Here is a 56,524-nt window from a genome sequence, read left to right on the forward strand (position 1 = left end):
TCACGAAGTACGCCCGCGCCTACGCGCAGGGGCTGCTGGACGCCGGGATCATGCCGGTCTACAAGCACTTCCCCGGACACGGTCACGGTTCCGGCGACTCGCACACCGGCACAGTCCGGACGCCTCCGCTGAGTGAGCTGATCACCAGCGATCTCGTCCCGTACAAAACTCTCCTCAAGAACCCCGGCAACGTGGGCGTGATGGTCGGGCACCTGATCGTTCCCGGTCTGACCGGTCCGGACACGCCGTCGAGCATCAGCCCGGCGACCATCGGCATGCTGCGCAAGGGAAGCCGCTACGGCGGAGTGCCGTTCGACGGTGTCGTCTTCTCCGACGATCTGTCGGGCATGAAGGCGATCAGCGACAAGTTCCCGATCGATGTCGCGGTCCGCAAGGCGATCAATGCGGGGTCGGACGTCGGGCTGTGGCTGTCGACCGACAAGGTGTCCGCCGTCCTCGACTCGCTCGAGAAGGCGGTCGAGTCGAAGAAGTTGAACCGCAAGCGCATCGACACGTCGGTGCTCCGTATCCTCAAGGCCAAGGGAGTGATCACCTGCAACTGAACTTACCGAATGGTAAGTTAGGGGCATGGCGAGCGGAACGAAGCGGCTGCCTCGCGCGGTCCGCGAGCAGCAGATGTTGGATGCGGCGATCGCCGTGTTCTCCGAGCACGGATTCTCCGACAGTTCGATGGACGCCATCGCTGCGCAGGCGGAGATCTCCAAGCCGATGCTGTACCTGTACTACGGGTCCAAGGACGAACTGTTCGCCGCCTGCATCGCTCGCGAGAGCGGCAAGTTCATGCAGTCGATGAGTGCGGGCTTCGATCCCGAACTGCGTCAACGGGACCAGGCGCGGATCCTGGTCCGCGAGTTCCTGCGTTTCGTGCACGAGAACGCGCAGTCGTGGCGAGTGCTGTACCGAGTGTCGATGGGCACCGCGGCATTCGCCGACATCGTCACCGAGAGCCGTCGTGGCGTCACCGCGATGATCACCGACCTGATCCGCCGGGGGACCACCGTCGAAGGCGCACGCGACGTGGACTTCGAACTCACCGCAGTTGCGCTGGTGGGCGCAGGCGAGGCCGTCGCCGACCGGATGACCGACGGCGACGTCGACCTCGACGACGCCACCGACCTCCTGCTGGGCATCACCTGGCGCGGTCTGCGCGGAGTCGGCTCGCACGCCGACGACTGACCGCGCACACAACCTAAGTCCCCTCGCCCACAAGGGCTTTCGATCCCGACCGCGGGCCGTTCCGGCCCTGTGGCCGAGCCTTTTCCCTTCGTAACGTCTGAGCTGCGAGATTTCTGCTCGACCATCGGGTTCAAGGGGACGAAGTGACAGACACCGTCGAGGAACGGAAGGCTCCGGCTGCGGCCGTGCGGCCGAGTCCAGGAGTCCGGCGTGCGCCGGGCTCGCTGCTGTATCGAGTGCTGACGACGACCGATCACAAGATGATCGGCTTGATGTACCTCTGGGCGTCCGGAGCGTTCTTCGCCGTCGGGGGTCTGATGGCGCTGGTGATGCGACTCGAGCTGGCGATGCCCGGTCAGTCGTTCGTCTCGAACGAGCAGTTCAACCAGCTGTTCACCATGCACGGCAGCATTATGCTCCTCCTGTACGCGATGCCGTTCGCATTCGGCTTCGCCAACTACTTCGTGCCGTTGCACATCGGTGCGCCCGACGTGGCGTTCCCCAGGCTCAATGCGCTCGGATTCTGGCTGTTCCTGTTCGGCGGCCTGGTCGTCGCCTTCGGGCTGCTCACGCCCGGCGGCGCCGCAGACTTCGGCTGGACCGCGTACATGCCCCTCGGCGACGTCACACATTCTCCAGGCCTCGGGGCCGACCTGTGGTTCATCGGGGTGGCGGTCGGCGGGATGGGGACGATCCTCTCGGCGGTCAACTTCATCACGACGATCGTCTGCCTGCGAGCACCCGGGATGACGATGTTCCGGATGCCGGTGTTCACCTGGAACATCCTCGTCACGAGTGTCTTGATCCTGCTGATCTTCCCGTTGCTCGCCGCGGCGGTGATCGGTGTGGAGGTCGACCGGCAGTTCGGTGCGCATCTGTTCGATCCGGCCAACGGCGGGGCGATCATGTGGCAGCACATGTTCTGGTTCTTCGGGCACCCCGAGGTGTACGTCCTCGTGCTGCCTTTCTTCGGCATGGTGTCGGAGATCGTCCCGGTGTTCGCACGAAAGCCGCTGTTCGGGTACTCCGGGTTCGTCTACGCGACGCTGTCCATCGCTGCGCTGTCGATCGCGGTGTGGGCGCACCACATGTACGTCACCGGCGCAGTCCTGCTGCCGTTCTTCGCGTTCATGACCTTCTTGATAGCCGTGCCGACCGGTGTGAAGATGTTCAACTGGATCGGCACCATGTGGCGCGGCAACCTGACGTTCGAGACGCCGATGCTCTTTGTCGCCGGCTTCATGGTCACCTTCCTGTTCGGCGGTCTCACCGGCGTGTTGCTGGCCAGCCCTCCGCTGGACTTCCACCTCTCCGACACCTACTTCGTGGTCGCACACTTCCACTACACGATCTTCGGGTCGGTGGTCTTCGCCGGCTTCGCGGCGCTGTACTTCTGGTTCCCGAAGATGACCGGCCGGATGCTGGACGAACGCCTCGGCAGGATCCACTTCTGGACCATGTTCATCGGATTCCACATGACGTTCCTCGTCCAGCACTGGCTGGGGAACGCAGGCATGCCGCGTCGGTACGCCGACTACCTGCCGAGTGACGGCTTCACCGTGCTCAACATGGTGTCGTCGATCGGCTCGCTGATCCTGGGCATCTCCACGCTCTTCGTGGTCTGGAACATCTTCGTCTCCTGCCGAATCGGTGAAGTGGTCACCGTGGACGACCCCTGGGGATTCGGCAACTCGCTGGAGTGGGCGACGACGTGCCCTCCTCCGCGCCACAACTTCACCGAACTGCCCCGGATCAGGTCGGAACGTCCGGCCTTCGAACTGCACTATCCGTTCATGGTCGAACGCATGCGGGCCGAGGCCCATGCGGGCCGCAGACACGGCTGAACGCAAAACGCGCCTCCTGCTCGATGAGCGGGAGGCGCGTTTCACGGGTCGACGTGGATTCAGCCGATTCGTCGGACGGTTCCCGTCAGGTGCGGGTAGCCCTTCTTGCGGTTGAGAACCGAAACGTCGTAGCCGCCGTCGGCATGTGACGCGTATGCGTTCACCTTGGCGGGCAACAGGATCGGCTTGCCGAAGCGCACCGAGTAGACGACTGCGCCGGGCAGTGCGCCCTCGATGTTCGCCAGTGACGCGGCCGCCGTCCACATGCCGTGCGCGATCGCCTGGTTGAACCCGAAGGCCTTCGCGGTGACGTCAGCCATGTGGATCGGGTTCCGGTCGCCGGATGCTTCCGCGTACTTGCGGATCAGTCCGAGGTCCACCGACAGCACTCGGTCGGGCGACGGCGCAGCCGTCTCCTTGGGCGCCGGTCCGCGTTCGCCGCCGGACAGGCTGGTGCGCTGCTGCTTGAGGAACGTGCTCGTCTGCCGTGCGACCCGCTCACGCCCGACGAAGAACTCCGAGATCATGTCGACCAGCAGTCCCTTGCGGTGTTCGCGCAGGTTCTCCGCGTGCGTCTCGATGGTCAGCGGCTCATCGACGCCGATCGCCCGGAACCGTTCGATCGTGTTCTCGATGTGCACCGAACCGATTGCGCCCAACGGGAACTTCGGGTCCACCATCGCCGACATGGCCAACGGGAACTGCAGCACGAACAGGTACGTGACCGGCACTGTCGAGCCGAACGGAAGTCCGGTCGCGTGACAGTAGTCGGCCAGCTGGTCGAGGTCGATCCGCACGTTCTCGATGCGGTGCACGGTGTCGGGGACCACGGCGTCCGCCGAGACCCGCGCGGGCTTGCCGATCACCGGAAGCATCGCTGCGACGGCTTTCGGGTAGATCTGCGCAGGTCCAGGCAGCGACGTGTAGGTGACTGTCGACATCAGGCGCCCAGGAGGCTCTGACCGCAGACGCGGACCACGTTGCCGGTGACGGCGTTGCTGGCCGGGTTGGCGAAGTACGCAACGGTCTCGGCGACGTCGACGGTCTGACCGCCCTGCTGCAGCGAGTTCATGCGGCGCCCGACCTCGCGGGTGGCGAGCGGGATGGCAGCGGTCATCGCGGTCTCGATGAAGCCCGGCGCGACGGCGTTGATGGTGATGCCCTTCTTGCCCAGGATCGGGGCGTAGGCGTCGACCAGACCGATGACGCCCGCCTTCGATGCGCCGTAGTTGGTCTGCCCACGGTTGCCCGCGATGCCTGCGATCGACGAGACGTCGACGACGGCGCCACCCTTGCGGAGTGCGTCGCGTTCGACGAGCTCGTTGACGAGGGTCTGCGGTGCGATCAGGTTGACGCCGATCACCGAGTTCCAACGGCCCGAGTCCATGTTGGCGAGCAGCTTGTCGCGGGTGATGCCCGCGTTGTTCACGATGATGTCGAGACCGCCGTGGCGTTCGAGGACGTGCTCGGCGACCTTCTGGCCCGCGTCCGCTGCGGTGACGTCGAGGGGGAGCGCGGTGCCGCCGACACGATTGGCGGTCTCGGACAGTGCCTCGCCTGCTGCGGGGATGTCGGCGCAGATGACGTGCGCGCCGTCGCGTGAGAGGACCTCGGCGATGGTGGCGCCGATACCGCGTGCGGCACCGGTGACCAGGGCGACCTTGCCCTCGAGCGGCTTGTCCCAGTTCGCGACCTTGGCGCCGTTGGCGTCGCCGACGCGGATCACCTGGGCGTCGACGTACGTCGACTTGGCCGACAGCAGGAAGCGCAGTGTCGACTCGAGGCCGGACAGGCCGGTCTTGGCCTTCGGCGAGACGTAGACGAGCTGTGCGGTCGCGCCGTTGCGGAGTTCCTTGCCGAGTGAGCGGGTGAAGCCCTCGAGTGCGCGCTGAGCGATCTGCTCGTCGGGGCCCGCGGTGAGCTCGGGTGTGGTGCCGATGACCACGAAGCGCGCGGAGTTGCCAGCCGAACGCATGACGGGGGTGAAGAACTCGAAGAGCTGCTCGAGCTCGGCGGCCTTGGTGATGCCGGTCGCGTCGAAGACTGCGGCGCCGAGCTTGTCTGCGCTCCGGCCGCCGGTGTTGTTCTCGACGAGCGTGTAATCGTCACCGGCGGTGAGGATCTCGCGGATCGGTTCGACGAGGCGTCCCTGACCGCCGAGGAGCACGGGGCCGCCGAGTGCCGGTGCGGACGGCGAGTAGCGGCGGAGGTGCGGCGGCTGGGGGAGGCCGACGCGGCTGGCGATGAATCCGCCGGGGCCGGAGTTGACGAAAGACGAGTAGAGATCGGTGTTGCCTGCCACTGCGGGCTCCTTCAGTAGTCGAAGAGTCGATTCGAGGTATGCCGGTGACGATAGGTGCGTCCGACCATTGTGTGCACCGGTCAGCACCTGTGACGTTCACCGCATACCATCGAGGTCGACATCGAACTTACTCTGGAGTAAGAATGATGACAACAATGGTCCCCGAGTATTCAGGAGAACCCGTGGCATCGTTCACGCCCCGCAAGCCGGAAACCCGTCAGCTGCGTCCCGTCGCCATCGTCGGCGGCAACCGAATCCCGTTCGCTCGCCAGGACAAGGCATACGCGACCGTCAGCAACCAGGAGATGTTCACCGCGGCTCTGCAAGGTCTGGTGAGCCGTTTCAACCTGCAGGGTGAGCAGCTCGGCATGGTCGCGGGTGGTGCGGTGCTCAAGCATTCGCGCGACTTCAACCTGATCCGCGAGTCCGTCCTCGGCTCGGGCCTCTCCCCGTACACGCCCGCCTTCGACCTCCAGCAGGCGTGCGGAACCGGACTCCAGGCGATCGCGGCCGTGGCCGACGGCATCGCCTCGGGTCGCTACGACGTCGCGGTCGGCGGCGGCGTCGACACCACTTCCGACGCCCCGATCGGCGTGTCCGAGGATATGCGTCGCCAGATGCTCGAAGTGAACCGCGCCAAGAGCACCCCGGATCGCATCAAGGCCGCACTCGGCCTCGTCGCGAAGCTCGGCATCGAGATCCCCCGCAACGGCGAGCCCCGGACCGGCATGTCGATGGGCGAGCACGCCGCCATCACGGCCAAGGAGTTCGGCATCAGCCGCGCCGACCAGGACGAATTGGCGGCCGCCAGCCATCAGAAGATGGCCGCAGCCTACGACCGCGGCTTCTTCGACGACCTGATCACCCCGTTCCACGGACTCACCCGCGATGAGAATCTCCGTCCCGGCTCGACCGTCGAGAAGCTCGCCACCCTCAAGCCCGCGTTCGGCGTGAGCCTCGGCGACGCGACCATGACCGCAGGCAACTCGACGCCGCTCACCGACGGCGCGTCGACCGTCCTGCTCGCCAGTGACGAGTGGGCCGCGGAGAAGAAGCTTCCGGTGCTCGCCTACCTGGTCGACACCGAGACCGCGGCCGTCGATTACGTGAACGGCCCGGACGGCCTGCTCATGGCGCCGACGTACGCCGTTCCGCGTCTGCTCGAGCGCAACGGCCTCACTCTGCAGGACTTCGACTTCTACGAGATCCACGAGGCGTTCGCCTCGGTCGTGCTGTGCACACTGCAGGCCTGGGAGTCGGACGAGTACTGCCGCGAGCGCCTCGGCCTCGACAAGGCACTCGGCTCGATCGACCGCAGCAAGCTCAACGTGAACGGCTCGTCGTTGGCCGCGGGCCACCCGTTCGCAGCCACCGGCGGACGCATCATCGCGCAGGCCGCGAAGCAGATCAAGGAGAACGGCGGCGGTCGTGCCCTCGTCTCCATCTGCGCCGCCGGCGGCCAGGGCGTCACCGCGATCGTCGAAGGCTGACGTTCGCCGCACAGGCCTCGGGCACTCGTGCAAACGAGCGGTCCGGGGCCTTTTGCGTGCCAACCGGAAAGTTCTTCGCCGACGATGTAACGCTGCGGTCACCTGGAGCTATAGACCAGATAGCTCCGGCTGAACCGCCAGACCCCCGACCCGGCGGTTCAGCCGGAGTTCTGTGTTCTCACCGGGGGAGAGCCATGCCCTAGGATCGTGACTGTTGTGAGTTCATCGATGAAGCGTCGTGTCGGCGCGTGGGGATGGGTCGCGCGAGGACTCCTCGCCGCGATCATGCTGACAGCTCTCGTCTTCGCATTCGACTACGCCCTCGGTCACGGCAAAACCGCCCGCGGTGTGCAGATCGCGGAGTTCGATCTCGGTGGCAAGTCGGACGACCAGGCGCGGGCAATCCTCCAGCAGATCTCCGTCGTCGCGCACGGACCGATCACAGTGCGCACCGACTCGGGTTCGGCCGCGATCGATCCCGCCGAACTCGGTGCGGCATTCGACGTCGAGGGCACACTCGCGAGGCTCAAAGAGCAGCCCGCGAATCCGTTCACCAGGCTCGCCGCGCTTTTCGGGGCGCACCGCGATGTGGCGCCTGTCGTCGACATCAACCGTGCGTCGTTCGACAAGGCGCTCGACGCCCGACGGTCCACCCTTGAGAAGGCCGCGGTCGAAGGCGGTGTCCACTTCGACGGCTTGCGTCCGGTCGCCGACTATCCGGCCACTGGAATGCGCATCGATCGAGACGCCGGAGTGATCGCGGTCGGCGAACACTGGCTGGAGGGCGGCCCGCTTGATCTCGCGATGGAGCCGTTCTCCCCGACCGTCGGCCGGGCCACCGTCGACGCCACTGTCGCCGATGTCGCGCCGCAGGTCACAGCGTCGCCGCTCCGGCTCAAGGGGCGGGGGCGCGACATCGTCCTGACGCCCCGAGAGCTCGGGGCGCTCGTCACGTTCGTCGCCGACGGCAAGGGCGGCCTCGTCCCACACGTGAAGGCGGCAGATGCGAAGAAGTCGCTGTCTGCTCGTACCGATCGCACCGAGAGCGAACCCGTCAGTGCAACCTTCCGACTGGTCGGCGGTTCACCCAAGGTGGTGCCGTCCGTCGAGGGTGCGAAGGTGGACTGGGACAAGACCGCCGAGGCGATCGCGGCGGCGGCCGTCGCGGACGACCGGTCGATCGACGTCGAATACACGGTCTCCAAGCCGAAACTCACCACGTCGGCGGCCAAACGACTCGGAGTCACCGAGGTGGTCTCCGAGTTCACCACCGGCGGTTTCAGTGGTCCGTCGGGCGAGAACATCCGCATCGTGGCGGACAAGGTCGACGGCGCCGTCGTCCTTCCCGGTAAGACGTTCTCCCTCAACGGGTACACCGGTCCGCGCGGTGCCGCGCAGGGGTACGTCGAGTCGGGGATCATCGATCACGGCAGGCCGTCCACGGCGGTCGGCGGCGGTATCTCGCAGTTCGCGACGACGCTCTACAACGCCGCGTACTTCGCCGGCCTGCAGGATGTGGACCACACCGAGCACGCCTACTACATCTCGCGATACCCGGAGGCTCGCGAAGCGACAGTCTTCGAGGGGCTCATCGACCTCAAATTCAAGAATGACACCAAGCACGGAGTCTTCATTGAGACGCAGTGGTCGTCGTCGAGCGTGACCGTCCGGCTCTGGAGCACCAAGACCCGCGATGTCGAGTCGATCACCGGTGACCGCACGCTGCCGACGTCGCCCGAGACGGTCACCGTTCCGCGCGGCGACGACTGCATCGCCAGCAGTGGGCTCCCCGGCTTCACAGCGTCGGACACGCGCGTGATCCGCGATCACCGCACCGGCCGTGAGATCAACCGACACACGCGGACCGTCCGATACGCGCCGGAGCCCGTCGTCCGCTGTCGTTGATCTGTGGAACGTGTTCCACACCCGGACTGTGGGTGGGGTCACCGATTGGTTATGCTCGCGAACATGGACATCACTGGAGCAAGTGCAATCGTTACCGGCGGCGCGTCGGGTATCGGCGCGGCAGCTGCCCGTCGTCTCGCGAACCGCGGCGCCAAGGTCGTCATCGCCGACCTCAAGGCTGAAGACGGCGAGGCCCTGGCGGCCGAGATCGGCGGCGCGTTCGTCAACGTCGACGTCACCAACACCGAGCAGATCGAGGCGGCCATCGCCAAGGCTCTTGAGCTCGGCCCGCTGAAGGCCGTCGTCAACTCGGCCGGTGTCGGCTGGGCGCAGCGCACCATCGGCAAGGACGGCGAGTACTCGTCGGCACACGACCTCGATCTGTACAAGAAGGTCATCGGCATCAACCTCATCGGCACCTTCGACGTCGTGCGGCTCACCGCCACCGCGATGAGCCGCAACGAGGCCGGCCCGTCGAACGAGCGCGGCGCCATCGTCAACCTCGCGTCGGTCGCCGCCTTCGACGGCCAGATCGGCCAGGCCGCCTACTCGTCGTCGAAGGGCGGCGTCGTCGGCATGACCCTGCCCGTCGCCCGTGACCTGTCGGCTGTCGGCATCCGCTTGAACACCATCGCCCCCGGCCTGATCGACACCCCGATCTACGGCACCGGCGAGGCGTCGGAGGCCTTCAAGGCGAAGCTCGGTGAGAGCGTCCTCTTCCCGAAGCGCCTCGGCGTGCCGGACGAGCTGGCCTCGATGGTCGAAGAGCTCATCACCAACTCGTACATGAACGCCGAGGTCGTCCGCGTCGACGGCGGCATCCGGATGCCCCCGAAGTAGGTCGGCCTCTCCGCTCGTCAAGCGAAGTCGTGAACACCGTCCGCCAGTCGCGCCCACTCAAGCGGGTGCAACTGGCGGACGGTGTGTTTTCCAAGCCGGTCGGAGCTACCGAATCGGGGGCAGTCCGGCGAGGTGTGCGCGATCGTGCCAGCCCGGGGGTATCCAGCCGCGCGTCATGAACTGGGGGTGACGGGGATGGCGGGCTCTGGCCCACACGGTGAACGCGAGTTCAGCCCAATCCGACTCGAGGATCCAGGTGATCGGTCCGTGCGCAGACCTCCCGCTGAACTGTGCCTGGCGAGGGGCGACGAGCGTCATGGAATCGATCGAATCGTAGGTCCATGTGTAGTACTGCGACGGCACTGAGAAATGCAGCGTAGACGTGCTGATCCAGAGTTGCCCGGCGTCTATCTGTCGCCACTGAGGCTGGGCTAGAGCGGCGGCCTCGCGTCGACGACGGCTGTTGCCTGCGGCTTGCGCAAGTGCGAATCCCCCGGCTATGGCGAGACCAACACCTCCCGTGCCGAAGACGAATCCGCTCTGGTGGACATAGGTTCCGTTTCCGGCGCTCTCGAAGTTGAGGAGTCGGAACGTTCCGTCCGCGAGCACGGTCCCGCTATCGGCGACCGGGAACGGCGTGAGAAGGTTCGGCAGTTCGGCAGCCCTGCCGGAGTCGATCAGAGAATTGATCTGCGTCGTATGCCAGATGGCGATGTCGTGCTGCGGAAGGCGTGAGTGATGAGGTTGCATGACTTCCTTTGGGACGTGAAGAACTCCGACTGCTACTCGTGTGTCGACCGCTGACGGTCTGGGTCGTTCAGCCGCGCCCGGTGGCGAGGGCGAAGATCTCCTTCTCAACCTGGACAGGGGAACGATCGTAGGCGATTCCCCAGACGGTCAGGGTCTCGATGTACATCGCGTAGTCCTCCGTTCGTCGGTTGCCGAGTGAAAGCCCGGTCTCGTTTCGGATCCAGTCCCTGACTTGTCTGTCGAGAATGGGTGAGGCGTTCGGTGCATCCGGATTCTCGCCCGCGGAGGCAAAGTACAGCCATTTCGTGAAGAATGCGCTGCCGAGATGCTTGATCTTGCCTTCGTTATTCATGTACCGAAATCCTTCGAGCGGACCGTCGTTTCGAACCTTTAGGGCAGAAATGCGGAGGAGTCCTTCGACGTCGACGCGGATCGGGGCGTCACGGGTTCCTGACTTGAGTCCCGTGAGGCTCCGTCGCACGCGAACGGGGCCGAAGCCGGTGGTCCCGTGTCCCCAGATCATCGCAGCGATGAAGGCCGGAAGGATCTCACCCTCAGTGATGCCCCGGTTGACGACTTCCAGAGTCGACGTGCGGTCGACTTTCTCAGGCAGCGCGTCGAGTAGTTCGGCAGCACCCGGGACGTCGTGCAACATCGATCTCCACGCCTGACGCTTCCACGCGAACGGAAGTTGGGGCTGTGCGGGTGCCACCAGCTGGTTGGCCAGCGCTGGAGGAACTGTCAGGTCCATTGAACTTCCGATCTGGTAGACGTCGCGTTTCGGTGTTTCGGCAGAGGCGCGTGAGACATTACCTCTGCGCGAGAGCGGCGAATAGGGGTCTGTCGAATGACAGACCCCTATTCGGAGGCGACGCGGACGGAGTGCTGGGTGTGAACAGGCGACGACAGTGCGCTCAATTCCGTTTGAGCCGACCGCCGGGTCGATAGTCTTGCGTCATGCGGAATCTCGTGTTGTCGGTGATCGGTGACGATCGTCCAGGTCTGGTGTCGGCGCTCTCGGATGCAGTCGCGTCCAATGGCGGTAACTGGGAGCGGAGCCAGCTGGCTCAGCTCGCCGGAAAGTTCGCAGGCATCGTTGTGGTGGCCGTTCCCGCTGATCAGGCTGACGGCTTGGTCGCCGCAGTCACCGGTCTCGAGGGGCTTCTCGAGGTGGCGGTTCACTCGGGCGACGGCGCGACGTCGCGTGAAGGCGAGTGGACCGGCCTGACGATCGGCGTCCTCGGCAACGACCGGACCGGAATCGTGCAAGAACTGTCCGCCGCACTCGGCGCGAGCGGAGTGACCATTGAGAACCTGACCACCGGTACCCGCGAGGCGCCGATGGCAGGCGGGATGCTCTTCGAGGCCGAACTCCACGTGATGGTGCCGCCGAGCGTGGATCTCGACGCCGTTCGCGCCGATCTCGAACGGATCGCTGCCGAGCTCCTCGTCGACCTGAACCTGGACTGATCGACCTCATCTGAACAACTTCGGCACTCTCCACCGCGCATAGCGCGGCAGAGAGTGCCGAAGTTGTCGCGAGTGCTAGCGACGTGCGCCGAGAGTGCCCATGACTGCGGCGCCGAGGCAGGCGACCGAGATCGCCCCGGCGAACCACGGGAACACTTCGGCGGTGCCGTACTGCGACGCGAGCGCGCCGGCGATCACCGTGGGAATGCCCATCGCGAGGTATCCGAGCAGGTAGTACGCGCTCATCACACGACCGCGAGCGTCGGCGGGTGTCACATCGTTGAGATGGCGGAGCGACCCGCCGAATGCGAGACCGAATGCCACGCCGAGCGCGATCGAGTCGAGCAGCACAAACGCGGTGGAGCCGCTGTTCAGGGCCCACACCGCGCCGCCGAGCGACACGATCATGCCGATGTGCCCGACGACCGCGGACGTGCGGGGATCGTAGCGGCCGCCGACCCACTGGGAGACTGCAGACGCCGCGGCCATCACTGCGACCACGATCCCGACGAAGATGATCGACGTGTGTCCCGTCGAATGCTGGGTCAGGGCGGGGTAGAGGCTGAGGAACACGCCGAGCACCGACCACGCGCTGAGGATGCCGATGCCGGAGAACCAGAAGTCGGCGAGCATGGGGGTGGGCACCGACGGCTTCTGAATCCGGATGCGGGCACCGGTCTTCTCGGTGTGCGGTTCGATGAGGACGATGACGGCGACGAGCATCACGGCGACGACAACACCGACGATCGCGAACGGGATGCGCAGCGGGTTCGCCGCCCACTGAGCCGCTGCGGCCGCCCCGAACACGGTGATCGCGATGCCTACGTTCAGAGCCACGCCGCTGAGCATGCCGTTGCGGGCGCCGCCGTGCGGTCGGACGTCGAGCAGTGCTGCGCCCGCGACAACCGTGATCGCTCCGATGGCGCCGCCGTGCAGGAAGCGCGCGACGATCAGCTGCCACTCCGACGTCGCGATCAAGAACAACCCGAGGCCGCCGAGGATCGCGAGGAGCGCGGTGATCAGGACCGGTTTGCGACCGACGGCGTCCGAGATCGGTCCGACGGTGAGCGCTGAGCCCAGGGCTCCGATCGCGTAGACGGCGAACACGATGGTGATCGACACCGGGCTGAGGTGCCACTCCTGCTGGTAGATCGGGTACAGAGGCGACGGGAGTCCGGAGACGCCGAGCGCGAGAGCCAGGAGCGAGAGGAGGAGGGCGAACGACCAGCGCTGCGGATGAACCGTGGTGGACGGCGAGACGCCCGTCCCGGTGGCAGTGGCAGTCATGGCGACCTCCGAGTATGTTTGACGATTATCGAACGATTCGAGACTATACGAGTGTTCGATGTTCATCAAACTAATTTCTGGGGAGTCGACAATGACGAGCAGTGACACCGCGACGGTGGAGCCGGTCGCCGACCTGCACGCCGTCCTGTCCGCCCTCGCCGACCCGGTGCGCTTGGAGATGGCGCGCCGCCTGCAGCACGTCGACTCGCTGTCGTGCTCGGAGCTGTACGACACCGTCACCAAGGCGACGGCCAGTCACCACTTCAAGATCCTGCGGGAGGCCGGAGTGCTGCAGCGTCGCGCCGCCGGACAGAGCGCCCGATACTCTCTGCGGTCGGCGGACGTCGAGGCGGTGTTCCCCGGACTGCTCACAGCGGTCCTGTCCGCTGCCGACGTCGATCGCGAGACCGACTGACCCCGTAGACGGCAGGCTCGAACCTCCGACAGTCCTCCTGCCGTCATCGCTCTGGAAACGACGCTGCCACCACCATCCCCCCGTCGGATGGTGGCGGCAGCGTCAGCGTCGGGTCAGCCCAGGCTCCCGTTGGGCCTCACCGAGTCTTGTGTCGATCCAGACGAGTGTCCGGCGTCTCCCTCCATCGCCGGACCCGTCACCACGAGTATCACGAGCGCCACGGCCAACACGATGACGGCAGCGAGCTTGAGCAGTGAGAGCTGCAGGCTTCTGGTCATCAGAGTGGTCCTCGAGGCTGGTGGAATTCGAAGTTCGGCGGTCGTCGACCGACACCCACGACAGTAGGGTCGAATAGAGGGCCACGGCGAACAATCGGTAACTGGAGCCGATGTCCTGGCAGGTCAGGCCATGTTTTCATTTGTCCGGTCCGGACAAATGAGGGAGGAAATGCAGACTCCAACTAGGCTGATCGAGTGACCTCGACGCAGTCTGACGCATTCGGCGCCGCGCTGCGGACGCTGTTCGCTCAAGCGGGCCGCCCCACGCTGGAGGCAGCCGCGAAGGCGGCATCGAGAACCGGCGCGGCCCTGTCCCGGCAACGGGTGAGCGACTGGCGGAACGGGCGCCACCTCCCCCGCGACTACGCCGTCGTCGAACCACTGGTGGCGTGGTTGACCTTCCGGGCGATCGACGCCGGGGCGCAGGACGTGCTGCCGCTGCCCGCGTGGCGTGAACTCTGGGCGGCGGCCCAGAGCGGGACCACGGTGACGGCGACGCCCCCGACCCCGACAAGCGCTCCGTTCCGCGGCCTCGCTCCGATGACCGAGGCCGACACAGACGTGTTCTTCGGACGGACGTCGGTCGTGGAGGCGTTGGTCGAACAACTGGAAGCCGTCGCGTCGTCGGACGGTCCACGCATAGTGATCGTGACCGGCGTGTCCGGAGCGGGGAAGTCATCGGTTCTGCGAGCGGGCCTCGCCGCTGCGCCGGATCCGTGGAACCGGCCGACCCGGCTGGCGATCGGCGACGACGGACTCCAGATCGATCAGGCCGAGCTCTCCGCGTTGGCGGTCGTGGATCAGTTCGAGGCGGTCTTCGCACTCGAGCAGTCGGTGCGCGACGACGTGATGGCCGCTGTGCAACGGTTGGCCACGAGCACCACGTTGATTCTCGGCATCCGCGCGGACTTCTTCGACGCCTGCCTCGACATCGGGTTCCTTGCCGAGGCATGGCAGGACCGGTCGGTGATCATCGGCGAGATGACGTCGGCCCAACTCGATCAGGTGATCCGCGAACCGATCCGGCTCGCAGGCGGACGCATCGATCCCGGTCTGGCCGAGCTGCTCGTGCGCGACCTGCACGACACCACCGAGTCGGACGACCACGCGGGTCGACTTCCATTGTTGGCCCACACCTTGGAGCGGCTGTGGGCCATGCGGTCGGGCACCTTGATCACCGTCGCGACGTATCGGAAACTCGGCGGCATCACCTCCGCCATCGCGGACACCGCGGAGGACGCGTGGGCGACGATCGCACCGCAGGACCACGACGCGGCCCGCGCACTGCTGCTGTCCCTGGTGCAGTTCGGTCCACGTGGAGTCCCTCTGCGGGCGTGGGCCTCCCTCTCCGACCTCCGGCGCCGCTTCCCAGACCGTGCCGACCGGATCGTCGACGTGTTCGCCGACGCACGGCTCATCACCGCGGGAACGTCGGTGACGTTCATTCACGACGCCGTTCTCACGGCATGGCCGCGGCTGGCCACCTGGATCTCCGACGACGCGGACATGCTCCGTTGGAGCCAGCGCCTGGCCGACGACGCCGCGACGTGGGCCGACAACAACCGCGACGCCGACCTCCTGTACTCGGGTGGGCGCCTTGTCGAATCGTTGGAGAACGTCGAGAAGCTCGGTGAGCTCCGACTGGACGTGCTGCCGCCGAGCGGCCTCGACTTCATCGACGCGTCAGTCCGACGTCGGCGTCGCCTCAAGAGCCTCCAGATCGGAGCGGTCGCTCTCATCGCGATACTCGCGCTGGTCGCAGGAATCGCCGCAGTCACGGTCAACCGGCAGGCGGGCGACCTCGAAGAACAGCGCAACTACGCGGAACACAACGCGCTGCTCTCCGACATCGATGGACTCGTGTCGTCCGACCCGTCGACGGCGGCGCGACTTGCGCTCGCCGCGGACCGCAGGTTCCCCGACGATCCCGCGATCCACACCCTGCTGACGTCGGCGGCGTCGACACCGCTCGCGGTCACCCTCGCCGGTCACAGCGCGCCCGTCTACGACGTCGCGTATTCACCGGACGGCTCGCTGCTCGCGTCGTCGAGCAACGACCGCACCGTGCGGATATGGCGACGGACCTCCGAAGGCACGTCGCCCTTCGTCCAGATCGCGGTGCTCGGCGGATTCGACAACTTCGCCACCTCGGTGACCTTCTCACCGACACTGCCGCTGCTCGCCGCGTCCAGTGGAGACGGCGCGGCCCGGCTGTGGAACATCTCCGATCCGGCCGCACCACGCAAGGTCGCCGAACTGCGGGCGGGAAGCGGAACGTCGTATCTCACTCGATTCAGTCCTGACGGCAGATGGTTGGCGACCACCTCCGACGACGGGACGCTGGCGGTCTACCCCATCGCCGACGCGATGTCGGCGCCGTCCGCGCCCATCGAACTCCGTAGTCACAGTGGTCCGGTCCGGGCGGTCGCGTTCGACTCCTCGAGCCGACTGCTCGCGTCCGGCGGCGACGACCAGACTGTGCACCTGTGGCGGGTGACCGGCGACGACGTCGTCTCGGCGGGTGAACCGATCCGCGGATTCCCGAGCATCACGCACTCGTTGGCCTTCCTGCCGGGGAGCGACGTGCTTGCGGTGTCCGGGGACAGTCCGACGATGACGTTGTGGAACGTCGCCGATGCCGCAGCTCCTCGAATGGAGAACTCGGGGCTGGCGGGCGTGACCGCGGGCTCGTGGTCGATGGCCGCCGATCCGAGGTCGCCCCTCATCGCCCTCGCCGGAGTCGACGGGGTGGTCCACGTGTGGAACGTCGCGTCCACGGCCTCGCCGCCCATCGTGTGGGATCTGCAACGGTCTGCCGCACGCGGTTCGATGCGCACCTTCAGTGTGGGTTTCAGCCCGCGCGGCGGTGAGCTCTCGGTCGGTCGATCGGACGGCGGAATCGACGTCTGGCGTCTCCCGACTCAGGCCACCCCCGATCGGGCGGCGGTCATCTCCGGTATCGCGCAGAGCCGCGACGGCGACGTGGTCGCGACAGTGGGAAGCGACACGCGCCTCAACGTCTGGACACGACACGACACGATGTGGCGCACGCGGGGCTCCGTCGGCACGGAACGCCGCGTGAACGACCGGCCGAGTGTCGCGATGAGCGACGACGGGAAGCTGGTCGCCACGGCCAACAACAACGGCGGATCGATCGAGCTGTGGGACATCGCGGATCCGGATCGGCCCCGGTTCGCCTCGCGGATACGGACGGACACGCGGTACACGTCCGTCATCGACTTCGTCGCGGGTCGACATGTGTTGGTCGGGGGATCGTCCGACACGGAGATCGCACTGTGGGATGTGGCCGACGCCGCCGCGCCGACGATGATCGGCGATCCCGTCGGTGGTCCGACCGACCTGATCACGGCCATCGCCGTCGACGCCTCGGGCAGTCGTGTCGCGATCACGTCCGACGACCGACACGTTTACGTGTACGACGTAGCGACCCGCAAGCGAGTGCGCTCCATCGCGGTAGGCACCGCGGCGAGCGACGTCGTGTTCGATCCGAGAAGCGGGTCGATCCGTGTCGCCGCAGACACCTTGACGCAATGGAGCCTCGACGACGGCTCGCTCATGTCGCGTATCGACGTCGACGATCCAGACCAGCTGTCGGTCATGGGGCGGGACACCCTTCTGATCGGACGAGTGCCCGCAGCGTGGTGGCCTACCGGATCGATGACGACGGCGACCTCTCCGACCGCAGGGTGGTGACCCCGGTGTTCGGCGGCTCTCGGGCGCCGACCGCGCGGTGGAGGTTCCCGGCTGTCACCGCGGAAGCGTCCGGGTTCTTCCTCACCGCCGGGGAGACCACGGGTCTGCTGTACGCCCAGTCACTCGATCCCGCCGGCGGACGCGAATGGATCTGCGCCGTCACCGCACCCCTGAACGAGCAGGAGGCCGACCGACATCGTGTCGCCGAGGGCGACGACGTCTGCTGATCCGCGCGCCGTTCGGCCCGCACTGATTAATTGGGCCTCACCTGCGGATCCGAGTCGGTGCACGCGTTGGTGCGATTGCCGCAAGTGATTGTGCCGCTTACGTTCTCACCAGCACAGAATTCATCACGAGCGGCTGAGAGACTGGCTCTTTGACGCCGCAGCAACCGGTGGGGATCGCCCACTAGGTGCTAATGCCAGAGACGATGAACGATCTCGACGTCCCCGCAGCCCGGGACTCGAGTCCGCTTGGCCGTCACCTGTCCAGGTGCAGCCGCTCGTGATCGATGCATGTGCCGTCCGCACCACACTGCGGACGACGACACACGAATCGAGTCCGGTTGCCGCCGGACAGGGGAGGGGCACAGATGACGACCACACTGAACGCGCCGCACACCAGTGGCGCCGAGCAGGAACACAACCGGGTGGCGACGACGACCGTCGCCGACTTCTCAGCAGATCACCTGCTGCGCCTGCTGAAAGGTGACGTCTACGCCGTGCGCGTGCGTGGACTCGTGACTGGAGAGGCGCTCGCCGGGCTTCGCGAACGCTTCGTCGGACGCGACGATCACGGTCCTCTCGCCACGGACCCGCAGTTCCGCCGCATCGGGCATGCGTTCTCCGAGGTCGCGCCGACCGATCAGAGCCGATACTTCGCCGACGCTGCGACACACCGGAACCGTCTGCGAGAGATCGCGGCACCGTTCCAGTACCCGTCCGACGCGGTGCGGATCCTGCTCGACGAGGCGTGGCCGACAGGGACCACACTGCTCACGTCGGAGAGTCAGAAGTTCTTCGCAGGAGTGGCGCGTTACCAGCAGGCCGGAGTCGATCTGGAACCGCACACCGACAACATCGCGCGGAACTTGCCGGACGACGACCTCGGCATCCGACGGCAGTTGTCGGTGAACGTCTACCTGGATGTTCCGGACAACGGTGGCGAGTTGGAGATCTGGGACGCCTACCCGACCGAGAACGACTACCGGGAGCTCTCGGGTGAGCGGGTGTGGGGCGTGGACCGAGCCGCAGTCGGTGAGCCGGCGCTCGTCGTCCGACCGGGAGTCGGGGAGGCGATCTTCATCGATCCGCGACGCGTGCACGCGGTTGCGCCGTCTCACGACCGACCGAGGGTGACAGTCGGGCTGTTCGTCGGTGTCCGAGGCCAGGACCAGCCGTTGGCGGTGTGGAGCTGATGACACTCGCCATCACCGCGCCGGTCGGCTCGACGTCGCACAAGGCGGCGTTCGACCTCAAGGGCGTGCAATACGAATACGAGGGCCGATCGACGATTCTGCTGGTCAGCGTCGGCGCCGACTACCACGAAGGGGAGAAGTTCGGCGCGACCGTCGACCTCCTGAACAGGAGCGGGTTCTCGCGGGTGACGGTCGCCGTCGCGGACACGCTCCAGCGCCATAACCTCGATGTCCCGCCGGGTGAGGCCTACCGGCTTTCGCGTCGCCGCGGTGATCAGTGGATCGCTCGGAACCGCCCCCTTCTGGATCTGCTCACCGCGGACGTCGACGTCCTGCGTTGGGACACCGCACTCAGCGACCCCGCGTACCCGCATGCGCTCGACGAGGTGCGGACAGCGTACGAGACGAACTCGGCCTACGCGGCGGCGATCGATTCGACGATCGACCGATTCGTCTCGCGTCGCGGGGACGACATTCCCGACGAGGAGCGAATCCGCAACGGCTGCCGCACCTACCTCCTCGAGGAGGTGCCTATCATTCAACCGCTCTGGGCGGAGCAGGGATACGACTACGTGGTGTATCCGCAGCAGATATCGACTGCGATGCAGGCGACCCGTGACCTGTTCGTCGGTGAGGGGGCCGCATGGCTGCCGCTTCGTTTCAAGAAGCGGAAGTCGGCGCGATGAGCATCATCGAGGCGGAGGTGACTGCGGGCCGCCGGGCCGCGGGGTTCGTCGGACTGGCGACGGCGTCGTTCCTCGGCTGCATCGACCTGACGATCGTGTCGACGGCCCTGCCCGCCATCACGCGGGAGCTCGGGACGTCGATCTCGGTATCCCAACTCGTGCTCAGCGGGTTCCTGACGGCACTCGCGATGTTCATGGTGACCGCGGGACGGGTAGGAGACCAGTGGGGGCGGCGGACGGTGTTGCTGGCCGGTCTCGGTGTGTTCGTCGTCGCGTCGGTCGGTGCCGCTCTCGCCCCAGGGATCGGGTGGTTGATCGTCGCGCGGTTCGTGCAGGGTGCGTCGTGCGCCGTGCTCTACACGGGTACGTCCACGCTGGTGGAACAGTTGTTCCCGGAGGGAGAGCGTGGACGCGCTGTCGGTTGGCTGTACGCGGTCAACGGTGTCGGTCTGGCGATCGGTCCGGTCCTCGGCGGACTTCTGGTCCCCGCGTTCGGGTGGGCGTCGGTCTTCTGGATCAACGTCCCGTTCGGTCTGGTGGCCGTCGGTCTCATCCTCGCGGCGGTCCCGTCGCCCGCTCCGGAGTCGGACCGCGGGACGGACGTGCCGGGTCAGGTCGCGCTCGCCGTCGCGGTGGCCGCCGCCGTCGCATTCGTCTCGCTGCCTGCGAGTTCCGGGTGGCTGAGTGCCCCGGTGATCGCATCCGGTGTGGTCGCGGTGGCTGCGGTGACGCTGCTCGCCGTGGTGGAACGACGGTCATCCGATCCGCTCCTGCGCGTCGACCTGCTCGGCCACCCCAGACTCCGCGCGGCACTGCTCTCGGACTTCTTCCTGGCGGCGTTCTACGCGTCGGCCCTTCTGGTGTTGCCGCAGTACCTCGCCGACCGGCATGGCCTCGGTGAACGACTCATCGGTGTGTCACTGCTCCTCGTCAGCGGAACCATGGCGTTCGCGTCCCCGCGTGTGGGTCGCTGGGTGGACCAGGGTGGCCCCAACCGCCCGCTCCGGTTCGGATTCGCTTCACTCGCAGTGTCGGCGGGCGCGCTTCTCGCGGGTGCGCTCTCCGGACAGATCGCGGTCCTGCTCGTCGGTTTCGTGTTCTTCGGACTCGGGTGGGCGCTGATCCTGGCGCCTGCGACGCTGTCGGCGCTGTCGGCGGTCCCCACCGGGGAGGCGGGCTTTGCGATAGGAGCCTCCTGGACGTTCCACAATCTCGGCGGTGCCCTCGGCGCCGCCGTAGCCGCAGCGCTGTACGCGTCGTCCGACGCCGACGGCGGACTGACCTCAACCGCAGTGTTCCTGCTAGTCGGCGCGGTCATCGCGCTCGCGGCGAACGCTTTGATCCCTGATTCGCATTCCACCGTCGACGCCGCAGGCGCCGACGGTTCCAGAGAGAAGACTTCCCGATGAAGAACAGCACCCGTGCGGCGGTCGCCGTGCTCGCCGTCGCCACCGCGCTGCCGCTCGCGGCCTGCGCGGGAGACGACGCGGAGTCCGATGTCCTGCGCTACGGACTGTCGTCTGCGCCGAGCTGCGCCGACCCGGCACAGTCGAGCACCAACCAGACTGTCAACGTGTCCCGTCAGGTGGTCGACTCGCTCGTCGACCAGAACCGGGACACCGGTGAACTCACACCGTGGCTCGCAGAACGGTTCGCGGCGTCGCCGGACGGCCGCAGTTTCACGTTCACTCTCCGAGACGACGTGACCTTCAGTGACGGGACGCCGCTCACGTCGGACGTGGTGAAGAAGAACTTCGACGCGCTCACCTCCGACGAGTCGACGTCCACCCGAACTCTGCAGGCGTCGGGCTTCCTGCTCGGATACGAGCGGACCGACACGCCGGACAAGCGAACGGCGATCGTCCGATTCGCCGAACCCAACGTGCAGTTCCTGCAGGCCGCGGCCACAACGCAGCTCGGAATCCTCGCGCCGTCGACGGTCGCCGCCTCGTTCGACGACAGGTGCACGGCGAGCACGGTGATCGGTAGCGGGCCGTACACCTACAGCGGGTGGGAGCAGGACCGATCGGCGACGCTCACCAGGCGAGACGACTACCGGTGGACCCCGGACACCGGGCTCGCAGAACAGGCGCGATACCGCACTGTCGAGTTCAGCGTTGTGCCCGAGTCCGGGGTCCGCGCAGGCAGCATCACGTCCGGTCAGTTGGACGCGACCGCCGATCCTCAGCCTCAGGACCGAAGCGCGATCGAAGCGTCCGGCGCCGTGCTGACCTCACGTCCCAACCCGGGACTCCCGTACGTCTTCCAGTCGAACGTGTCGCGCGGTGTCCTCGCCGACGCGGCGGTCCGGCGTGCCGTGACCACGGCACTCGACCGGAAGGAACTGGTCGACACCGTCCTCGGGGACTCGTTCAAACCTGCAACGAGCGCCCTCGCGTCGACCACTCCCGGGTACCGAACCGACCCCGCGATCCGGCTCGACCGCGCCGAGTCCGCTCGGGTGCTCGACGCCGCGGGCTGGCGCTCGTCCGGCGGTGGGACACGGACGAAGGACGGAAAGAAGCTGGCCTTCGACGTCATCTACTCGCCGGAGTTCTACGGCAACAAGCCGATCCTCGAGCTCGTCCAGCGCCAGTTGGCGGCCGTCGGCATCGACCTGACGATCACGGCGCTGTCGAACGACGACTTCCTCTCCAGGCGTAAGGCGGGCGACTTCGACGCCGTGTACTACAACGTCACGCGCGCCGACCCGGACATCCTCCGGTCACGACTGGGCTTCGAGGGGACGAACTACTCTCGTCGAGGATTCGACCCGCGGATCGATCCACTGCTGACACAACAGGCCGGGGTCGCCGACAGGGCGGAACGCCTGCGTCTCGTCGACACTCTTCAGACACGGCTGATCGAAGCCGGGTACGCGATTCCGGTCGTCGAGCTGTCGCAGGTGGCCGCGGTCGCTCCAGGTTTCGGCGGGATCGGTTTCGACGCGTCCGGCGTTCTGCGCCTGCAGTACCCAGACACGGACTCATGATTGGGAAGCCCGCGAGTCGCGTCGCGTCGCGTGTGGCGGCTGGAGCCGCCGTTGTATGGGCCGTGTTCACTCTCGTCTTCTTCGTGTTGCGGGTGCTGCCCGGTGATCCGGTCTCTCTCGCCGCCGACGCCGACTCCGGCGGGGCGCCCCCGTCACCCGCCGCTCTCGCCGCGCTCCGTGCGCAGTACGGGCTCGACCGTCCGCTGTGGCAGCAGTACCTGTCGGCCGTCGGAGACTTCGTGCGAGGCGATTGGGGGACGTCGGTGGTGACGGGCCGCCCCGTCACCACAACACTGCTCGACGCGCTTCCGTCGACGACGGTTCTCGCAGTGTCCGCCTTGGCACTGGGAGGGGTCGCCGCGTTCGGTCTGGCGTTCGCCGCTACGTATCGACCGAACGGGATAGCTTCCCGCATCGTCGGCCAGATTCCGTCCGTGCTGGTGTCGCTGCCGACCTTTGCGGTAGGACTTGTCCTGATCCAGGTGTTCGCGTTCGGGCTCGGAGTCCTGCCGGGCTTCGGCGATCGGACGCCCGCGTCTGCGATCCTGCCGGCAGTGACGCTCGCCGTCCCGATCGCGGGCTATCTCGGACAACTCATGGCGTCGGGTATGCGGGAGGCCGCGGCCCAACCGTATGTCGACGTCGCACGGGCCACCGGAGCGTCCGATCTGAGCATCCACCTGCGGCATGTGGCACCCGCTGCCGCGTTGCCGACGCTGTCGGCGCTCGGCGTGCTGGTCGGGTCGGCTCTGGCGGGCGCTGTGGTGGTGGAGACGGTGTTCTCACGCGCTGGGCTCGGGCGTCTCACCCAGCAGGCCGTCGCGGCGCACGACGGGCCGGTGATGCTGGCGACCGTCGTGGTGTCGGCGGTGGTCTTCGTGGTGGTGACAGCGATCGTCGACGTCGTCGGTCCGCTCGTCGACCCGCGTGCCCGGAGCCTGTCGTGACGGGCCTGGTCGCGGTGGCCCTGCGCGACGGAAGGGTGCCGCCCTGGGTGCGTCGGCTGAGAAGGCCGAGGCCGGGCGTGGCCGTGGCTGCCGCCGTCCTACTGCTCGCGGTGCTGGCTGCCGTCGCGCCCGGGGTCTTGACCAGTGGCGATCCGCTCGCAGTGGCTCCGGCAGACAGACTGCAGGCGCCGTCGTTGGACCACCCGTTCGGGACGGATCAGCTCGGTCGCGACGTGCTCACCCGAGTCGTGCACGGAACCGGTGCGTCATTGACGGCTGCGCTGGCAGCGGTCGGAGTCGCCATCGCCGGCGGTCTGGTCATCGGAGTGACGACGGGCTACCTCGGCGGGTGGGCGGACCGAGTCGGGATGCGACTGGTGGATGTACTCCTCGCGGTTCCCGCACTGCTGCTCTCGATGACTGTCATCGCGGCCACCGGGGGAGGCACCCTCGTACTGGGTGTCGCCGTCGGCATCGCCGGGGTGGCAGGGGCGTCCCGAGTGCTCCGGGCGCGTACCCAACAACTCCGATCGGTCCCGTTCGTCGAGGCCGCGACCGTCAGCGGTTGGCGACGGCCCACCGTCATCACGCGGCATATCCTGCCGCATCTGTGGCCGACGGCCGCGGCTGTCGCGTCCGTGGAGTTCGGGCAGGCGGTGCTCGCGGTGGCAGCCCTCGGATTCCTCGGTTTCGGACCTCCACCGCCGGCCCCCGAGTGGGGTGCGATGGTGGCCGACGGACGAGCGTTCCTCGCCGATTCGTGGTGGCTCACGCTGGCGCCCGCCGCAGTCATCACTGCGGTTGTTCTCGCCGCCTACCGGCTGTCGCGCGTGATCGGAGGGAGCCGTGCTTGAGATATCCGGACTCGATGTGACCGTCGGACGGACGCCGGTACTCGTAGGCGTTGATCTCCAGGTGGAGCCTGGGGAGACCGTCGCCGTCGTCGGCGCGTCGGGGAGTGGCAAATCCACGCTCGCACGCACTGTCCTCGGCCTTCATCCTGCAGGCGTGCGTGTTGAGGCACGGCGGTTGCGTCAGGGCGACGCCGATCTGCCCGCTCCCGGGTCGAAGACGTGGCGGACGGTCCGAGGTCGCCGAATCGGCTACGTTCCACAAGATCCTGGAAGCTCGCTCAACCCGGTGCGTCGTATCGGTTCGCAGGTCAGGGCGGCGTTGCGGTCATCGGGAGCAGCCGACACAGACCGCGAGGCGGCGTCACGTCTCACCGAGGTCGGGTTGTCGTCGGAGTTCTTGAAGCGGTATCCCCACGAGGTGTCCGGCGGCCAGCGTCAGCGAGTCCTGATCGCGATGGCGCTCGCGGGACGACCGGGCCTGATCGTCGCGGACGAGCCCACCAGTGCGCTCGACTCCGACGTCGCCGACCAGGTGTTGGACACTCTGACAGCTCAGGTCGGACGGACCTCGGGTCTTCTCCTCGTGACGCACGATCTCACCGTCGTCGAACGTCGTGCGGACCGAGTCGTGGTACTCGACGGCGGCCGCGTGGTCGAGTCGTCGACGCCGGGTGTGTTGGTGTCGACGCCGTCGAGTGCGGCGGGCAAGGCGTTGCGAGCGGCGATCCCCGGGGGGCGTCGGCCCGCGCCGGTCCCGGAACCGCGGAAGGAGGTGCTGTCCGCGAGATCGCTCAGCAAGCGATTCGGGGCGGTGGCGGCGCTCGACGCCGTCGACCTGACACTCCATCGTGGTGAGACGGTCGCCGTCGTCGGCCCGTCCGGCTCGGGGAAGTCGACGCTCGCTCGGGTCCTCGTCGGCCTGACTACGCCGGATTCCGGCGCTGTCGACACACGAGGACGTGTGCAGCTCGTTGCACAGAACCCGTTCACCGCCCTCGATCCGAGATGGACCGTGCGGCGGATCATCGCCGAATCGTTGCATCCATCGCTGGGTCTCACTTCCGATCAACGCGCCGACCGCGTGCGTGACGCTCTCGACGACGTGGGACTCGGTCGGGGGTTCGCCGATCGGTACCCGACCGAACTGTCCGGCGGCCAGAGCCAGCGCGTGGCGATCGCTCGGGCGGTCGCCGCCCGTCCAGAGATCGTGGTGCTCGACGAGGCGGTGTCGGCGCTCGACGTGGTGTCGCAGGCGACCGTTCTCGATATCCTGGCGCGCCTGCAGCGTGATCACGGCACGGCCTACGTGTTCGTCACACACGACCGGACCGTCGCCGCCGACGTCGCTCACCGCACAGTCGAGGTCCGACGAGGAGTCGCGACGGAGGTGAACGCGCTCCTGACCTGACCCGACCGAACATTGGAGGCGTTTTCGGTTCTGGGACCGGGAATCGTCGCCGAAGTGCAAAGGACCCCGCCGACGTGAGTCGGCGGGGTCCTTCTTCTTCAGATCAAGCTGGTGAGGACTTGATCAGAAAGCTGCTTCGTCGAGCTCCATGAGGTCGTTGTCGACGTTGTTCTCGACGATGTGGCGCACAGCGGTGAGCTGCGGCAGCATGTTCTTCGCGAAGAAGGTCGCCGAGGCGATCTTGCCCTGGTAGAAGGCGACGTCGTCGCCCGAGGCGCCGTTCGCGAGAGCTGCAGCGGCGACAACCGCCTGGCGGAGCAGGAGCCAGCCGATGACCAGGTCGCCGACCGACATGAGGAAGCGGACCGATGCGGTACCGACGAGGTACAGCTGCTTCGGGTCTTCCTGAGCGGCCATCAGCCAGCCGGTGAGCTTGGCGGCCATGCCCTGCACGTCCTCGAGAGCCGTCTTCAGCAGCGCGCGCTCGTCGTCGAAGCCCTCACCGTTCTCGATGAACTGCTGGATCTGGCCTGCGACGTGCGCCAGCGCCTGGCCCTTGTCGCGGATGATCTTGCGGAAGAAGAAGTCCTGCGCCTGGATGGCGGTGGTGCCCTCGTACAGCGAGTCGATCTTCGAGTCGCGGATGTACTGCTCGATCGGGTAGTCCTGCAGGAAGCCCGATCCGCCGAGAGTCTGCAGCGACTCGGTCAGCTTCTCGTACGCGCGCTCGGAGCCGACACCCTTGACAATCGGGAGCAGGAGGTCGTTGACCTTGTGAGCCAGCTCGGGGTCCGCGCCGGACACGATCGCGGCGGCCTCCGGGTCCTGGTGCGACGCGGTGTACAGGTACACGGCGCGCAGACCTTCGGCGTACGACTTCTGCGTGAGCAGCGCACGACGGACATCGGGGTGATGGGTGATGGTGACACGCGGTGCGGCCTTGTCCATCATCTGCGTCAGGTCGGCGCCCTGCACGCGCTCCTTGGCGTACTCGAGAGCGTTCAGGTAGCCGGTCGACAGCGTTGAGATGGCCTTGGTGCCGACCATCATGCGAGCGTGCTCGATGACGTCGAACATCTGCGCGATGCCCGAGTGGACCTCGCCGACGAGCCAGCCCTTGGCCGGGGTGCCGTGCAGGCCGAAGCTGACCTCACACGTGGCCGAGGCCTTGATGCCCATCTTGTGCTCGACGTTGGTGACGAATGCACCGTTGCGGTCCTGCAGCTCGCCGGTCTCGTGATCGAAGTGGAACTTCGGAACGAAGAACAGCGACAGACCCTTGGTGCCCGGTCCGGCGCCCTCGGGGCGAGCCAGAACGAGGTGGAAGATGTTCTCGGTCATGTCCTGGTCGGCGGAGGTGATGAAGCGCTTCACGCCCTCGATGTGCCAGGTGCCGTCTTCCTGCAGGGTCGCCTTGGTGGTGCCCGCGCCCACGTCCGAACCGGCGTCGGGCTCGGTGAGGACCATGGTGGCGCCCCAGCCGCGCTCGGAGCAGATCGCAGCCCACTTCTTCTGCTCGTCCGTGCCGTTGTCGTAGAAGATGTTCGAGAAGCCCGAGCCCGCGGCGTACATGAACACCGGCGGGTTGGCGCCGAGGATCATCTCGCCGATGGCCCAGTACAGCGAACGCGGTGCGGGCAGGCCGCCGAGTTCCTCGTCGACGCCGACCTTGTCCCAGCCGGCTTCGATGAGAGCGTTGTAGCTCTTCTTGAAGCTCTCGGGGATGGTCACGCTGTGATCGGTCGGGTCGAAGACCGGCGGGTTGCGGTCAGCGTCGACGAACGAGTCGGCGATGACGCCCTCCGACAGGGCCTTCACTTCGCGGAGCATGTCGACGGCGGTCTCGTGGTCGAGGTCGCCGAAGGCGCCCGTCTCGAGAACCTTGTCGAGCTCGTACATCTCGAAGAGGTTGAAGTGGAGATCGCGAAGGTTGGACTTGTAATGGCCCATGGTTCTTCCTAACCGGTGAGGTGCTGGGGCTGACCGGACATGTTACTTGCCGGTAACTATTGACAGAATAGCTCCCGTCTCAGCGCGGAACAACACGCCGGGAGTGTGGCGGCGCTAACAACTGCAAGCGTATCCCGGCCCTCGGAGGTCAGTGCGACCGCAGATACTCCAGGTCGGCGGCGACACCTTCGGACGGCGTCTCCAAGACGCCCGGCGCACCAGCCGTCTTCATCAGCTCGAGCAGCACATCTGCGTCGATGTGGCCGGACTCGATGTTGGCGTGACGGTCGCGTCCGGAGTCGAACTCGTCGCGCGAATTGTTCAGGTGAATGAGATCGATGCGCCCGGTGATCGCCTTGATGCGTTCGACCAGGCCGACGAGATCTTCTCCTCCGGCCCAGGCGTGACACGTGTCGAGGCAGAAGCCCGCCTCGTCGAAGTCGCCGACTGCGTCCCAGAGACGTTCGATCGACTCAAGGGTGCGCGCCATCGCATGCGATCCGCCCGCAGTGTTCTCGATCAGGATCGGGACGCCGAAGCCGCCCTTGTCGGCCTGCCGCTCGAACAGTTTGCGCCAATTCTCGAAGCCGGCCGCGGCGTCCTCGCCGTCACGCAGGTGCCCGCCGTGGACGACGAGTCCGATCGCGCCGAGGTCCTTCGCTGCGGCCGCCTGCTGTTCGACGGCCTTCCGTGACGGCATGCGCAGCCGATTGTTCAAGCTCGCGACGTTGATCTGGTAGCTCGAATGCACCACGACGTCGATCGGGGAGTTCCGGATCTCCTCCGCATGCGGATGGATCTCCGGCTTCTTCCAGCTCTGTGGGTCGGTGACGAACATCTGGAAGATGTCGATCCCGAGCTCGTTGGCGGTGGCGACGGGGTTCTCGTCCTGGCGAAGGTGGGCTCCGATGCGCATACCGTCAACGATAGCCGCGGGGTCAGACGTTCCGGTCGTCTCCGCGGCGTTCACCGTCGGGTGTGAACGGCCCGTCGCCCTTGTACGCAGACGCCGGGAGAACCTTGGTGAAGTCGATCATCGCGCGGGTGTTGTCGACGGCGGTCACCAATCCGATGCCGTACGGTCCGTGCTCGTCGAACAGGGTGGCACTTCCCGCCGACACCCCGGCGTCCTCGAGGTGATGGTCGGACTCCACGCCGAGCCGATCACCGACCGGCAGCCGACTCAACGCGAGAGTGAGGTCGCCGTTGATGAAGCCGATGCCGCCTTCGCCCCAGTTGGTCGAGAGACTGGTGCCCTCGGCCGAAATGGCCGCACGCTGGAACGGTGTCAACTCGACGTCGGGGAGAACGTTCACCGGACGGCTCCACAGGCGTCGTCGTCCACCGTTCTGGTAGGCCGTCATGTCAGAACTCCACCCGAGTTCGTCGTTGTAGAACCACGTGTGGAAATCGGAGGGGTCGGTCTCCGGGAGGTTGTAATCGGTCGTCGGACGCGACCAACGGGCGCCTGGAGGGTTGTCGCCCTGTTTGAGAAACACCGTGTTGCCCTGTGCGACCAGCACACCCTCGTCGTCCCCGTCGTGCTGGCGGACGCTCACCTGCACCACCCTGATCCGGCGCCCGTCCCGAAGAACCTCGGTCTGCAGACTCGTCGGGATGCGTCGCGCCGACTTGAACAGCTCCAGCGTGAATCGGGCAGGCAACCAGCCCTCGCGACCGTGCTCGTGTTCAGCCGCGTACGCGGCGAGACCGCACACCGCGGGGCCGTTGAGGGCGTCCGGACCCCACAGGCTCAGGGCCAGCGGAGTGGGGATCACCCGGCCCGATTCCCCGGGGATGAAATACGACTTCGTCGACATGCATTCCGACAGTACTTCGTCTCGCGGGCTCGCTCAGCACGAGTACTTCGTCTCGCGGGCTCGCTCAGCACGAGTACTTCGTCTGTCGGGCTCGCTCAGCACAAGTACCCTTGGCGCATGACTGTGCTACCCGCAACGCCCGCGCTCCCCGACAATGCAGTGAACGCTCTGCGCTCGTTCCTGCTCGCGTCGTCCGTCGTCGGCATCGCGCTCGGCATCGCGATGCTCGCCTGGCCTGCGGCGACGCTCACCGTCGTGGCGGTCCTCTTCGGTGCGTCGCTCGTCGTGGCCGGATTCCTTCGACTGTTCCTCGCATTCGCCACGACAGAGGCGCCGTTTGTACTGCGTGCGGTTCTCGGCGCGTTCGGAGCGATCGTGCTCGCCGCAGGCGTCCTGTCGATTCTGAATCCCGCCGAATCGTTGACGCTGCTCGGCATCTTCATCGGCGTCGGCTGGATCTTCGGCGGACTCCAAGACCTACTCGAGATGCGACTGGCGACCTTCCTCGTCCCGCGCTGGCTTGTTGTCCTGTCGGCAGTGATCTCCATCGGTGCGGGCATCGCGATGATCGTCCTGCCCGCGATCTCGACCCTCTCGACCATCCTCTGGGTGCTCGCAGTCATGCTGATCGCGGTCAGCCTCGCGACCCTCCTCACACTCCCGAAGAAGCGAGACGCTTAGTTTCAGCTGGTGGGAGCCAGTGAGTCGGTCGTGACAGACGTCCGTGCAGGGGCGTCGAGAAGGCGCTGATTCCAGCGGTTCAGCCCGGCTACCAGGTCGGCGGCGTGCCGGAGGGCGACACCGTCGATCAGGCCGGTGCCCGCGAGTTCGACCGATCGTTCCGACTGCGCGGCCGCCGCGCCGAGAAGGCGGTCGGCGCCGCGCAGGTCAGTGTCCCACATCGCGTCGGCGGTGGTCATGCACAGTGCCGCGACGTGATCGGCCTGATCGAGGTGGACCATCGCCCACGCCCAGTGGCGTGCGACGTCGACGGTGTCGACGCCCCCACGGCCATGTGTCCGGACGTATTTGGCGTGCAGTTCGCTGCACAGGAGGTCGGCGTCGGACCACAGGCTGAGGTGAGACATGCACCGCACGCAGTCGTGGAGGGCGGCGAGGTACTTCACCGAGTAGGGGCCTTCGCGGCGGGAACGGATCTCGCGGAGGACCGAGTAGTCGGCGAGGGCGTGCGTGAACTCGCCTGCGTCGTAGAACGTGCGGGCCTGTGAGTTCAGTTCGTCGAGCATGCCTCCATCGTGCCTGTTCGCGGCCGACGGCGGAGCGAAACGGACAGTCGGATCGGATGCGGCGTCGCTCGACGACGGAGGAGTCCACAACGCCGTCCACTGTTCCCCGATTCGACGTCAAGTCGTGCAGGCCCGCGCACGAGTCGCGGATTCGGGAACATTCGGCGATGAAGCTAATTGAAGCGTCGTCGCAGCAGGAGCAGTCCGAGTGCGGTGACCAGCGAACCCGCCGCCGCGATCCACACTCCGTCGGCGCGCGCCATCCTCTCGGGGACCGCGAACACCGAGAACACCGCACCCACGATCGCAAGTGTCGCGATGGCCCCGCACATCCGCCGCCATGCGCTGTCCGACCCGCCTGCCGCACGAACGATGAGCAGCACGACGGCGCCGATCGTGGAAAGCGCGATCATCCACTGCAGGTGATTCGCGTGCGCCTGGTAGCCGGCCTCGCTGACGCGTCCGAACCCGTTCACCGTCGTCGACGGGCGTGTCACCGATGCGTACCAGGGGAGGAGATGTGCACCGGCGGCGGTGAGCAGACCGGCGGTGGTGACGACGACGTCCACTCGGAACGCCGCTCGTGGCTTCACTCGGCTGTGAACGGGATTCACGATCACGGTTCCTCCTGACAGTGACGTTTCATCGACCGTAGGGGCGTTCGGCCATGCTGTACTGCGTGCGAATGACCTCGTGGGTGGGAGGATCGACGAGTGAGCGAACGTGGAGATCTCAGCAAGTGGGCGCTGCTCAGTGTTGCGGCCGCCGTCGTCACGATCACCCTCAAGACGTACGCGTGGTGGATCACCGGATCAGTGGGCCTGCTGTCGGACGCCGCTGAATCCGTCGTCAACCTGGTAGCCGCCGCGGGAGCATTCGTCGCCTTGAAGGTCGCGGCTCGCCCGTCCGACGACGACCACAACTTCGGGCACACGAAGAGCGAGTACTTCTCGGCGGTTGTCGAGGGCGTGATGATCGTGGTGGCTGCGGGAGTCATTCTCTACACAGCCGTCGAACGGCTGATCAACCCGCAGGAACTCGAAGCCGTCGGCATCGGTCTGTTGATCTCGGTCGGCGCGACAGTCGTCAACGGCCTCGTCGCCTGGAAGCTCATCGCCGTCGGCCGCGCGCATCGGTCGATGTCGCTGACGGCCGATGGAAAGCACCTGCTCACAGATGTGTGGACGACCGTCGGAGTCATTGCGGGCGTCGCTCTTGTGGGGATCACTGGGTGGCCGCCGCTCGATTCACTGGTCGCGATGGCTGTCGCAGTGAACATCATCGTCGTCGGGTGGCGTCTCGTCAGAGACTCCACGATGGGCCTCATGGACACCGTGATCCCAGCACCCGAACGTGACGCCGTCGACGCGGTGCTCGATCGGTACCGAAGCGACGGAGTCGACTTCCACGACGTCCGCACTCGCGAGGCGGGACACATGCGGTTCGTCCAACTGCACATGCTCGTCCCCGGGCAGTGGACCGTCCAACAGGCCCACGATCTCGTCGAAGACGTCGAGTCGGCGCTTCACGACGCGGTCGACGATCTGCGGCCCACCATTCATCTCGAACCGATCGACGACCCGCGCAGTTACGAACCCTGGCGTCGCTGACGTCAATCGCGTGACGCCGTCGCCGGGACCGACCTACCCTGAGACCATGAGTTCCCGGGACGACTTCGACGGCGAGTACGACCTCGACGAGAGTGATCAGCTGCAGCCTGAGGACACTCTCGACGACGCCGAGGTCGGTGACATCCTCGACCGCGGCTACTCGCCGCCGGACTACGCGCCCGGGAACCACGAGCACGAAACCCTCGACTCACGCCTCGCCGAAGAGGAGCCGGACCTCGCCGCGAACGACGACGACGCCGACCCCGACTACCCGGAGCAGGCCGAATGCGGAAACTCGCGTGCGGGTCGAATCGTCGCGTCCGACATCGCGGGCGACTCCGACGTCTTCGGTCGTGACGCAGGCGTGGACGGGGCGGGTGCTTCGGCCGAAGAGGCCGCCATGCACATCATCGACTGACGTTTTCGATACGGTTTCCGGCATGGACCGTGACCGGATGGTGGAAGTCGGCGTCGCGTTGGTGTCGCGTTTCGGCGCGAAGGCGCTCAGTCTGACGTCGGTGGCGCGGCACGCGGGGGTGGCGCGTGCAACGGCCTATCGCATGTTCGGCGGACGCGAGGCGCTCGTCTCGGCCATCGTCTCGCATGAGCGCGAACGCCTGCGGGTGGAACTCGCCGGCTGGGCTGCGGACGAACCCGACGTCGCAGAGCGGGTGCGCAAGCGGGTGATCGGTTCACTCGGCTACATCCGCGACCACCAGGCGCTGCAGTACGTTCTGCGGAACGAACCCGAAGAAGTCGTCCGGTCTCTGGTGACCGTCGAGGGAGCGGGCGCACCGTCGTTGATCGATTTGATCGTCGATTCGGCGATGGCGGATCTCCCCGAGGACGAAGTCGCCGTCATGTACCCGAATCCGCGTGCCGGCATCGAGTACATGGTCCGGACCGTGTACTCGTGCATGCTCGTCCCCTCGTCGTCGATGACCGACGAGGAGATCGCCGACATGGTGGTGCGCGCCGTCATCCGCTGACCACTCGGCAGGCCGCTAATGTGGACCGCATGACTGGCTCTGGCGCCCGCAGCATCTACATCGCGTCGGCCGAGGGGGACACCGGCAAGTCGACCGTCGCGTTGGGAGTGCTTGCACTCCTCGCTGCGACCGGTGGGCGCGTCGGTGTGTTTCGGCCGATCTCTCGAGCGGCGGCGGGGGAGCGCGACTACATCCTCGACCTGTTGCTGCAGTTCACCTCCGTCGACGTGCCGTATGACGACTGCCTCGGTGTCACCTACGACGATGTGCACCGCGATCCGGATGCGGCCATCGCCGACATCGTGGCCAAGTATCACGTGGTCGCCGAGCAGTGTGACAACGTTCTGGTGATCGGGTCGGACTACACCGATGTCGCGTCGCCGTCCGAGCTCGGATACAACGCGCGTATCGCCGCGAACCTGTCGGCGCCGATCATCCTCGTGGTGAAGGCTCTCGACCGTGAGCCCGCCGAGGTCAAGGCCATCGCCGAGATGCTGATGACGGACATCAGAGCCGCTCACGCGAGCACCGTCGGCATCGTCGCCAATCGGTGCGATCCCGACCGAGTCGCGGCGCAGGCGAGTGCCCTGACCAGCACCGGAGTCCGTGGATGGGCGCTGCCGGAAGACCCGGTGCTGACGGCCCCGACGATGGGCGAACTGCAGACGGCGCTCGGCGCCACTCTCTACAGCGGCGACGAAGCGCTGCTCGACCGCGAGGCGGTCGAGGTGATGGTCGGCGGAATGACTGTCGAACACATCCTCGAGCGCCTCAGCGAGTCGATGGTGGTGATCGCGCCCGCCGACCGATCCGATGTTCTGCTCGCCCTGGTCAACGCCAATGCGGCCGAGGGCTTCCCTCGGCTGGCCGGAATCGTCATGAACGGTGGGCTGCGGCCGCACCCGATGATCGATGCTCTGGTCAAGGGGCTGCGCCCGACCCTGCCGATCCTGTCGAGCGAGCACGGCACGTACGAGACGGCGCGCATCGCGTCGCACACACGCGGGCGGATGGTGTCCGGCTCGGCGCGGAAGATCGACGCGGCGATGGCGCTGATGGAACGTCATGTGGCGACCACCGAGCTGATCGACGAACTGAAACTGCACGTCGCCGAAGTGGTGACTCCCCAGATGTTCGAGTATCAGCTGATGGCTCAGGCGCGGTCGGACGTCAAGCACATCGTGCTGCCGGAGGGCGGCGACGATCGGATACTCCGTGCCACCGACCGACTCCGCAGGCGAGGCGTCGCCGAGCTGACACTGCTCGGCAACGTCGACGCGGTCCGTCGGCGGGCAAACGAGCTCGGCATCGACCTGTCCGGCGTCGACGTGATCGACCCGACGTCATCGGACCTGATCGACGAGTTCGCCGACGTCTACACCGAACTCCGCAAGCACAAGGGCATGACGCGGGAGCGTGCGCTCGAAGTGGTGCGCGACGAGTCGTACTTCGGCACGATGCTGCTCCACACCGGACGCGTCGACGGCATGGTGTCGGGTGCGGTGCACACGACGGCGCAGACCATCCGACCGGCATTCGAGATCATCAAGACGGTGCCGGGCGTGTCGACGGTGTCGAGTGTGTTCTTCATGTGTCTGGCCGACAAGGTGCTCACCTACGGTGACTGTGCGATCGTGCCCGATCCGACCGCGGAGGAACTCGCGGACATCGCGATCTCGTCGGCGCGCACGGCTGCGGCGTTCGGCGTCGAACCACGAGTCGCGATGCTGTCGTACTCGACCGGCGGATCCGGTTCGGGAAAGGACGTCGACAAGGTTCGGGAGGCGACGGCGCTCGTGCGCGAGCGGGCGCCCGAGGTCCTCGTCGAAGGCCCGATCCAGTACGACGCCGCGATCGAGCCGAGTGTCGCCGCCACCAAGATGCCCGACTCGCCGGTCGCAGGCCGAGCGACGGTGCTGATCTTCCCGGACCTCAACACCGGCAACAACACGTACAAGGCCGTCCAGCGGAGCGCGAACGCAATCGCGATCGGCCCGGTGCTTCAAGGCCTGAACAAGCCGATGAACGACCTGTCGCGAGGTGCTCTCGTCTCCGACATCGTCAACACCGTCGCCATCACCGCCATCCAAGCGCAGATGATCTAGGGCTCGCCGATCTGCCCACCCGCTCGCCGAGCCGTGCCATCTGCTCTTCGAGCGAAGTCGAGAAGGAGAATCCATGATCGTCGAAGGCTCGGTCCTCGTGGTGAACGCGGGGTCGTCGTCGTTGAAGTACCAAGTGTTGGACCCGGTCACCGAGGAGGTGATCGCCGACGGACTCGTCGAGCGGATCGGCGAGCCGATGTCGTCGGTGAAGCACTGGTATCGGGGCCACGACACTCGTCGCGAGGTCCCCCTGCCAGACCACGAGGCGGCGATCGCGTTGGTCCTCGATCTCTTCAAGGCCGACGGTGTCGACATCGCCGATTCCGGGCTGTCCGCGGTCGGTCACCGTGTGGTCCACGGCGGTCGGAGCTTCTTCGCACCCACCCTCATCACCGATGAGGTGCGGTCGGAGATCGAGCGGATCTCCCCGTTGGCTCCCCTCCACAACCCTGCGAACCTGACGGGCATCAACGCAGTCGGCGCATTGCTGCCCGATGTGCCGGCTGTCGCCGTGTTCGACACCGCGTTCTTCAGCGATCTCCCCGACGAGGCCGCAACGTACGCGTTGGACGCCGAGGTGGCGCGCGAGTACGCCGTGCGCCGCTACGGGTTTCACGGGACTAGCCACGAGTACGTGTCGCGCCGAGCCGCCGACTTCCTGGGCCGCGACGTCTCCGACATCAACCAGATCGTCCTGCACCTCGGCAACGGCGCGTCGGCTTCCGCCGTCCGCGGCGGGGCGCCCATCGACACCACGATGGGCATGACACCGCTCGAAGGCCTCGTTATGGGGACGCGAACGGGCGACATCGACGCCGGCATCGTGTTCCAACTCGCTCGTGTGGCGGGGATGTCGATCGAGGACATCGACACGCTGTTCAACAAGAAGTCGGGGCTGAAGGGGTTGTGCGGCGACAACGACTTCCGGTCGATTCTGGAACGTGTCGCCGCGGGCGACGACGCTGCCGACCGCGCGTACCGCGTTTACCTGCACCGGCTCCGTCGGTACATCGGCGCCTACATGATCGAGCTCGGGAAGGTCGATGCGATCGTCTTCACCGCGGGTGTCGGCGAGAACGCAGCGCCTGTCCGTGCGGATTCGCTCGCAGGTCTCGAGACCTACGGAATCCGGATCGACGCGGATCGAAACGCGGTCCGGTCATCCGATCCGCGGCTGATCTCCACTGACGACTCGGCCGTCGCCGTGCTTGTGGTGCCGACGAACGAGGAACTCGCCATCGCCCGTGCCGCGGTGGGCGTCGTAAGCGTCTGACTCGTCCCTCACGAACAACTTCGGCACTCTCCGCCGCGCATACCGCGGCGGAGAGTGCCGAAGTTCAGTCAGCCTCGACGGCGGATCGCCACGGTGCGGGCGCCGACCACCGTCGCCGCGACGACCAGCACCACAGACGTGATGACGGCGACCCATGTCGCCGTCGAGACGCCGAAATCGGACAGGCTCGCGACCCACATGCCGACACCGGTGGCGACAACTCCTCCGACGGGCAGCGTCCACGCCGCCGCCTTGACCGTGGGGCCGGTGAGGTCGTCGTCCGACATCCGCAGGACACAGTAGATTCCCGCCAGCGCAAGAACGTATGCGAGCAGTCCGCAACCGGCGTAGATCGCGAGAACCGTGCCGGTGTCGGGAGCCGGCCGGACCAATCCACCGAACGCGACGCTGGTCGCAAGTCCCACGCCGATTCCCGCACCGACGAGACCTGCGACGACGACACGCACGAACCGATTGCCATCGGGGCCCCGCATCACAAGCCCGGCCAGGCGGGTCAGTGCCCCCACGACGCCGCCCACGATCACGCCGACGAGGACAGGCACGGCGAACATTCCCTCGCCCGCTACACCGGCACCGCTCGAAATGAGGTCCGCTGTTCCGTCGGCGCGGCTCGGCGGTTCACGCATGATGCGCACACTCCCGCTAATTGTCCGACGAATAGCGGGAAGCGACGCGGCACGCGTGAAGAAATGCGATGTCAGAAGTCGGCGTATCGGTCGACCAGGCGCTTCGCGTCGAGCAGGCTCAAGCGTCGGTCCGCCTCGCGAACGCGCTTCACCGCCTCTACGCGGTTCGACGCACCGGATGTCGCCGACCTGACCGACTCCGGTGTCCAATCAGCGGCAGCGGCCGTCGACGTTGCCGATGCCGACCTCGAACGGCCGTCCATTCGGCTAGCAGCGACCATTGAGGCCGCCGCAAGGGCTCCGACCGAGAACATCCACCATTCCCGGCTCACCGCAGCACCGACGGTCAACACGAGCATGCACACCGCAGCCGTTGCGAACGCCGCGGTCGTCAATGTGGAGCGTTGTCGGTGCATGAGGGTCAGCGTAGTCGGGGGCGTGCAGGCGATCCGGCGCGTCGCCTGGCGGAGGATAGGGGAACCGTTCGCTACGCTCCTCCCGAATCCGCTCTGCCCAAAACAGCAAGGATAGGGGAACCGTCGCTTCGCTCCTCCCGAATCCGCTGTGCCCAAAACAGCAAGGAGCCCCTGCCATCGTTCCTCAGGCAGGGGCTCCTTGCTGTGGCGGAGGATAGGGGATTCGAACCCCTGAGGGCTATTAACCCAACCCGCGTTCCAGGCGAGCGCCATAGGCCACTAGGCGAATCCTCCAGCACCAAGATGCTAGCTGGTCCCGGGTTGGGATCTCAAAACGGCCCCGCTACACTGGTCTACGGATCCCGCGCGGCGAGCATCCTGTGAACTCCCCCAGGGCCGGAAGGCAGCAAGGGTCAACGGGCTCTGCCGGGTGCGCGGGATCCTCTTATCTTTCAGGCGTTCCACAACCAGGCGTGCCCGGCCTGACCGGGACAGCGCGAGAGGTTCCACGTTGAACTACCACTCGATGAGTGTCGACGAGCTCCGTACCACCCGAGACGACCTGCGCCAGCGCTACGAGACGCTCAAAGCCGCAGGCCTGAACCTCGACCTCACGCGCGGCAAACCCGGACCCGACCAGCTCGACCTGTCGAACCCGATGCTCTCCCTGCCGGGCGACGACTACCGCAGCCCGAGTGGAACCGACACGCGGAACTACGGCGGCATCTCCGGACTGCCGGAACTGCGCGCGATCTTCGGTGAACTCCTCGGGACCGGCGCCGAACGCACCTTCGCTCTCGGCAACGCCAGCCTCCAGTCGATGCACGACGTCACCGTGTTCTCGCTCCTGCACGGCAACGTCGACTCGGCGAAGCCGTGGTCGGCCGAACCGATCAAATTCCTGTGCCCTGTCCCCGGCTACGACCGCCACTTCGGCATCACTGAGCTCTACGGCATCGAGATGATCAACGTCCCGATGAACCCCGACGGCCCCGACGTGGACGCCTGCGCCGAACTCCTCGCCGCCGACCCGTCGATCAAGGGCATGTGGGTGGTCCCCACCTACTCCAACCCGACCGGGTATTCGGTGTCCGAAGACGTCGCCCGTCGCCTCCTCGCGCTTCCCGCGGCACCCGATTTCCGCATCTACTGGGACAACGCGTACGCCGTCCACACTCTGGTCGACGCGGCACCGACGCCCCTGCCGATCCTCGACCTGGCTGAAGAGGCCGGCAACCCGAACCGGGTGTACGTGTTCGGATCCACCAGCAAGATCACCTTCGCGGGCGCGGGCGTCGCGTTCTTCGCGTCGTCCACGGCCAACCTGGACTGGTACTCCAAGCATCTGTCGGCGTCGACCATCGGCCCCGACAAGATCAACCAACTCCGCCACCTGCAGTTCCTCAAAGACGCCGACGGCGTGCGGGCCCACATGGACCGGCACCGTGAACTGATCGCCCCGAAGTTCGCCCTCGTCCTCGACATCCTCGAGGAACGTCTCGGCGAGTCGAAGATCGCATCGTGGACCACTCCCGAAGGCGGCTACTTCATCAGCCTCGACGTGGTCGACGGCGCCGCGGCACGGACCATCGCCCTCGCGAAAGACGCGGGCATCGCGCTCACCGCTGCCGGGTCGACGTTCCCGTACAAGAACGACCCGCACGACCGGAACATCCGGCTCGCACCGACGTTCCCGCCGATCGACGAGCTCCGCACCGCGATGGACGGCGTCGCCACCTGCGCGCTGCTCGGCGCCACCGAAGTCCTGCTCCGCGGTCACGAGTAGGCCGTCCGGCACCGCTGTCGGACGCCGCCGGTAGTCTTCACGTGTGGCCCTCTATCGCACGTACCGCCCGGCGACGTTCGCTGAAGTCGTAGGCCAGGAGCACGTCACCGCTCCGCTCAGCAGAGCGCTCGATGCGGGCCGAATCAACCACGCGTACCTGTTCTCGGGGCCGCGCGGCTGCGGCAAGACGTCGTCTGCACGCATCCTCGCGCGCTCCCTGAACTGCGTTGAAGGGCCGACGTCCACTCCGTGCGGTGTCTGCAACTCGTGCGAGTCTCTCGGCCCCGGCGGCGCGGGCAACCTCGACGTCGTTGAACTCGACGCGGCCAGCCACGGTGGTGTCGACGACACCCGTGACCTGCGCGACCGCGCGTTCTACGCGCCGGCCGAATCGCGGTACCGCGTCTTCATCATCGACGAGGCGCACATGGTCTCGTCGGCGGGCTTCAACGCGCTCCTGAAGATCGTCGAGGAGCCGCCGGAGCACCTGATCTTCATTTTCGCGACCACCGAGCCCGAAAAGGTGCTCACCACCATCAAATCGCGTACCCATCACTACCCGTTCCGCCTGCTCGCGCCGCCGGTGATGCGCGGACTCCTCGAAGGCATCTGCGCCAAGGAGAACGTGCTCGTGGCGCCCGAGGTGTACCCGCTGGTGATCCGCGCGGGAGGCGGGTCGCCGCGCGACTCGCTCAGCATCCTCGACCAGCTCCTCGCCGGTGCGGACGTCGACGGAGTCACCTATGATCGCGCGCTCTCCCTGCTCGGCGTCACCGACTCCGCGCTCATCGACGCCGCAGTCGACGCGCTCGCCGCAGGCGACGGATCCGCACTGTTCGAGGTCGTCGAACGAGTCGTCGACGCAGGTCATGATCCGCGCCGGTTCGCGATCGACCTCCTCGACCGATTCCGCGACCTGATCCTCCTGCAGGCGGTGCCCGACGCCGCCGAACGCGGCCTCGTCGAGGCTCCTGACGACCAGCTCACTCGTATGCGTGCCGTGGTCGACCATCTCGGTGCGGCCACCCTGACTCGCTATGCGGAGGTGGCACACGCGTCGTTGGGCGAGATGCGGGGAACCACGTCGCCGCGTCTGCTCCTCGAGGTGATGTGCTCGCGGATGCTGCTGCCCGGTGCATCCTCCGATGCCGCAGCGCTTCTGCAACGCATCGAGACCCTCGAACGACGCCCGGCAGGTGTCGCGCAGGAGGCTGCAGGTTCGGTTCCCACGGTTGAACGTCCCGCCGCCCCCACCGCGCCGGGGCCCGACGAGCCGCCGTCGCGTTTTGTCCGCCCGTCCCAGCGCAAGGCGGTTGAGGAAGCACCGGAACCGGCTGCCCCGGCCCCGGCTTCCGTTGTGGAGGCAGTGCCGGTGCGAGTCGCACCGGCACCTACTCCGCAGCCCGAACAGGAGCCGACTCGGGTCGAGCCCGCGGTTCCCGAGCCGAGTGAGCCCGTCCACTCAGAGCCTCAGCGCGAGGACGTCCCGCGGCAGGAGCCTGAGCGCCGAGAGCCTCCCCAACCGGAGCCTCCCCAACCGGAGCCTCCTCGGCAGGAGCCGACGCGCCCCGAACCCCAGCGCCCCGAACCCCAGCGCCCCGAACCCCAGCGCCCCGAACCCCAGCGTTCGGAGCAGCAACACGAGAGACGTCGACCGGAACCCGCCGATGACATCCCGCTCCCGCCGGAGCCTGCGATGGACGCGCCGCCGGAGTCGTACGACGCTCCGCGTCGTGCTCCCGAACCGGCGCCGGAACCGGAGCCGCAGCCTGTCGACAGTGCACTGACAGTGGAAGAGGTGTCGGCCCGGTGGCCGGACATCCGAGCCGCCGTCCGTACTCAGAGCACCGTCCTCGAGGCGATGTTGTCGGCGGCTTTTGTACACGCGGTCGCGGGAACCGAGATCGTCCTCGGGCATCCGCACAGTGCGCTCGTGGGCCGTCTGGCCGACGAACGCGGACTGCGCGCACTGACGACTGCGATCGGAGAGGTCTTCGGGCCGGGCAACAGCGTGAGCGTTGTTCAGGCGACCCCCGACTCCACCCCCGCCGCGGTCAAGACAGTCGCCTCGCAGGAACCGCAGAAGCGTCAGACGTTCACTCGGCCCAGCCGTCCACAGGAGGAGCAGGCGCCCGAGCCCGAACCCGAACCGGAGCCGGAACCCGAGCCGCTCACCGCGGACGAGGACCTCACCGACGACGAGCGCGACGAGATGGTCGCCGAAGTTCACAATGCGAGCCCGGACGCCCGACTCGACCCCGATCAGGTCGCGCTCGAACTGCTCAAGTCGGAGCTCGGAGCGCGACCCGTCGAGTAGTCCGGCGGGTCGGTCAGGCGTCCCACCACGGCCGCAGCGGGAGGGTCTGTGCGCCGTCGTCGTCCAGGCGGGTGGCCAGGGCGTGGTGGAGCTGGACGATGTCGCGTTCGAAGCCGATCCGACACCCGGCCATGTAGAGCCCCCACTGTCGTGCGGTGCCTTCGCCGACTTCGGCGACGGCCTCGTCCCAGTTCTTCACGAGGTTGGCGTTCCAGTCGCGCAACGTCATCGCGTAGTGGATGCGGAAGTTCTCCTCGTGGACAACTTCGAGATTCGGCACATCCTGCATCTTGGAGATGATCGTGCCCGCACCGGTGAGTTCCCCGTCCGGGAACACGTAGCGCTCGATGAACGGGCCTGCCTTGCTCTTGTGACGGTTGTCCGGACGGGTGATGCAGTGGTTGAGGATCATTCCGCCGGGCCGGACCTTGTCGCGCATGAACGTGAAGTACTTCGGGTAGTTCGCGACGCCGATGTGCTCGGTGAGGCCGATCGACGAGACGGCGTCGAACCCCGACTCGGGAACGTCCCGGTAGTCGCTGTGCCGTACCTCGGCGAACTCCGCCAGACCTTCGGCGACGATCGCGGCCTGAGCCCACTGCGCCTGTTCCTGCGACAGCGTGACGCCGAGCGTGTGGACGCCGCGTCGAGCCGCGTACCGAACCATGCCACCCCAGCCGCAACCTATGTCGAGCAGACGGTCACCGGGCTGCAGCCGCAGCTTGTCGAAGATAAGGCGGTACTTGTTCTCCTGTGCCTGCTCGAGCGTCGCTTCCTCGGTCGGGTAGACGGCGCACGTGTACGTCATCGATTCGCCGAGGACGAGTTCGTAAAACCGGTTGGAGACGTCGTAGTGGTAGCTGATCGCCTCGGCGTCTCGCTCCTTGCTGTGGCGGAGTCCTTCGGCGAATCGCCGCCATTTCGGCAGCGACTCCTGCGGTGGCGGCGCGATCGGCTTGAAATGCTCAACGCCTATGTCGCGCGCCATCTGCGCGAGTTCGAGGGGCCCGGGTTTCGTGAACTTCAGGTCACCTGCGAGAGCCTGAAGCGTCGCGTACGGGTCGCCGGGGTGGCTCCCGACAAGCTCCAGATCGCCCGAGACGTAGGCGCGCGCCAAACCGAGATCACCCGGGGCGGTGACCAGGTACGTCGTGCCGCGCGGGTTCTTCAAGTGCAAGCCGTAGTCGGCGTCGGCGGGACCAGCGCTGCTGCCGTCGTACGCGGTCACCCGGATTCCGAGCTCGTGACCGACCAGTTTCTCGAAGATGTGCGCCAGTTTCACTGCTGCTTCACCGCTTTCTCGTAGAGGCCGAGGAGTCTGCCGTCCGGGTCGTACCGCTTCTTCAACGCCGGGTATGTCTCGCCTCCGTAGAGGCGGGAGAACTCGTCCTTCGGATAGAACGACTCCGAGTACAGCGACTTGTGGCCGCCCAACTCGCTGACCTGTTGTTCGATCAGCCTGTTCGTGTGTCCCGGATGTCCGGGGGTCACGGGGACCGCCGACCAGAAGCCGACGTTCACGTAGGTGCGACCGCGCTGCAGGGGATACAGGGGCCACGGTTGCTGTGCGTCTCCGGGCGACGGTTCGGCCAGTTTGAGCGGGCACAGCCAGATCGGTTCGATCGGGACCTCTCGCAGGAACCAGCGCATGAAGTCGGCGGTCCGATCGATCGGGACCTCGATGTCTTGCACCACTCGCTCGTTGGCCGGGAGTCCCCTGCGGGCGTTGAGTCTGTCGGCGATGTTCCACCGATGGTCGTAGCCGATGAGCTTCCAGTAGAAGCTGCTTCGGAGGTACTTCTTGGGCCAGAACCGGCGGATGCGCGGGTTCTGTGCGCCGAACGCACGCGAACACCAGAACCAGTCGGTGTCCCACCGCCACAGATAGTCGCGAATCGTCAGACGGTCTCGTTTCGGATTGTCGACGTCGTCGTGCTGAATCGATCGGTAGTAGATGTCGCGATCGGTGTAGTCGCTGACCGGGCCGGGTTCATCGGTCTGACGTCCGAGCACGAGGTAGCACTCGTCGGCGGAGAAGACGACACCGTCCAGGTAGTCGACCCGTTCGCCCTGGTAGACGTGGTCGTCGGCGACAGCGGTCATCGTCGACTCCATGGTGTCGAGGTCGGTGAATCGGACGTGACGTAGTTCGACGAACGGTTCGACCTTCTCCAGCGTGATCGCGAGCCGGACCGAGTATCCGAGCGTCCCGTAGGAATTGGGGAATCCGAAGAACAGGTCGCGGTACTCGTTGTCAGGTCGTGCGACGACGAGTTCACCTGCGCCGGTGAGGATCTCGATTTCCTGGACGGCCTCGTGGGGGAGACCTGCGCGGAAGGCGCTGGACTCGATTCCCATGCCGGTGACGGCGCCGCCAAGAGTGATCGTCTTGAGTTGAGGGACGACCGTCGGCGCCAGTCCGTGAGCGAGGCATGCGTCGACGAGGTCTTCGTAGGTGCACATCCCAGCGACTTGTGCGGTCCTCGTGGTCGGATCGACCGAGATCACCGAGTCCAGGCCCGAGACGTCCAACCCGGGAACGGACACGTCGGCGCGCTTGCGGAACAGGTTCGACGTCTTCTTGGCGAGCCGAACTGTCGAGCCCGGCGGGATCGCGCGGTAGCTCTCCACGAGACGGTTCACGCCACGATCAAACGCGGCGACGTTGTACTCCGAACGTATGGCGGCCACCTAGCCACCGTAGCGCTGGTCACGATTCCGGCGACAGCGGATATCCCCAGTACCGTGGTGGGGTACAGGTTTCCGTGGTCACTTCCGCAGCGGGAACAGCGATTTTCATGAAGGAGTCACCTCAAGTGGGTCAGGTCACCGCCACCGCATCAGTTCAGATCGCCGCTCCCGTGGACGCCGTGTCCACGGCACTCGCCGACTACGCGTCGGTCCGCGCCGAGCTCCTCCCCGCCAACTACCGCGACTACACCGTCGTCGAGGGCGGCGTCGGCGCAGGCACCGTGGTGCACTGGATCCTGCAGGCCACCGAGAAGCGCTCGCGCGACGTCCTCGCCGACGTGACCGTGGCGGGCGACACCATCACCGAGACCGATCGCAACTCGACGATGGTGACGACCTACCGCGTGACTGCGGCGGGTGCGGGATCGCAGGTCGAGACCACCACGTCGTGGAAGGGCGCGGGAGGCATCGGCGGCTTCTTCGAGCGCACGTTCGCGCCCAAGGGACTGAACCGCATCCAGAACGAGCTGCTCGGCAATCTGAAGTCGCGCCTCGAGAAGTGAGTCGCAGGGGACGTCGCCGGATCAAACCGCTGGCCGCCCGGGATGGCGTCGACGCCACCCGGGTGGTTCTTCGTACCGGCGATGTCCCTCTCAGCATCGCGGAGACTTTGCTGCTGACGCCCTCGTTGAGTGGTTGGACCCGCGACGAACTGGACAGACGCGCCGAGGCGGGGGAGATCGTCGACGTCGACGGCGCACCTGTCGATCTGGAGCAGATCGTCACCAGGCCGGTTCCCGTGTATCTCTACCGAGATCTGCCGTACGAGCAGGACGTCCCGTTCGACATGCCGGTCCTGCACGTCGACGATCGGCTGATCGTGGTCGACAAGCCGCACTACCTCGCGACGATGCCGCGTGGCTCGCATGTCGCGCAGACCGCGCTTGTTCGGCTACGCCGCGAGTTCGGCGACGACGTCGCGCCCGTTCACCGGCTCGACCGGTTGACCGCAGGCGTTCTGCTCTTCACCCGCAGGTCGGACGCGAGGGCCGCGTACCAGGATCTCTTCTCCTCGCGCCGCGTCGTCAAGGAGTACCGGGCGCTCGCGAAGGCCGATACCACGCTTGTCGACGTCGTCCACATCGAGAACCGCATCGAGAAGAACGCAGGTGACCTTCGTGCCCGCGTCGTGCCGGGCGAGGTCAACGCGGTCAGTGACATCAGTCTGATCGAGACCCGCGAGAGCGGTCTCGGTCTCTACCGCCTCCGACCGTCGACCGGACGGACTCACCAACTCCGACTGCACATGGCCGGACTCGGAGTTCCCATCGTCGACGACCCGCTCTATCCGGTCGTCGACAGGGAACGGGTCGATGCCGCAGTCGACGACTTCACCAGGCCGCTTCGACTCCTCGCGCACTCCGTGGAGTTCGTCGACCCGTTCACCGGCTCTGCCCGGCGGTTCGAGAGTGGATCGTCTCTCGCGTGAGTGGTGTCCCTCCGGCGTGGCGATGTCACATACCAGGTCGCTCCGCCGCTCACGTACCACTCGGGCGATCGTTAGGATCGACCGGTGGCGATCATCGGGAGTTACGAGCGGCATCCGGACCTGGGGTGTGAGGCCGTCGTGTTCCTCGACGAGGAGTCGGATGCGTGCGTGCAACTCCAACGTGATCTGCCGGGCGGGCCGAGGGCTGCCGAGTACTGCCTGACCACGGGCGCGAGTGCGCCGGTGTACGACGCGGTGTCTCAATGGCGCCGGGTCGGGGATCGGTTCGAGTTCGCCCTGATACCCAGGGCGGCACGGTTGTTCGGCGACGAGGTGATCTCGTTCGACGTCGTCACCGACGGTGACGTGAGCGTCGACCAACTCGCCGAGCATGTGGAGCGACTGCTCCGCTGACCGCAGCGACTATCCTGGACTCCGTGACTGACGCATTCGATCCCAGCGCCCTCTTCGGTGGCGGCGGCGGAGACAACCCGATGGCCGGACTTCTCGCGCAGGCGCAGGAGATGCAGGCCAAGCTCGTGGCGGCGCAGGACGAGATCGCGAACACGACCGTGACCGGCCAGGCGGGCAACGGCCTCGTCACGGTGACCGGAACCGGCACGGGTGAGGTGACCGGCGTCGAGATCAAGCGCGACGTCGTCGACCCGGACGACATCGAGACTCTTCAGGATCTGCTCGTCGGCGCACTCGCCGATCTGGCGCACAATCGCGACGCCGTCACCGCAGAGAAGATGGGCCCGCTGGCGGGCGGCCTGCCCGGACTGGGCTGAGCGGACCTCATGTACGAAGGACCCATTCAGGATCTGATCGACCAGTTGGCGAAGCTGCCCGGACTGGGTCCGAAGGGCGCGCAGCGCATCGCTTTCCACCTGTTGGCGGGTGAGAACGCCGAGATCGATCGGCTCACCGCCGCGCTCGGCAAAGTCCGCGACGACGTGACGTTCTGCGCCGAATGCGGCAACATCGCGGCCGACCGCCTCTGCCGGATCTGTGCGGACGCGCGACGCGACGCGACCAAGATCTGCGTCGTCGAGGAACCGAAGGACATCTACGCGATCGAGCGAACCCGAGAGTTCGACGGCCGCTATCACGTGCTGGGCGGGGCGCTCGATCCGTTGTCGGGCGTCGGCCCGGATCAGCTCCGCATTCGTGAACTGCTCAAACGGCTCGCGGAGCAGGCGGACGGCTCGGTCGTCAGCGAGATCATCGTCGCCACCGACCCGAACACCGAAGGCGAGGCGACGGCGACGTATCTGCTGCGCATGCTGAAGGACTTCCCCGGCCTGTCGGTCACTCGCCTTGCGTCCGGCCTGCCGATGGGCGGCGACTTGGAGTTCGCCGACGAACTGACGCTCGGCCGCGCGTTGTCCGGACGTCGCGTGCTGGTCTGATGGATTGGGCGCGTCTCGCCGACGAGGTCGCAGTCCGCGACGGTCTCACCGAGGGCATGATCGCGATCGACGGTCGTTCCGGTTCCGGTAAGAGCACGTTCGGCGCCGAACTGGCACGTGCGCTCGCCGATCGTGGACGGTCATGCGTGTTGGTCAGCACCGACGACTTCGCGACGTGGGATCAGCCTGCTGCATGGTGGCCGGAGATGGAACGCGATGTCATCCGCGCCTTCGAGCGACGCCACGACTACGTGTACCACCCTCGGATCTGGGTGGACGGGGCGCCACAGGTAGGCCCGTCGGTGTGGCTCCGCTGGAAACCCATCCTGATCATCGAAGGTGTCACGTCGGCGCGCCGCACCGTGTTCGAGCGGCTCGCCGCCGCCTACTGGATCGACGGCCCGTCCGCAGCAGAGCGTCTGGAGCGGACCGTCGCGCGGGACGGTGAGGCGAGTCGGGCGCACCTGGCGGCGTGGCAGCAGTTCGAGGACGGCTGGTTCGCCGTCGACGGGACGCGGGACCGCTGCCGGGTGCTCGGCTCAGCCCAGGTCTGATCGCGCCGGGCATCCACACGTCTGACCGACCCGTAGGGCCACCCCGGGCACACTCTCGTCCTCCACATCTCTGGACTCCAGGCAGTCCAGAGCACGGTCTACGACCGCGTCCACCGGAAGGACGGCCGTGGTCGGCACCGGCTCGCGGTACGCGGAATCGGGGCCGTCGAACGATGCGAGCGCGATGTCGTGAGGGATGGCCAGCCCGGCGTCGCTGATCGCGCGGATCGTGGCGTCGGTCTGGCCGAGCGTTCCGGGGACGATGGCGTCGGGCCTGGTCCCGGACGCAAGAAGATCTCGAACAGCGCGGTACGCCGAGGGCGCGGTCAGGTCTGTCGGAACCACGGTAACCGACAGTCCGCTCGTGATCAGACCGTCGAGCCGTTGCTCGACCGTCTCGCGGTCCCCGCGCCCGGCGACAGCGTCGTCGACACCTCCGATGAAGGCCGCGGTCGAGTGGTGATGGACTCGGGCGAGGTGCTCGCCGATGAGCCGGCCCGCGAGCCGGTGGTCAGCCGAGACGACCGGTCTGTCCACCGAGCCGCGCATGCTGTGTGTCCACACGACGGGTACGTGACTGCGGCGACAGAGGTCGGCGGTGGCATTCGCGGCCACCGAGCCGACGACGATCAAGCCGTCGACGCCGACCTGAGTGAACGATCGGGCGAACTCCAGTTCGCGATCGGCGTCGAAGCCGGTGCTGCCGATCAGCGTCAGGATTCCGCGGGCGCGTCCCGCCGACTCGAAATGCTGTGCGTACGCGGCGAACAGCGGCATCGCCAGGTCGGGGACCAGCAGCCCGATCTGCTGCCAACGGCGAGGCCGTCGCAACGCCTGCGCGCGGCGATCCGGTCGGTAGTCGAGGCTCTCGAGTGCGGCCGTCACTTTCGCCCGCAGCGGTGCCGACACCGGTCGTGGACCGTCGTTGATCACATAACTGACAACGGCCGTCGACGTTCCCGCCACCTTCGCTACGTCGGCGAGTGTGGGTCGCCTCGGCGCCTTCTGCGGTGATGTCGTCACTTGAGCTCCTCGTCTGCCTCGCGCAATGATGCCCCTGACGAACCCTCGGGCGCGCTTTGAAATCACTCTGATTCTGAACCCCTGTATCGCACCAGGTCAAACCTAATCTAATCGATTAGAACCGCAACGAAGGGACAGTCACATCATGGCGATCGCGACACTCACCGGGGTCACACACCTCGAGCCTGCACTGGTCCACGACAGCTATGTGCTGTTCACCGGGGCCGACACGGTCACGCGACTCATCGACCTCAACGGAGACGTCGTCCACGAATGGCCGTACGCCGGCGTGCCGCCGCGCATTCTCGATCCGGCGATCAACGGCGGTCGTGTCGGCGACGTCGGCGTCCAGCTCAGTTCGAGCGGCGACTCGCGTGGCGGCATCTACGCCAACGGCAGCGTTGGGCGTCTCGATTGGAACGGCGACGTGCGTTGGGAGTGGGGTGCTCAGGCGCCGACCGGGCCCGCCAGGCAGAACCATGACTGGGAGCAACTGCCGAACGGCAACTGGCTCGTCCTCGTCACCGTCCCCCGTGTGGTTCCGGGATTGAGCCACAGGACGATCGGTGACCAGGGACTCTACGAAGTCGACCCGACGGGTGCCGTCGTGTGGCAGTGGCTCGCAGGTGACCATCTCGATCAGTTCGGGTTCTCCGAGGCCGGGCGCGCGGCGATCGCCGCGACCGTCGACCGCGACCCCGACGACCCGTGGGGCTACCTCGAGATGAACAGTGCGAAGACCCTCGGTCCGAACAAGTGGAACGCCGCCGACCCGGACGGTCCGTTCCACCCCGACAACATCCTGGTCAGCTTCCGAAAGGCGAACGTCGTCGCGCTGATCGACAAGCAGACCGGCGACGTCGTGTGGCGTCTCGGCCCCTACTTCGACGCGGTGCCGGGAGCGCAGCATCAGCGCATCAACTCGCATGCCGTGCCTCGCCCGCTCGACCAGATCTCCGGCCAGCACAATCCGCACCTCATCGCTGACGGCCTGCCCGGAGCGGGCAATGTCCTGATCTTCGACAACCAGGGGGGTGCGGGCTATCCGGCCGCCCCTCTCGGAATCTATGCAGGATCCCGTGTCCTCGAAGTGAATCCGACAAACAGGGAGATCGTCTGGCAGTACACCGCAGAAGACTCCGGACGGCCGACCTGGGAGTTCTTCAGCTCCTTCGTCAGCAACGCTCAGCGTCTCCCCAACGGCAACACACTGATCACCGAAGGCATGCGCGGCCGGCTGTTCCAGGTGACACCGGACGGGACGATCGTGTGGGAGTACCACAGCCCGTACCTCGGGCACGGCGTAGCGGGAGAGCCCGAGGTCGACACGCCTCGAGTGGACGGCGTCGACAGGCTCAGCCAGACAAGGCTGGTGTACCGCTCGCAGGCCGTTCCGTTCGACTGGACCCCGGTCGGCACTCGGCGTGCGACGCTGCGATCGGTGGACGGGACGATCTCCCGATGACATCTCTCACGGCGGTCGGTCGCCGGGAGGCGGTACGACGCACGGTGCCGGCCGGGGTGCGACGCGCACTCATCTCGGCGGCCTGGATCGTCGCCGGGCTCGGCGGAGTCGCCGCCGTATGGTCGACCATCGTCGCCGCCGGCGTCTTTCCGCGGGCTTTGTTCCCGAGCGTTCCCGACATCGTCACCGCGGGTCGAGATCTGTGGGATGAGGGTCTGCTGGTCGGCGATCTGTCGTCCAGTTTGCAGCGAGCCGCCGCCGGCTTCGTCCTCGGCGGAGCGACCGGATTGATGATTGCAGTCGCCACCGCTACGACGACGCTCGGTCGGAACCTGTTGCAGCCGGTCCTCCGGGTCTTGTCGCCGATTCCGACAATCGGTCTGATCCCCCTGGTAATCCTGTGGTTCGGGTTGGGGGAGACCAGCAAGATCCTGGTGATCAGTGTGGGGGTGTTCGTTCCGGTGTGGATCAACGCCCATGCCGGGATCGTGTCGACTCCGCGTGAGTACCTGCTCGCTGCGCGATGCCTCGGCGCCTCCCGCGTGCACACCCTGCGCCGGGTGATCCTGCCCGAAGCCGCACCGGACATCATCGCAGGCCTGCGGGTCGGCGCGGCGATGGCGTTTGTGCTGATCGTCGTCGCCGAGATGACCGGAACGACGGCGGGCCTCGGCTACCGGATCTCGCAGGCGCAACTCTTCTCGCAGGCCGACCGCCTCATCGTGTGCTTGTTGATCCTCGGCGTGATCGGCGCCGTGTGCGACATCGTGATCGCGGCGGCGAGCGCACCGCTCACCCGCTGGTCCATCCAGGAACGTTGACATGACGATCACCACCCGCGAATTGACTGTCCGCTTCCCCGGCACCGCCCGTGCGGCCCTGCACGAGATAGACATGACGATCCCGAAGGGTTCATTCACCGTCTTCGTAGGCGCCTCGGGCAGTGGGAAGTCCACGCTGCTTCACTCGCTCGCGGGCTTGCAAACCCCGACGTCAGGTGTTGTCCTCGACAACGACGAACAAGTGACCGGGCCCGATCCTCGACGTGGCATGGCGTTTCAACGTGACGTCCTGTTTCCCTGGATGACCGTCGCGGACAACATCGAGTTCGCACTCATCGCGGGCGGCGTTCCGCGTCCCGCGCGTGGTCGGCGCATCGCTGAACTCCTCGACGTCGTCGGGCTGTCCCCCGAGGTCAGTCGACAACGCCCGGCCGAACTGTCCGGCGGAATGCGCCAGCGCGCGGGAATCGCCCGGATGCTCGCGGCAGACCCCGACGTACTGCTCATGGACGAGCCGTTCGCGGCTCTCGACGCGCTGACCCGACTCCGAATGCAGGATCTGATCCTCGACCTGTGGGGGCAGACGGGCCGAACCGTCGTGTTCGTGACTCACGATGTCGACGAAGCCGTCCGGCTCGCCGACACGATCGTCGTCCTGCAGCGGGGCCGGATCGTCGAACGCATAGACAACCCTGTTCCCAGGCCTCGCCCCGCCGACGTACTGGCCGACCTGCCCGGATACCCCGATACCAGACGCACCCTCCATCAACTGCTCGGCGTCGCCGACCACGTCTGAAACTCAGCAGAAAGAAGCTCCCATGACCAATCGTCTTCCACGCAGGATCGTCGCCGCAGCCGCCGTCGCACTCAGCGCGGCGGGAATGCTCGCCGCGTGCTCATCCGTCGACGACGATCCCTCGACGCTCACCGTCGGGTTCGTCGTCGATCCCTCGTGGGCCCAAGTCCCCGTCGCCGCCGACACCGGCCTGTTCACATCGCACGGGGTGACGGTGAAGGTCGTCAACTTCTCGTCGGGCGTTGAGGCGCTCCAGGCGGCCGTCGCAGGCCAGGTCGACGTGACGACCGCAGCCGACGTCCCGACAGCCGCCGCGCTCGCGAAGTCGACTGACATCAAGGTTGTCGGCGACGGAGCACGCTGGGCCGGATCCAGGATCATCGCACGCAAGCAGTCCGGCATCACGACTGTCAACGACCTCGCCGGCAAGCGGATCGGCACGCCGATCGGTACGAGCGCAGGCTACTTCGCGTCGAACGTCCTCGACCGATCCAAGCTCGACGCCGACCTCGTCCAGGTGGCGCCGTCGGCGGTCGTCACCGCGATCACGCGCGGCGACGTCGACGCGGTCTCGATCTTCCAGCCGTACCAGGCGCAGTCGATCGAGGCCCTCGGTTCAGACGCAGTGGTCCTCGACGGCGGCGACTACCGGCAGCGCAGTCTGTACCTCGCGACTACAAAGGCGATCAGCGGGAAACGAGACGCACTCACGAAGTTCTTCCAAGCGATCAGCACCGCCGGACGCAAGCTCATCGTCCGTGATCCGGCTGCGGTCAAGGCAGTCGCCTCCGCGACGAACCTCGATGAGAAGTTGCTGGCGACAGTGTTGCCGGAGTTCGACTTCACGCTCGAACTCGGTGACCTGCCGGTGAAGCTGCGTGAACTAGGGGAGTGGGCCAAAGCCCAGGGCAAGATCGACGAAGGAACCGTCCTACCCGACTACAGCGCCGCGATCGACTCCGGATTCCTGCCGACGACGTGACTCGTCGCCGGTACTGAGACGGCTCAGCGACCGGCCGCCAGACGCTCCCGACGGAGTCGGTCGACCTGGGGGAGGTCGAGGGGAGCGAGCTCGGACCCGGTCGCCTTCGCCAGCAGGTAGTCGGCCAGCTCGGGGTTTCGGGCGAGGAGAGGGCCGTGCATGTAAGTGGCGAGAACACTGCCCTGCACGACGCCTTCGACGGGTTCGCCGCCTCCGTTGCCGACTCCGTGCCTGACCCGGCCGAGCGGCTTGGCGGCCTGCCCGAGAGTAGTCCCGCCGCGGTGGTTCTCGAACCCCGACAGCGACTGCGTGAGACCGTCCAGCAGCGGATCGGTGATGAGTTCGCCGATCGCCCTGACCTCCCGAGGCGACGTCGTCAGATCGAGCATGCTGATGCCCGACACACGCTCGCCCGCCGACGTCTCGTACCAGTGGCCGAGCACCTGGATGGCGGCGCAGATCGCGAGGATGGGCGTGCCCTTCTCTGCTGCGCGCTGCAGGCCGGGATGCTCCGCGAGATGCCGTGTTGCGATGCGCTGAGCAGCGTCCTCGGCGCCGCCGAGCGTGTAGACGTCGAGCGAGTCGGGGACGTCGTCTTCGAGCGTGAGCTCCACGATCTCCGCGTCCAACCCGCGCATACGTGCACGTTGGCGCAGAATCAGCGCGTTGCCGCCGTCACCGTAGGTACCCATCACATCGGGCAGGACCAGACCGATCCGCAGAGTCGACTCGCTCATCACTTCTCCTCGACTGTCACATCGGCGCCGGCTCTGTTCATCGCGATAGCGAGGTCGCGGAACGCCGTGTAATTGGCGAGGACCTCGACTCGACCCGGAGGGCAGGTCCGGATGGCGACCAGCGGGTCGTCGACGACGGTGTGCTCGGCGCCCGCGTACAGCAAGCGCACCGACAGATCTGCGGCACGCTCACCTGCCGCGATGACCTTCGTGTTCTCGAACTCTTCGAAGCGCACGTCCCAGAGCCACGAGAGGTCTTCGCCGTCCGGGACCTGCCCGTTCACAGCGATCACGAGACTGTCGGCGTCCGGGTCGATCATCGACAGCGCTTCCTGCCAGCCCGCGGGGTTCTTTGCCAGCAGGGTGCGAACGCGGTGTTCGCCGAGACGCTGGACGCCGTACCGGCCCGCGATCTCGCCGACCGTGCCGACTGCCTTCGTGGCCGCGGCGGGATCGGCGCCCATCGCGACGGCCGTCGCGATCGCCTGCGTCGCGTTGCCGCGGTTCGCGCGGCCGGGCACCTTCAGCATGAGGGGAGCGGTGAAACCGTCGGGCCCGTAGACGTTGTCGTCGTCGAACCACCAGTCGGGCGTCGGCCTGCGGAACGACGGAGTGCCGCTCGAATACCAGTCGCCGTCACGTCGGATGATCGGTTCGCCCGACCGAGGGCAGCCGACGGAGTCGCCGACCCATGCCGCGCCTGCGGCCACCCACACGACGTTCTTGCCGTCGTATGCGGCCGAAGTCACGAGGACGTCGTCGCAGTTCGCGACAACCGTCGATTCCGGGTGCGCGTCGACAGCGCCACGCAGGCGGCGTTCGATCACGTTGATCTCGCCGACCCGGTCGAGCTGATCGCGCGAGAGGTTCAGCATCGTGATCACCGCGGGAGAGGTGCTATCGGCGACGTTCGGCACGTGCAACTCGTCCACTTCGAGGGCGGCGAGCGGCGCAGGCCGATGCAGCGTCAGCGTCGCGATGATGCCCGCGTCCATGTTCGCGCCGTCCTCCTGCGTCGCGACGTCGCTGATGGTGGCGAGCGCGGCGGCAGTCATACGCGTGGTGGTCGACTTACCGTTGGTCCCGGTGATCAACGCCGTCTTCTTGCCCGCAGCGAGGCGAGCCATGATCTTCGGATCGATCTTCTCGGCGATCAGGCCACCGATCATCGATCCCTTGCCGCGACCTGCGGTGCGCGACGCCCAGCGGGCTGACGCCGCGGCCGCGAGGGCGGTACGGGTGCGAATCGGGAGGCGAGGGGCATCCGGCATACCGTCGAGTTTCCCACACGAGCCGATCGCGACCGCCTGCGTGCGCTGTGAGCATCGTGACAGGATGACGAGCATGGCTGATTTGTCCACGACGCGGCCCGCCAAATCCTGGCAGGAGTTTCGTCTGGCGCACATCTTCGTGGTGATGTCAGCGCCCTGGATCATCTTCTACTTCCTCATCGAGGCGGACATTGGCTCCCCGGACGTTCGAACTGTGCTGATGCGGACTTCGCTCTTGTGCGCCGCCTTGTGCGTCGGGGCTCTGTTGCTGCGGCGCACGGGTCCGAGCGCCGCAGCAACGTATCCCTTCGCGGGACTGTGGGCCGGATTGGCGGCCGTCAGCTCCGCCACTGCGGCGAAGCTGGGCGATGACCGACACATCTGCGGTGGAGTGGGCCCGGCACACTGCTCACCTGCGACGGACGTCATCATCGGCGGAATGCCGGTGGTCGGAGTCGTCATCATTTACGCGATCGCGTCCATCTTCTGGAATGGAGTGGTGCGAGAGCGCGAGGACTAGGCGTTTCACGGATCCGCTGCGCCGCCCGTGTCCTACGATCGGAGTACTCGTCCGCCGTAGATCGAAGGGTGCACATGAACGTCTCCGGCCCCACCTCTGACGCAGGAGCGACATCTGATGAAGAGGGGACCGGACACGGAGTGGTTCGCATCGCCTCCGTCGCCGCATTGGGCGGACTGCTGTTCGGCTATGAGACATCGGTCATCAACGGGGCGACTAAGGCGCTTGAAGAGGACTTCGCGATCAACTCCGGCACACTCGGCTTCGCTGTCGCCTCAGCCCTCCTCGGAGCAGCGGCAGGCGCGTTGACCGCGGGTCGGATCGCCGACCGGATCGGTCGTCTGATGGTGATGAAGATAGCGGCGGTGCTGTTTGTCCTCAGTGCTGTCGGTTGCGCTTTTGCGCCGTCCAGCTGGGGTACCGGCGGGCTGGTGCTCTTCATCGTGTTCCGCGTTGTCGGCGGATTCGCGGTCGGCGTCGCATCCGTGATCGCACCCGCCTACATCGCGGAGACGTCGCCTGCGGGTATCCGGGGCAGGCTCGGCTCCCTTCAGCAACTTGCGATCGTGCTGGGCATCTTCCTCTCATTCCTGGTGAACCTTGCGCTGCGCAACATCGCGGGCGGCGCCAACGAAGTGCTGTGGTTCGGGATGGACGCCTGGCGGTGGATGTTCCTGATGATGGCTGTGCCTGCGATCCTGTACGGAGTGCTGTCGGGCACCATTCCGGAATCGCCGCGCTACTTGATCTCGCAGCAACGACTTCCCGAAGCACGTGCCGTGCTCGAACGGCTTCTCGGCGCACGCGATCTCGAACTGACCATCGACCGCATCCGGGCGAGCATGA

General features: G+C 66.6%; 55 protein-coding genes, 1 tRNA gene, 1 other RNA gene and 1 riboswitch (2 of these 58 cut by a window edge). Of the genes, 38 read left to right on the top strand and 19 right to left on the bottom strand.

What is annotated here, in order from left to right:
- The 3 genes from JVX90_RS19815 to ctaD all read left to right on the top strand — a co-directional run.
- Positions 1 to 563, top strand: the 3' portion of a protein-coding gene (locus tag JVX90_RS19815; RefSeq protein ID WP_205330356.1) for a glycoside hydrolase family 3 N-terminal domain-containing protein. Its footprint begins 604 nt before the window's first position; 563 of the gene's 1,167 nt are visible here — the last part of the coding sequence; its start codon lies beyond the left edge, outside the window; the stop codon is at positions 561 to 563.
- 25 nt (positions 564 to 588) lie between these two features.
- Positions 589 to 1,197: a TetR/AcrR family transcriptional regulator gene (locus JVX90_RS19820; protein WP_205330357.1), complete on the top strand. Its 609-nt coding sequence runs from the start codon at positions 589 to 591 to the stop codon at positions 1,195 to 1,197.
- A gap of 185 nt (positions 1,198 to 1,382) precedes the next feature.
- Positions 1,383 to 3,041: a cytochrome c oxidase subunit I gene (gene ctaD, locus JVX90_RS19825; RefSeq protein WP_240194191.1), complete on the top strand. Its 1,659-nt coding sequence runs from the start codon at positions 1,383 to 1,385 to the stop codon at positions 3,039 to 3,041.
- A gap of 59 nt (positions 3,042 to 3,100) precedes the next feature.
- On the opposite strand, the gene JVX90_RS19830 is transcribed toward ctaD, so the two are convergent.
- Together JVX90_RS19830 and JVX90_RS19835 are read right to left on the bottom strand one after the other, a co-directional pair.
- Positions 3,101 to 3,985, bottom strand: a complete 885-nt coding sequence (locus JVX90_RS19830; RefSeq protein WP_157435837.1) for a MaoC/PaaZ C-terminal domain-containing protein — start codon at positions 3,983 to 3,985, stop codon at positions 3,101 to 3,103.
- Positions 3,982 to 5,343, bottom strand: a complete 1,362-nt coding sequence (locus JVX90_RS19835) for a 3-oxoacyl-ACP reductase (RefSeq protein WP_205330359.1) — start codon at positions 5,341 to 5,343, stop codon at positions 3,982 to 3,984. The genes JVX90_RS19830 and JVX90_RS19835 overlap by 4 nt, the downstream gene beginning before the upstream one ends.
- A gap of 155 nt (positions 5,344 to 5,498) precedes the next feature.
- On the opposite strand from JVX90_RS19835, the gene JVX90_RS19840 reads away from it, so the two are divergent.
- From JVX90_RS19840 to JVX90_RS19850, 3 genes are all read left to right on the top strand, one after another.
- Entirely contained in the window at positions 5,499 to 6,833 is a 1,335-nt protein-coding gene (locus tag JVX90_RS19840; protein ID WP_205332515.1) for an acetyl-CoA C-acetyltransferase, read from the top strand.
- A gap of 228 nt (positions 6,834 to 7,061) precedes the next feature.
- A complete protein-coding gene (locus tag JVX90_RS19845; RefSeq protein ID WP_205332516.1) occupies positions 7,062 to 8,738 on the top strand; it encodes a VanW family protein in 1,677 nt (558 codons plus the stop codon).
- A 63-nt stretch (positions 8,739 to 8,801) separates the two neighbouring features.
- Complete coding sequence (locus tag JVX90_RS19850; RefSeq protein ID WP_205330360.1) at positions 8,802 to 9,578, top strand: SDR family NAD(P)-dependent oxidoreductase; 777 nt, start codon at positions 8,802 to 8,804, stop codon at positions 9,576 to 9,578.
- Between the two features lie 105 nt (positions 9,579 to 9,683).
- On the opposite strand, the gene JVX90_RS19855 is transcribed toward JVX90_RS19850, so the two are convergent.
- Together JVX90_RS19855 and JVX90_RS19860 are read right to left on the bottom strand one after the other, a co-directional pair.
- Positions 9,684 to 10,328 carry a hypothetical protein gene (locus JVX90_RS19855; RefSeq protein WP_205330361.1) on the bottom strand — a complete coding sequence of 215 codons (645 nt, stop codon included), beginning with the start codon at positions 10,326 to 10,328 and terminating at the stop codon, positions 9,684 to 9,686.
- A gap of 67 nt (positions 10,329 to 10,395) precedes the next feature.
- Positions 10,396 to 11,079: a hypothetical protein gene (locus JVX90_RS19860; protein ID WP_205330362.1), complete on the bottom strand. Its 684-nt coding sequence runs from the start codon at positions 11,077 to 11,079 to the stop codon at positions 10,396 to 10,398.
- A gap of 206 nt (positions 11,080 to 11,285) precedes the next feature.
- On the opposite strand from JVX90_RS19860, the gene JVX90_RS19865 reads away from it, so the two are divergent.
- Complete coding sequence (locus tag JVX90_RS19865) at positions 11,286 to 11,798, top strand: ACT domain-containing protein (RefSeq protein ID WP_205330363.1); 513 nt, start codon at positions 11,286 to 11,288, stop codon at positions 11,796 to 11,798.
- A gap of 75 nt (positions 11,799 to 11,873) precedes the next feature.
- On the opposite strand, the gene JVX90_RS19870 is transcribed toward JVX90_RS19865, so the two are convergent.
- The gene (locus tag JVX90_RS19870; RefSeq protein WP_205330364.1) at positions 11,874 to 13,085 is read right to left on the bottom strand and encodes an MFS transporter; all 1,212 of its coding nucleotides are present in this window, start codon (positions 13,083 to 13,085) and stop codon (positions 11,874 to 11,876) included.
- Positions 13,086 to 13,176: 91 nt separating this feature from the next.
- On the opposite strand from JVX90_RS19870, the gene JVX90_RS19875 reads away from it, so the two are divergent.
- Complete coding sequence (locus tag JVX90_RS19875; RefSeq protein WP_205330365.1) at positions 13,177 to 13,500, top strand: metalloregulator ArsR/SmtB family transcription factor; 324 nt, start codon at positions 13,177 to 13,179, stop codon at positions 13,498 to 13,500.
- 113 nt (positions 13,501 to 13,613) lie between these two features.
- On the opposite strand, the gene JVX90_RS19880 is transcribed toward JVX90_RS19875, so the two are convergent.
- Entirely contained in the window at positions 13,614 to 13,778 is a 165-nt protein-coding gene (locus JVX90_RS19880; protein ID WP_205330366.1) for a hypothetical protein, read from the bottom strand.
- A 195-nt stretch (positions 13,779 to 13,973) separates the two neighbouring features.
- Between JVX90_RS19880 and JVX90_RS19885 the strand changes: the two genes are divergently transcribed.
- The 9 genes from JVX90_RS19885 (at position 13,974) to JVX90_RS19925 (ending at position 25,796) form a co-directional block, all read left to right on the top strand.
- The gene (locus JVX90_RS19885; protein ID WP_205330367.1) at positions 13,974 to 17,492 is read left to right on the top strand and encodes an AAA family ATPase; all 3,519 of its coding nucleotides are present in this window, start codon (positions 13,974 to 13,976) and stop codon (positions 17,490 to 17,492) included.
- Positions 17,438 to 17,719, top strand: a complete 282-nt coding sequence (locus tag JVX90_RS19890) for a hypothetical protein (RefSeq protein WP_205330368.1) — start codon at positions 17,438 to 17,440, stop codon at positions 17,717 to 17,719. Before JVX90_RS19885 ends, JVX90_RS19890 begins: the two co-directional genes overlap by 55 nt.
- 117 nt (positions 17,720 to 17,836) lie before the next feature.
- A riboswitch (SAM riboswitch) is annotated at positions 17,837 to 17,929 on the top strand.
- A gap of 155 nt (positions 17,930 to 18,084) precedes the next feature.
- On the top strand, positions 18,085 to 18,909 hold the full coding sequence (locus tag JVX90_RS19895) for a 2OG-Fe(II) oxygenase (RefSeq protein WP_205330369.1): 825 nt from the start codon (positions 18,085 to 18,087) through the stop codon (positions 18,907 to 18,909).
- Positions 18,909 to 19,595 carry a tRNA-dependent cyclodipeptide synthase gene (locus JVX90_RS19900; protein ID WP_205330370.1) on the top strand — a complete coding sequence of 229 codons (687 nt, stop codon included), beginning with the start codon at positions 18,909 to 18,911 and terminating at the stop codon, positions 19,593 to 19,595. The genes JVX90_RS19895 and JVX90_RS19900 overlap by 1 nt, the downstream gene beginning before the upstream one ends.
- Entirely contained in the window at positions 19,553 to 21,004 is a 1,452-nt protein-coding gene (locus tag JVX90_RS19905) for an MFS transporter (RefSeq protein WP_240193973.1), read from the top strand. The genes JVX90_RS19900 and JVX90_RS19905 overlap by 43 nt, the downstream gene beginning before the upstream one ends.
- On the top strand, positions 21,001 to 22,587 hold the full coding sequence (locus JVX90_RS19910; protein WP_205330371.1) for an ABC transporter substrate-binding protein: 1,587 nt from the start codon (positions 21,001 to 21,003) through the stop codon (positions 22,585 to 22,587). Before JVX90_RS19905 ends, JVX90_RS19910 begins: the two co-directional genes overlap by 4 nt.
- Entirely contained in the window at positions 22,584 to 23,534 is a 951-nt protein-coding gene (locus tag JVX90_RS19915) for an ABC transporter permease (RefSeq protein WP_205330372.1), read from the top strand. The genes JVX90_RS19910 and JVX90_RS19915 overlap by 4 nt, the downstream gene beginning before the upstream one ends.
- Positions 23,535 to 23,611: 77 nt before the next feature.
- Positions 23,612 to 24,388: an ABC transporter permease gene (locus JVX90_RS19920; protein WP_240193974.1), complete on the top strand. Its 777-nt coding sequence runs from the start codon at positions 23,612 to 23,614 to the stop codon at positions 24,386 to 24,388.
- Positions 24,381 to 25,796, top strand: coding sequence for an ABC transporter ATP-binding protein (locus JVX90_RS19925; protein WP_205330374.1), 1,416 nt, complete (start codon positions 24,381 to 24,383; stop codon positions 25,794 to 25,796). The genes JVX90_RS19920 and JVX90_RS19925 overlap by 8 nt, the downstream gene beginning before the upstream one ends.
- A gap of 123 nt (positions 25,797 to 25,919) precedes the next feature.
- On the opposite strand, the gene JVX90_RS19930 is transcribed toward JVX90_RS19925, so the two are convergent.
- The 3 genes from JVX90_RS19930 to JVX90_RS19940 all read right to left on the bottom strand — a co-directional run bounded on the left by JVX90_RS19930 (position 25,920) and on the right by JVX90_RS19940 (position 29,566).
- On the bottom strand, positions 25,920 to 27,746 hold the full coding sequence (locus JVX90_RS19930) for an acyl-CoA dehydrogenase (protein ID WP_205330375.1): 1,827 nt from the start codon (positions 27,744 to 27,746) through the stop codon (positions 25,920 to 25,922).
- A 148-nt stretch (positions 27,747 to 27,894) separates the two neighbouring features.
- Positions 27,895 to 28,662: a deoxyribonuclease IV gene (locus JVX90_RS19935; protein WP_008377193.1), complete on the bottom strand. Its 768-nt coding sequence runs from the start codon at positions 28,660 to 28,662 to the stop codon at positions 27,895 to 27,897.
- A gap of 22 nt (positions 28,663 to 28,684) precedes the next feature.
- A complete protein-coding gene (locus JVX90_RS19940) occupies positions 28,685 to 29,566 on the bottom strand; it encodes an acyl-CoA thioesterase domain-containing protein (protein ID WP_205330376.1) in 882 nt (293 codons plus the stop codon).
- A gap of 117 nt (positions 29,567 to 29,683) precedes the next feature.
- Here JVX90_RS19940 and JVX90_RS19945 point away from each other — a divergent pair, with 117 nt between their 5' ends.
- Positions 29,684 to 30,247, top strand: coding sequence for a DUF308 domain-containing protein (locus tag JVX90_RS19945; RefSeq protein ID WP_205330377.1), 564 nt, complete (start codon positions 29,684 to 29,686; stop codon positions 30,245 to 30,247).
- Between the two features lie 2 nt (positions 30,248 to 30,249).
- On the opposite strand, the gene JVX90_RS19950 is transcribed toward JVX90_RS19945, so the two are convergent.
- Entirely contained in the window at positions 30,250 to 30,813 is a 564-nt protein-coding gene (locus JVX90_RS19950) for a hypothetical protein (RefSeq protein WP_205330378.1), read from the bottom strand.
- A gap of 173 nt (positions 30,814 to 30,986) precedes the next feature.
- Positions 30,987 to 31,427, bottom strand: a complete 441-nt coding sequence (locus tag JVX90_RS19955) for a hypothetical protein (protein WP_205330379.1) — start codon at positions 31,425 to 31,427, stop codon at positions 30,987 to 30,989.
- A 99-nt stretch (positions 31,428 to 31,526) separates the two neighbouring features.
- On the opposite strand from JVX90_RS19955, the gene JVX90_RS19960 reads away from it, so the two are divergent.
- From JVX90_RS19960 to JVX90_RS19980, 5 genes are all read left to right on the top strand, one after another.
- On the top strand, positions 31,527 to 32,423 hold the full coding sequence (locus JVX90_RS19960; protein ID WP_205330380.1) for a cation diffusion facilitator family transporter: 897 nt from the start codon (positions 31,527 to 31,529) through the stop codon (positions 32,421 to 32,423).
- A 46-nt stretch (positions 32,424 to 32,469) separates the two neighbouring features.
- Complete coding sequence (locus JVX90_RS19965; protein WP_205330381.1) at positions 32,470 to 32,841, top strand: DUF5709 domain-containing protein; 372 nt, start codon at positions 32,470 to 32,472, stop codon at positions 32,839 to 32,841.
- 22 nt (positions 32,842 to 32,863) lie between these two features.
- Positions 32,864 to 33,412 carry a TetR/AcrR family transcriptional regulator gene (locus JVX90_RS19970; RefSeq protein ID WP_205330382.1) on the top strand — a complete coding sequence of 183 codons (549 nt, stop codon included), beginning with the start codon at positions 32,864 to 32,866 and terminating at the stop codon, positions 33,410 to 33,412.
- Positions 33,413 to 33,441: 29 nt separating this feature from the next.
- A complete protein-coding gene (gene pta, locus JVX90_RS19975) occupies positions 33,442 to 35,517 on the top strand; it encodes a phosphate acetyltransferase (RefSeq protein WP_205330383.1) in 2,076 nt (691 codons plus the stop codon).
- Between the two features lie 73 nt (positions 35,518 to 35,590).
- Entirely contained in the window at positions 35,591 to 36,790 is a 1,200-nt protein-coding gene (locus JVX90_RS19980) for an acetate kinase (RefSeq protein ID WP_205330384.1), read from the top strand.
- 68 nt (positions 36,791 to 36,858) lie between these two features.
- Here JVX90_RS19980 and JVX90_RS19985 read toward each other — a convergent pair whose 3' ends face one another.
- From JVX90_RS19985 to JVX90_RS19995, 3 genes are all read right to left on the bottom strand, one after another.
- Positions 36,859 to 37,437, bottom strand: coding sequence for a hypothetical protein (locus JVX90_RS19985; RefSeq protein ID WP_205330385.1), 579 nt, complete (start codon positions 37,435 to 37,437; stop codon positions 36,859 to 36,861).
- A 71-nt stretch (positions 37,438 to 37,508) separates the two neighbouring features.
- The gene (locus JVX90_RS19990) at positions 37,509 to 37,853 is read right to left on the bottom strand and encodes a hypothetical protein (RefSeq protein ID WP_205330386.1); all 345 of its coding nucleotides are present in this window, start codon (positions 37,851 to 37,853) and stop codon (positions 37,509 to 37,511) included.
- A gap of 205 nt (positions 37,854 to 38,058) precedes the next feature.
- A tRNA-Ser gene (locus JVX90_RS19995) sits at positions 38,059 to 38,147 on the bottom strand.
- Between the two features lie 60 nt (positions 38,148 to 38,207).
- Here JVX90_RS19995 and ffs point away from each other — a divergent pair.
- The 3 genes from ffs (at position 38,208) to JVX90_RS20010 (ending at position 41,956) form a co-directional block, all read left to right on the top strand.
- Positions 38,208 to 38,302: signal recognition particle sRNA small type (ffs, locus tag JVX90_RS20000), an RNA gene on the top strand.
- A gap of 62 nt (positions 38,303 to 38,364) precedes the next feature.
- Entirely contained in the window at positions 38,365 to 39,639 is a 1,275-nt protein-coding gene (locus tag JVX90_RS20005; RefSeq protein WP_205330387.1) for an aminotransferase class I/II-fold pyridoxal phosphate-dependent enzyme, read from the top strand.
- Positions 39,640 to 39,682: 43 nt separating this feature from the next.
- Complete coding sequence (locus tag JVX90_RS20010; RefSeq protein ID WP_205330388.1) at positions 39,683 to 41,956, top strand: DNA polymerase III subunit gamma and tau; 2,274 nt, start codon at positions 39,683 to 39,685, stop codon at positions 41,954 to 41,956.
- Between the two features lie 13 nt (positions 41,957 to 41,969).
- Here JVX90_RS20010 and JVX90_RS20015 read toward each other — a convergent pair whose 3' ends face one another.
- The gene (locus JVX90_RS20015) at positions 41,970 to 43,238 is read right to left on the bottom strand and encodes a class I SAM-dependent methyltransferase (protein WP_205330389.1); all 1,269 of its coding nucleotides are present in this window, start codon (positions 43,236 to 43,238) and stop codon (positions 41,970 to 41,972) included.
- Positions 43,235 to 44,647, bottom strand: coding sequence for an FAD-binding oxidoreductase (locus JVX90_RS20020; RefSeq protein WP_205330390.1), 1,413 nt, complete (start codon positions 44,645 to 44,647; stop codon positions 43,235 to 43,237). Before JVX90_RS20020 ends, JVX90_RS20015 begins: the two co-directional genes overlap by 4 nt.
- 125 nt (positions 44,648 to 44,772) lie before the next feature.
- Here JVX90_RS20020 and JVX90_RS20025 point away from each other — a divergent pair, with 125 nt between their 5' ends.
- The 6 genes from JVX90_RS20025 (at position 44,773) to JVX90_RS20050 (ending at position 48,102) form a co-directional block, all read left to right on the top strand.
- On the top strand, positions 44,773 to 45,210 hold the full coding sequence (locus JVX90_RS20025; protein WP_205330391.1) for an SRPBCC family protein: 438 nt from the start codon (positions 44,773 to 44,775) through the stop codon (positions 45,208 to 45,210).
- Between the two features lie 62 nt (positions 45,211 to 45,272).
- Positions 45,273 to 46,136 (top strand): pseudouridine synthase, encoded by an 864-nt coding sequence (locus JVX90_RS20030; protein ID WP_205332518.1) that lies wholly within the window; start codon positions 45,273 to 45,275, stop codon positions 46,134 to 46,136.
- Positions 46,137 to 46,220: 84 nt separating this feature from the next.
- A complete protein-coding gene (locus tag JVX90_RS20035) occupies positions 46,221 to 46,550 on the top strand; it encodes a hypothetical protein (protein ID WP_205330392.1) in 330 nt (109 codons plus the stop codon).
- A 23-nt stretch (positions 46,551 to 46,573) separates the two neighbouring features.
- Positions 46,574 to 46,927 (top strand): YbaB/EbfC family nucleoid-associated protein, encoded by a 354-nt coding sequence (locus tag JVX90_RS20040; RefSeq protein ID WP_205330393.1) that lies wholly within the window; start codon positions 46,574 to 46,576, stop codon positions 46,925 to 46,927.
- 9 nt (positions 46,928 to 46,936) lie between these two features.
- Entirely contained in the window at positions 46,937 to 47,548 is a 612-nt protein-coding gene (gene recR / locus JVX90_RS20045) for a recombination mediator RecR (protein WP_205330394.1), read from the top strand.
- Positions 47,548 to 48,102, top strand: a complete 555-nt coding sequence (locus tag JVX90_RS20050; RefSeq protein WP_205330395.1) for a hypothetical protein — start codon at positions 47,548 to 47,550, stop codon at positions 48,100 to 48,102. Before recR ends, JVX90_RS20050 begins: the two co-directional genes overlap by 1 nt.
- On the opposite strand, the gene JVX90_RS20055 is transcribed toward JVX90_RS20050, so the two are convergent.
- Positions 48,088 to 49,125 carry a LacI family DNA-binding transcriptional regulator gene (locus tag JVX90_RS20055; protein WP_205330396.1) on the bottom strand — a complete coding sequence of 346 codons (1,038 nt, stop codon included), beginning with the start codon at positions 49,123 to 49,125 and terminating at the stop codon, positions 48,088 to 48,090. The two genes, JVX90_RS20050 and JVX90_RS20055, sit on opposite strands and share 15 nt — an antisense overlap.
- A gap of 145 nt (positions 49,126 to 49,270) precedes the next feature.
- Between JVX90_RS20055 and JVX90_RS20060 the strand changes: the two genes are divergently transcribed.
- Genes JVX90_RS20060 through JVX90_RS20075 form a run of 4 tightly spaced genes read left to right on the top strand, consistent with a single transcriptional unit; the run spans position 49,271 to position 53,150 of the window.
- Positions 49,271 to 50,590, top strand: a complete 1,320-nt coding sequence (locus JVX90_RS20060; RefSeq protein ID WP_205330397.1) for an aryl-sulfate sulfotransferase — start codon at positions 49,271 to 49,273, stop codon at positions 50,588 to 50,590.
- Positions 50,587 to 51,411 (top strand): ABC transporter permease, encoded by an 825-nt coding sequence (locus tag JVX90_RS20065; protein ID WP_205330398.1) that lies wholly within the window; start codon positions 50,587 to 50,589, stop codon positions 51,409 to 51,411. Before JVX90_RS20060 ends, JVX90_RS20065 begins: the two co-directional genes overlap by 4 nt.
- 1 nt (position 51,412) lies before the next feature.
- Entirely contained in the window at positions 51,413 to 52,168 is a 756-nt protein-coding gene (locus tag JVX90_RS20070) for an ABC transporter ATP-binding protein (RefSeq protein WP_205330399.1), read from the top strand.
- Positions 52,169 to 52,190: 22 nt separating this feature from the next.
- Positions 52,191 to 53,150: an ABC transporter substrate-binding protein gene (locus tag JVX90_RS20075; protein ID WP_205330400.1), complete on the top strand. Its 960-nt coding sequence runs from the start codon at positions 52,191 to 52,193 to the stop codon at positions 53,148 to 53,150.
- Positions 53,151 to 53,173: 23 nt separating this feature from the next.
- Here JVX90_RS20075 and JVX90_RS20080 read toward each other — a convergent pair whose 3' ends face one another.
- Positions 53,174 to 53,887 (bottom strand): glutamine amidotransferase, encoded by a 714-nt coding sequence (locus JVX90_RS20080; protein ID WP_205330401.1) that lies wholly within the window; start codon positions 53,885 to 53,887, stop codon positions 53,174 to 53,176.
- Positions 53,887 to 55,158 carry a MurT ligase domain-containing protein gene (locus JVX90_RS20085; RefSeq protein ID WP_205332519.1) on the bottom strand — a complete coding sequence of 424 codons (1,272 nt, stop codon included), beginning with the start codon at positions 55,156 to 55,158 and terminating at the stop codon, positions 53,887 to 53,889. The genes JVX90_RS20080 and JVX90_RS20085 overlap by 1 nt, the downstream gene beginning before the upstream one ends.
- A 73-nt stretch (positions 55,159 to 55,231) precedes the next feature.
- Here JVX90_RS20085 and JVX90_RS20090 point away from each other — a divergent pair, with 73 nt between their 5' ends.
- On the top strand, positions 55,232 to 55,678 hold the full coding sequence (locus JVX90_RS20090; protein WP_205330402.1) for a hypothetical protein: 447 nt from the start codon (positions 55,232 to 55,234) through the stop codon (positions 55,676 to 55,678).
- A gap of 74 nt (positions 55,679 to 55,752) precedes the next feature.
- Positions 55,753 to 56,524, top strand: the 5' portion of a protein-coding gene (locus JVX90_RS20095; RefSeq protein ID WP_205330403.1) for a sugar porter family MFS transporter. 731 nt of this gene lie beyond the right edge of the window; the window shows 772 of its 1,503 coding nt (coding positions 1-772); the start codon lies at positions 55,753 to 55,755; its stop codon lies beyond the right edge, outside the window.

It is taken from the genome of Gordonia sp. PDNC005, from assembly GCF_016919385.1.
Lineage (GTDB): Bacteria > Actinomycetota > Actinomycetes > Mycobacteriales > Mycobacteriaceae > Gordonia.

Bases quoted from the DNA above. Each gene is read 5' to 3' on its own strand.
- JVX90_RS19870 (WP_205330364.1), bottom strand. From the start codon at position 13,085: ATGACTGCCACTGCCACCGGGACGGGCGTCTCGCCGTCCACCACGGTT.
- JVX90_RS19965 (WP_205330381.1), top strand. From the start codon at position 32,470: ATGAGTTCCCGGGACGACTTCGACGGCGAGTACGACCTCGACGAGAGT.
- JVX90_RS19820 (WP_205330357.1), top strand. From the start codon at position 589: ATGGCGAGCGGAACGAAGCGGCTGCCTCGCGCGGTCCGCGAGCAGCAG.
- JVX90_RS19905 (WP_240193973.1), top strand. From the start codon at position 19,553: ATGGCTGCCGCTTCGTTTCAAGAAGCGGAAGTCGGCGCGATGAGCATC.
- JVX90_RS19865 (WP_205330363.1), top strand. From the start codon at position 11,286: ATGCGGAATCTCGTGTTGTCGGTGATCGGTGACGATCGTCCAGGTCTG.
- JVX90_RS19850 (WP_205330360.1), top strand. From the start codon at position 8,802: ATGGACATCACTGGAGCAAGTGCAATCGTTACCGGCGGCGCGTCGGGT.
- JVX90_RS19945 (WP_205330377.1), top strand. From the start codon at position 29,684: ATGACTGTGCTACCCGCAACGCCCGCGCTCCCCGACAATGCAGTGAAC.
- JVX90_RS19980 (WP_205330384.1), top strand. From the start codon at position 35,591: ATGATCGTCGAAGGCTCGGTCCTCGTGGTGAACGCGGGGTCGTCGTCG.
- JVX90_RS19860 (WP_205330362.1), bottom strand. From the start codon at position 11,079: ATGGACCTGACAGTTCCTCCAGCGCTGGCCAACCAGCTGGTGGCACCC.
- JVX90_RS19845 (WP_205332516.1), top strand. From the start codon at position 7,062: ATGAAGCGTCGTGTCGGCGCGTGGGGATGGGTCGCGCGAGGACTCCTC.
- JVX90_RS20050 (WP_205330395.1), top strand. From the start codon at position 47,548: ATGGATTGGGCGCGTCTCGCCGACGAGGTCGCAGTCCGCGACGGTCTC.
- JVX90_RS20080 (WP_205330401.1), bottom strand. From the start codon at position 53,887: ATGAGCGAGTCGACTCTGCGGATCGGTCTGGTCCTGCCCGATGTGATG.
- JVX90_RS20060 (WP_205330397.1), top strand. From the start codon at position 49,271: ATGGCGATCGCGACACTCACCGGGGTCACACACCTCGAGCCTGCACTG.
- JVX90_RS19910 (WP_205330371.1), top strand. From the start codon at position 21,001: ATGAAGAACAGCACCCGTGCGGCGGTCGCCGTGCTCGCCGTCGCCACC.
- JVX90_RS19880 (WP_205330366.1), bottom strand. From the start codon at position 13,778: ATGACCAGAAGCCTGCAGCTCTCACTGCTCAAGCTCGCTGCCGTCATC.
- JVX90_RS19985 (WP_205330385.1), bottom strand. From the start codon at position 37,437: ATGCGTGAACCGCCGAGCCGCGCCGACGGAACAGCGGACCTCATTTCG.
- JVX90_RS19875 (WP_205330365.1), top strand. From the start codon at position 13,177: ATGACGAGCAGTGACACCGCGACGGTGGAGCCGGTCGCCGACCTGCAC.
- JVX90_RS19990 (WP_205330386.1), bottom strand. From the start codon at position 37,853: ATGCACCGACAACGCTCCACATTGACGACCGCGGCGTTCGCAACGGCT.
- JVX90_RS20085 (WP_205332519.1), bottom strand. From the start codon at position 55,158: ATGCCGGATGCCCCTCGCCTCCCGATTCGCACCCGTACCGCCCTCGCG.
- JVX90_RS20065 (WP_205330398.1), top strand. From the start codon at position 50,587: ATGACATCTCTCACGGCGGTCGGTCGCCGGGAGGCGGTACGACGCACG.
- JVX90_RS19930 (WP_205330375.1), bottom strand. From the start codon at position 27,746: ATGGGCCATTACAAGTCCAACCTTCGCGATCTCCACTTCAACCTCTTC.
- recR (WP_205330394.1), top strand. From the start codon at position 46,937: ATGTACGAAGGACCCATTCAGGATCTGATCGACCAGTTGGCGAAGCTG.
- JVX90_RS19840 (WP_205332515.1), top strand. From the start codon at position 5,499: ATGGTCCCCGAGTATTCAGGAGAACCCGTGGCATCGTTCACGCCCCGC.
- JVX90_RS19940 (WP_205330376.1), bottom strand. From the start codon at position 29,566: ATGTCGACGAAGTCGTATTTCATCCCCGGGGAATCGGGCCGGGTGATC.
- JVX90_RS20070 (WP_205330399.1), top strand. From the start codon at position 51,413: ATGACGATCACCACCCGCGAATTGACTGTCCGCTTCCCCGGCACCGCC.
- JVX90_RS20090 (WP_205330402.1), top strand. From the start codon at position 55,232: ATGGCTGATTTGTCCACGACGCGGCCCGCCAAATCCTGGCAGGAGTTT.
- JVX90_RS19900 (WP_205330370.1), top strand. From the start codon at position 18,909: ATGACACTCGCCATCACCGCGCCGGTCGGCTCGACGTCGCACAAGGCG.
- JVX90_RS19855 (WP_205330361.1), bottom strand. From the start codon at position 10,328: ATGCAACCTCATCACTCACGCCTTCCGCAGCACGACATCGCCATCTGG.
- JVX90_RS19895 (WP_205330369.1), top strand. From the start codon at position 18,085: ATGACGACCACACTGAACGCGCCGCACACCAGTGGCGCCGAGCAGGAA.
- JVX90_RS19935 (WP_008377193.1), bottom strand. From the start codon at position 28,662: ATGCGCATCGGAGCCCACCTTCGCCAGGACGAGAACCCCGTCGCCACC.
- pta (WP_205330383.1), top strand. From the start codon at position 33,442: ATGACTGGCTCTGGCGCCCGCAGCATCTACATCGCGTCGGCCGAGGGG.
- JVX90_RS19970 (WP_205330382.1), top strand. From the start codon at position 32,864: ATGGACCGTGACCGGATGGTGGAAGTCGGCGTCGCGTTGGTGTCGCGT.
- JVX90_RS19950 (WP_205330378.1), bottom strand. From the start codon at position 30,813: ATGCTCGACGAACTGAACTCACAGGCCCGCACGTTCTACGACGCAGGC.
- JVX90_RS19915 (WP_205330372.1), top strand. From the start codon at position 22,584: ATGATTGGGAAGCCCGCGAGTCGCGTCGCGTCGCGTGTGGCGGCTGGA.
- JVX90_RS20075 (WP_205330400.1), top strand. From the start codon at position 52,191: ATGACCAATCGTCTTCCACGCAGGATCGTCGCCGCAGCCGCCGTCGCA.